The organism is Allobranchiibius sp. CTAmp26, from assembly GCF_017565405.1.
In the GTDB taxonomy this organism is placed as follows: domain Bacteria; phylum Actinomycetota; class Actinomycetes; order Actinomycetales; family Dermatophilaceae; genus Allobranchiibius.
Window position 1 is genome coordinate 1 of the sequence record NZ_JAGEKR010000017.1, and the last position, 56,273, is coordinate 56,273.

Here is a 56,273-nt window from a genome sequence, read left to right on the forward strand (position 1 = left end):
ATCGCTGTGTGCCCGAGGCGTTTTCAGCGCACCTGCACGGGAGCCTCGCGGCCGTGTGCGAGCGCCAGATCGAGCAGCCCGGGGAAGCGCGCGTCCAGATCGGCGCGGCGCACCTGGTTCATCCTGCGGGTGCCCTCGTCGGACTGCAGGAGGACGCCGGCCTCGCGCAGTACGCGGAAGTGATGGCTGGCGGTGGACTTGCCGACGGGCAGCTCCAGCGAACAGCAGGGCACCCCGCGGTCGATGCCGTCCAGCGCCGAGACGATGCCCAGCCGCACGGGGTCGCTCAACGCGGCCATTACGCGGGACAGGTCGATGTCCTGCTGGTCGGGGTGTGTGAGGGGCGCCGAATTCCTACTCGCCATGGTCACAGCCTCTCATGTTCGACGACTGTCGACTATCGACCGCACGGGTGTTATGTTCGTTTGACACCGAACATCAACCGGAAGGTCGCACCATGCGGATCGGGATCATCGGAGCAGGCAACATCGGCGGCGCCCTCGTGCGCGGCCTCGTGCCGCTGGGGCACGAGGTGCAGGTCGCCAACTCACGCGGACCACAGACGCTGCAGGAGTTGGCCTCCGAGACCGGAGCGAGCGCCGTCACCGTGCAGGACGCCGTGCGTGACAAGGACCTGATCGTCGTCACCATTCCCCAGGCCAAGGTCGAGGCGCTGCCGAGCGGCCTCTTCGCCGATGTCCCTGGCGACGTCGTGGTCGTCGACACGGGCAACTACTACCCCCGTGAGCGGGACGGCCGCATCGCCGACCTCGAGGACGGCACCGTCGAGAGCGCGTGGGTCGAGGGCCGTATCGGCCACCCTGTGATCAAGGCCTTCAACAACATCTACGCAGCACACCTGCACGAGAAGGGGCAGCCGCAGGGCAGCGACGGCCGCATCGCCCTCCCGGTCGCCGGCGACGACGCGAGCGCCAAGAAGGTCGTCCTCGAACTGGTCGACGCACTCGGCTTCGACCCGGTGGACGCGGGCACGATCGCCGAGTCATGGCGCCAACAGCCGGGCAGCCCGGTCTACACCACCGACCTCGACGTCGCCGGCGTGCGCGGCGCGCTGGCCGACGCCTCGCAGCAGCGCCCGGAGGCCTTCACCGCCACCCCGAACAGCCCCGGCACCTACTCCGACCCTCGATAGGGCCAGGCCCACCTGTCCTGTTGGACAGGTGAACGGGGTGCCACGCCGACGTACGTTGGAGATTCCGGAACCAGCTCAAGGAGTCACCGATGCCACGATTCATGGATGTCCACTCGATCGACGGGGGCGTGAGCGTCGAGGACGTGCAGAAGGCCCACGCCGCGGATCTCGCGACGCAGGACGAGCACGATGTGAAGTACCTGCGCTACTGGGTCGATGAGAAGCAGGGCAAGATCTTCTGCCTCGTCGACGCCCCGTCGGCCGAGGCGGCGTCCACCGTGCACCGCGAGGCCCACGGCCTGGTCGCCGACGACGTCTACGAGGTGCATGAGGGCGAATAGCCGACCGAATGCGAGAAGTCCCGGACCATCTGGTCCGGGACTTCTCGTATGTGAAGTGGAGCTGAGGGGATTCGAACCCCTGACCCCTTCCATGCCATGGAAGTGCGCTACCAACTGCGCCACAGCCCCGTAGTCCACCGCGGTGGACGACCGGCACACTCTATCCGGCGCTCCAGCGGCAGCCAAATCGGCGTGGTATCAAGCCGATCCAGCGCCGTCTGGCGCGTCCCGCTGCATCGCCTCGCGCTTCTTGCGGGCATAGACCTGCCGGCGAGCGCGGGCGACGACGGTGCCGTCCGCGAGCGTGAGGTCGAGCTCGAACCAGTGCAGCACCTTCTCCCCCGCGTCGCAGCGCTCACGGATCTGCGCGGCCACCGCGGTCGGCACCTCGAAGACGCCGTAGATCGTCCCGGTGCCCGGTGAGACGTACTCCAGCTGCGCCGCCTGGTCCCAGACCTTGTAGTCCTTGCCCAGCTGGTGCATGAGCAGCAGCGCGTAGAACGCGTCGGTCATGGCGCCGATCGAGCCACCGAACGCCGTCCCGTGCTGATTGCGGTTGATCCGGGTCAGGACGAGCTTCACCCGCGCCCGGGTCCAGTCGTCGTTGATCTCCTGCACCCGGATGCCGGCTCCCAGCATCGGAGGCCACAGGTTCAGCAGCCGGTTCAGCCGCTGCGGGGTGAAGTGCTTGCGGGACTTGCTGGTCCGGTCGCTCAACGGTCGACGTTCCATCGCTCGATACGCCATCCGGAGCGGTGCTCGACCAATTGGGCCCAGTGACAGTTGAAGAGCCCGCCCAGGCAGTGCCAGGCCACGCCCTGCTCCATCCCCGCCAGCTCCGCGGCCAGCGCGCGTCCGGTGACACCGTGCGAGACGACGGCCATGGTGACGCCGGGTCCGAGCTTCGAAACGACCTCGTCAATGAAGGCGTCGACACGCGTCGCCACGTGGGCGACGGACTCGCCCGTGCGCCCGCGTCGCAGGTCGTCGCCGGCGGTGATCGCCGCCTGCTCGTCGGGGAACTGCTCGGTGACCTCGGTGGTCGTCATGCCCGCCCACTCGCCGACGTCGATCTCGCGCAACCGGGCGTCGCACAGTGGTTCGACCCCGACCGCTGCCCCCAGGGCTCGCGCGGTGTCGAGAGCCCGTGAGAGGTCCGAGGTGTAGATGACGTCGATGCCGTACGACGTGAGTGCGGCCGCGGCGTCCTGCGCCTGCCGGCGTCCGAGATCGGACAGCGGAGCATCGAGGCGGCCCTGCCAGATACCGGCCGCGTTGAAGGTGGTCTGCCCGTGCCGCAGCACGATGATGCGGCGGGGTGGGACCTCGTCCGCCGCCCGGGAGTCCGTGGACTCCCCACCGACGGTCGTGCTCATGCGCCGAGCTCGATCACCGGACAGTCACGCCAGAGTCGGTCGAGCGCGTAGAAGTCGCGCTCCTCCTCGTGCTGCACGTGGACGACGATGTCGCCGAAGTCCAGCAGCACCCAGCGGTCCTCCCGCTGGCCCTCGCGCCGGATCGGCTTGACGCCGAGGGTGTGCAGGCGTTCGAGCACGCCGTCGACGATGGCGGCGATCTGTCGTTCGTTACCGGCCGCAGCCACGACGAAGATGTCGGTGAGGGCCAGCTGGTCGCTCACGTCGATCGCGATGACCGAGGTCGCGAGCTTGTCGTCCGCGGCCGCGGCGGCGGCCCTGGCCAGATCGACGGCCTGCTGCGTGGCAGCCACTCAGTCCTCCCTGATCTCACCGGCACCTGGCCGGTAGAGGTTGTATTTCCCGATGTACTGCACGACTCCGTCGGGCACCAGGTACCAGACGGGTTGACCCGACTGCACCCGTCGCCGACAGTCGGTGGAACTGATGGCCATGGCCGGGATCTCCTTCAGGATCACCCGTTCCCGCGGCAGACCGGCATCCGAGAGCAGGTGGCCCGGGCGGGTGACTCCGATGAACTGGGCCATGTCCCACATCTGGTCCACCCCGCGCCAGGACAGGATCTGCGAGAGTGCGTCCGCGCCGGTGATGAAGAACAGTTCGGCATCCGGGCGCTGGAGCTGCAGGTCCTTGAGAGTGTCCAGGGTGTAGGTCGGGCCCTCTCGGTCGATGTCGACCCGGCTGACGCTGAACCTGGGATTGGACGCCGTCGCGATCACCGTCATCAGATACCGGTGCTCAGCGGGCGTGACCCGCTGCTTGGCCTTCTGCCAGGGCTGACCGGTGGGCACGAAGACCACCTCGTCCAGTCCGAGCAGTGTCTGGACCTCGCTGGCGGCGACCAGGTGGCCATGGTGGATGGGGTCGAACGTGCCGCCCATCACCCCGAGCCGGATGGTCAGTGGTCGGTCTTCCGGCCGGCCTGCGAGCGCGGCTTGCCGGCGGTGTTGCGGAAGGACCACAGCACCGCGAGGAGCAGCAGGAAGACACTGAACGCGATGACGCCGTATGCCAGGTGCGCCATCGGCAGTACGTGCTCTTTGAGCGCGGGCACGGAGTCGTCCGTCGCGAAGGAGACGAGCGAGGATTTCATAGGCGCAGCCTAGCCGGTTGGCTCAGCATTCCCGCAGCCGCGCCGGTTACGCTGACCGTGCCATGAGAGTAGAGCTGTCCGTCGTCGTCCCGATGTTCAACGAGGAAGCGGTGCTCCCGCTCTTCGTCGACAGGCTCCGGCCCGTGCTGGACCGGATCGGCGCGACGTACGAAGTGGTCGCCGTCGACGACGGATCCAGCGATCTGACCGCCGCGACGCTGCAGCGCTTCAAGCGGAACTGGCCGCAGCTGCGGGTGCTGCGGCTGCGTACGAACTCCGGTCACCAGGCCGCCATCTCCGCCGGGCTGGTCGAGGCCCGGGGCGACTGGATGGTCACCATCGACGCCGACCTGCAGGATCCGCCCGAGGTCATCGCCGAGATGCTGGAGGTCGGACGCCGCGACCGGGTCGACGTCATCTACGGGGTGCGCACCGACCGCAGCACCGACACCGCGTTTAAGCGCGGCACGGCCAAGCTCTTCTACACGACCATGCGGCGCATCTCCGGTGTGGACGCACCGGTGGACGCCGGGGACTTCCGGATGATGTCGCGTGCCACGGTGGACGCGGTGAACGCGCTCCCCGCGCACGGCCGCGTCATCCGCCTGGCGGTGCCGACGTTGGGGTTCCCGTCGGCGTCGGTCGGCTACCGCCGCGACGAGCGCGCGGCCGGCAGCTCGAAGTACCCGTTGGCCAAGATGCTGCGGTTGACCGCGGACTCGATCACCGGTTTCTCCCAGGCCCCGCTGCGGTTCGCCACGTGGTTCGGGCTCGGCGGCTTCGTGCTCGCCTTCGCGATGCTGATCCTCGCGGTGATCCGCAAGCTGGAGGGCGACGCCGTGTCCGGGTGGCCCTCAACCGTGGTCATCGTCGCCGGTTTCGCCGGCCTGCAGCTGCTGTGTCTGGGCATCCTGGGCGAGTACGTCGGCCGCATCCACATGAGCCTGCAGGGCCGACCGACGTACTACATCGCCTACGACTCGCTCAACGACGAGCTGGGCGGGCCTCCGGTCGGCCCCGACCCGGCCGGCGAGTCGCTACCGTCCAACAGACCGACCACGCGCCCGTCGGCCGGGCTCTAGCCGAGGTCCTGCGGAGGGGTCCGGTGTGAGGGTCGAGGTGTCCGTTCCCCGCCGCACGAAGGGCTAGATCACATGCCTGCGTTCCCGCAGCTGCCGGACGGCTTCCGCTACGGTGCCGCGACCGCGTCCTACCAGATCGAGGGCGGCACCACCGAAGGTGGCCGCGGCACGTCGATCTGGGACCGCTTCTGCGCCGAGCCGGGGCACATCAAGAACGGCGAGACCGGCGAGGTCGCCTGCGACCACTACCACCGCCACGGCGAGGACGTCGAGCTCCTGCGACGCCTCGGCCTGGACGCCTACCGGTTCTCCATCGCGTGGCCGCGCATCCAGCCCACCGGGAAGGGCGCGCCGAACCAGGCCGGCCTCGACTTCTACGACCGCCTGGTCGATGAGCTCCTCGCCGCCGGGATAGAGCCCGCGGCGACCTTGTTCCACTGGGATCTGCCGCAACCCCTGCAGGACGCCGGGGGCTGGCAGTCCCGCGAGACGGCGACCCGACTCGGCGACTACGCGACGGTCGTCGGTGAACGGCTCGGCGATCGGGTGTCCATGTGGATGCCGGTGAACGAGCCCGTCATCGTCACCCTGCTGGGTCACGCGCTCGGCGTCCACGCCCCGGGCCTGCGCCTTGGCTTCGACGCGCTGCCGGTCGCCCACCATCAGCTCCTCGGACACGGTCTCGCCACCCAGGCGCTGCGAGCCGCGGGGGCGTCCACCATCGGCATCGCCTCGAACCACGCGCCCACCTGGGCCGCGTCCGATGCCACGGAGGACAAGACCGCGGCAGCTCTGTACGACACGATCTACAACTGGGTCTTCGCCGATCCCGTCCTGACCGGCACCTACCCGGAAGGCTTCGCCGACCTCATGCCGGGTCCGGTGCAGGAGGACCTGTCGGTCATCAGCACGCCTCTGGACTTCTACGGCATCAACTACTACCAGCCCGCGGTCGTCGGCGCGCCCGGCACGATCCCGCACGCATCCGCGTTCGAGTCGCTGCCGGACGACCTGCCGTTCCAGGTCGGCCACGCACAGGGTTACCCCACGACCGGCTTCGGGTGGTCCGTCGTCCCCGACGGCCTGCGCGAGATCCTGGTGACCTTCAAGGACCGGTACGGCGATCGGCTCCCGCCGATCTACATCACCGAGAACGGCTGTTCCTCCCCCGACACGGTCGACGCGGACGGCTCCGTCCATGACGCATCGCGCATCGACTACCTGGCCGATCATCTCGGCGCGGTGCGTGCCGCCATCGACTCGGGCGTCGACGTCCGCGGATACTTCACCTGGTCACTGCTGGACAACTTCGAGTGGGCCGAGGGATACGGCCAACGCTTCGGCCTCGTCCACACCGACTTCGACTCCCAGCAACGCACGCCCAAGGATTCCTACACCTGGGTGCAGCAGCAGCTGGCCCAGCGCTAGCGGCGGATCTGCCCGTCGCCCTCGACGACCCACTTGGTGCTGGTCAGCTCCTGCAGCGCCATCGGTCCGCGGGCATGCAGCTTCTGGGTGGAGATGCCGATCTCGGCGCCGAAGCCGAATTCGCCGCCGTCGGTGAACCGGCTCGAGGCGTTCACCATCACCACGGCGGCGTCCACCTGGGCCACGAACTGCCGCCCGCGGGCCCGGTCCTCGGTGACGATGACCTCGGTGTGGCCGGTGCCGAACCGGTCGATGTGCGCGATCGCCGCCTCGAGCGAGTCGACCACCCCCACGCTCATCTCCAACCCGTGGAACTCCGCGGCCCAGGCCTGATCGGTGACGGGCCGGTACGGCGTGCCGGCCCGATCGGCGTACGCCGCGGCTCGCGGGTCGAGGTCGAGGACCACGCCCGCGTCATGCAGGTCGGTCAGGAGTCCGGGCAGCACGGCGTCGGCCGCGTCGCGATGCACGAGGAGCGACTCGGCGGCGTTGCACACGCTGGGCCGCTGAGTCTTCGCGTTGAGCGCGATGTCGCGGGCCATCACCGGGTCGGCGCCGGCATCGACGTAGACGTGACAGTTGCCGATGCCCGTCTCGATGACCGGCACCGTCGCGCCGAGGACGACGGTCTGGATCAGGTCGGCCCCGCCGCGGGGGATCACCAGGTCGACCAACCCGCGCGCCGTGATGAGGGCCGTGACCTCGTCACGGCCGCCGGTGAGCAATTGCACGGCGTCGGCGGGCAGGTCACGCTCCTGCAGCGCCCGGCGCATCGTCTCCACCAGCACCGCGTTGCTGTCCGCCGCGGCGGATCCACCGCGCAGGATCATCGCGTTACCGCTCTTGAGACCCAGCCCGGCTGCGTCGACGGTCACGTTGGGGCGGGCCTCGTAGATCATTCCGACGACCCCCATCGGCACCCGCACCTGCCGGATCTGCAGGCCGTTCGCCAGGGTGGAGCCGCGGACGACCTCGCCCACCGGGTCGGCCAGACCGGCCAGGTCGCGCAGCGCCTGAGCGATGCCCTCGACCCGCTCGGGCGTCAGCCGGAGGCGGTCCTGCAGGCTCTGCGACATACCGCCCTCGGCACCGCGCCGCAGGTCGGATGCATTCGCGCGGACGACGTCCTCGGTGGCGGCCGCGACGGTGTCGGCCAGCGCGAGGAGTGCTGCGTCCTTCTCGGCGCGGGACAGCAGCGCGAGTCGGCGGCTCGCGGTGTGCGCGCGCTCCCCCGCGGCGCGTACCCGGGCATCCGCGGTGCTCGCGTGCGTGGTCGTCATCCCGCGATTCTAGTGACGGTGGCGCCCGTCCACCGGCGCATCTCAGGTCGGGCTGACCCGTCCGCGGCGGCTGCGCACGACCGTGCCGATCACGACGATCGCGATGGTCGCGTAGGTCAGATAGTTGCTGTAGCGCGACAACGTGTGCACGAAGTCCTTGGCAGGAGCGCCGATGCGGTACCCGGCGTACATCCAGATCCCCCGGTAGACCACCGCCGCCGCGAAGTCGATCAGCAGGAACTTGCGCAGTCGCATGCCCACGTCGCCCACGAATGCGTTGACGATGGCCGACGGGAGGAAGGGCACGAACCAGACGAGGAACACCGCCGGTCCGCCGAACCGCTTCGCCAGCCGCTCGGCGATGGCCGCGGTCCGCGCCGCCCAGCGCGACCGCCCGGCGACGACCTCGATGATGCCGTGACCCCACAGGCGCCCGGCCCACCAGAAGATCCAGTCGAACTTGATCGAGGTCAGCGCGGCCATGAGCAGGCCGGCCCACCAGTAGGGCTCGTGACCGGTGCGCAACCGGGCGCCGATGTCGACCATCGCGATGTTGGATCCGCTGAACGCGGCGAGCGCGTAGGTGTTGAGCCCGAGCAGCCAGGCCCGCAACGGCAAGGTGGCGAGGCCGTAGATCCCCAGCAGGGCGACGCACGCCCAGCACCAGAGGTCCTTCTTGCCTGGTTTGCCGGTCCAGGGCATCCGCGGGTCATCCCACCACTCCCGGGATGCGTCGTCCTCGGCCGGCGGCTTCTCGCCGGGCGGCAGATCGGGGCGTGCCGACCACGGATCGGTGCCACTCATCGACGCCTCCTGCTCAGCACCACGAGATCGTCGCGATGGATGACTTCACGTTCGTACGCCGGTCCGAGCTCGCGGGCGAGCTCCTTGGTGCCCCGGCCCAGCAGAGCAGGCAGCTCGTGCGAGCCGTAGTTCACCAGTCCCCGCGCCACCACCCCACCGGAGGGGTCCACGACGTCAACGGCGTCACCGGTGCTGAAGGTTCCCTCCACCGCGCGGATCCCGGCGGGCAGCAACGACGTACGACGCTGGGTCACCGCCGCGACCGCTCCGTCGTCGAGCACCAGCCGACCCTGCGGCGCCGTCGCGTGCTCCAGCCAGATCCGCCGGGCGCGGCCCCGCCCGCGGGTCGGTGCGAAGACCGTGCCCACGTCGCCCGCCGAGAGAGCGACATCGGCGTGACCCGCGGCGGTGAGCAGCGTCGGCACACCGGCCGAGGTGGCGATCGCGGCCGCCTCCACCTTGGTCACCATGCCGCCGGTGCCCACCCCCGACGCCGATCCGCCGATCTGCACGTCCTGCAGCGCGTCGACCGTCGGGACGAACGACACGCGCGCGCTGCCGGGACGCGACGGCGGCCCGTCGTACAGGGCGTCGACGTCCGAGAGCAGCAGCAGGCCGTGCGCGTCGATGAGCTGGGCGACCAGGGCGGCGAGCCGGTCGTTGTCGCCGAACCGGATCTCGTGGGTCGCGACGGTGTCGTTCTCGTTGACGACCGGGACGACGCCCATCGACAGCAGTCGTTCGAGGGTGTGCCGGGCGTTGAGGTAGTGGCCCCGCCGGGTGACGTCGTCCGCGGTCAGCAGCACCTGGCCGACGACCAGGCCGTGCGCGGCGAAGGCCGCGGTGTACGCCGCGAGCAGCACCCCCTGCCCGACGCTGGCCGCCGCCTGCTGGGTCGGCAGGTCGGTCGGTCGCCGGGGCAGGTCCAGCGGCGCCATTCCGGCAGCGATCGCGCCGGAGGAGACCAGCACGACCGCGTGCCCTTCCGCGCGATGCGCGGCGAGGGCGTCCACCAAGGCGGTCAGCGCGGCGAGGTCGAGTCGTCCGCGGGCATCGGTCAGTGAGCTGGAACCGACCTTGACGACCAGGGGTGAGGCGCCGGCGAGCTGCTGGCGCAGTCCCTGCTCGTCCTCAGCCGGCATCGTCGTCGGGATCCGCCGACTCGGTCACCTCGACCGGGTCGCGGTGGGTCCACACCTCGGCGCGTCTTTCGGCGGCGAGGTCCTCACGGGCCTCGCGCTGACCGTCCTTGCGGGCGTGGAACTGGTCGCGTCGCTCCGCGCGGGTCGGACGCTGCGGCTCGTCCAGGCGCAGGTCGGTGCCGCGCGCCCCCAGCAGCTCCGCGCCCGAGGCCATCGTCGGCTCCCAGTCGAAGACCACGGCGTTGTCGGCCGGCCCGATCAGGACGGTCGACCCGGGTACGGCGCCGGCCTTGAAGAGCGCTTCCTCGACCCCGAGCCGCGCGAGGCGGTCGGCGAGGTAGCCCACGGCCTCGTCGTTGGCGAAGTCCGTCTGCCGCACCCACCGCGTCGGCCGATCGCCCACGATCCGGAAGAGCTCGCCGTCGGGGGTGTTCTCCCGGCGCACCTCGAAACCGGAATCGTCGACGGCCCTGGGCCGCAGCACGATCCGCTGCGGCACGACCTCGGCGGCCTCCGTGCGGGCTTCCTGCACGTGCGCGGCCAGCGCGAAGCTCAGCTCCCGCAGGCCGGTGTGCGCGACGGCCGAGACGACGAAGACCTGCAGTCCGCGCGCCTCCAGGTCCGCGCGCACCATCTCGGCGAGCTCCTGCGCGTCGGGCACGTCGGCCTTGTTGAGGATCACGATGCGGGTGCGCTCGGACAGCGGCCGGCCGCCGAGCGAGTCGTCCGCGACGTACTCGGACAGCTCGTGCTCGATGGCCTCCAGGTCGGACATCGGGTCCCGGCCCGGCTCCAACGTGGCGCAGTCGATGACGTGCGCGAGTACCGAGCAGCGCTCGACGTGGCGCAGGAACTCCAGCCCGAGGCCCTTGCCCTGGCTCGCGCCGGGGATCAGACCCGGGACGTCGGCGATCGTGTAGCGCAGCGACCCCGCGGTCACCACGCCGAGGTTCGGCACCAGGGTGGTGAAGGGGTAGTCGGCGATCTTCGGTCTGGCGGCGGACATCACCGACACCAGGCTGGACTTGCCGGCCGACGGGAAGCCGATGAGCGCGACATCGGCGAGCGACTTGAGCTCCAGCACGATGTCCAACGCGTCGCCCGGCTCACCGAGCAGGGCGAATCCCGGCGCCTTGCGACGCGGCGAGGCCAGCGACTTGTTGCCCAGGCCGCCGCGACCGCCTCGGGCGACGATGTAGCGGGTGCCCATTCCGACCAGGTCGGCGAGCACCGTGCCGGTGCCGTCGGTCACGACCGTGCCCTCGGGGACCGGCAGCACCAGGTCCGCACCGTCGGCGCCGTTGCGCTCGTCGCCCGCTCCGGGGCGACCGTTGCCGGCCACGCGGTGCGGGCTGCGGTGGTACTCCAGCAGGGTCGTCGACTGAGGGTCGACCTCGAGGACGACGTCGCCGCCTCGCCCGCCGTTGCCTCCGTCCGGTCCCCCGAGCGGCTTGAACTTCTCGCGGTGCACCGACGCGACACCGTGCCCACCACTGCCGGCACCGACGTGCAGGTGCACGCGATCGACGAAATTAGTGGCCACGGAGGTACTCCTTCAAAGAAAAATCGGGGGCGGGTCCGACCCGGACCCGCCCCCGTCACAACGTGGCTGAACGCCTCAGGCGGAGACGTCCGCCAGCTGCGCGTCGATGATGTTGACGGTCTTGCGGCCGCCCTTCTGCCCGAACTTCACGGCGCCGGGAACGAGCGCGAACAAGGTGTCGTCCTTGCCGCGGCCGACGTTCACACCGGGGTGGAAGTGGGTGCCGCGCTGGCGGACGATGATCTCGCCGGCACTGACGACCTGACCGCCGAAGCGCTTCACGCCGAGTCGCTGTGCATTGGAATCGCGGCCGTTCTTGGAGGACGACGCGCCCTTCTTGTGTGCCATGTCTGAAGCCTTACGTGTGGAGGGGAGAGACGATCAGTCGGTCAGACTGAGCTCAAGAATTGATCTCGGTGACCTTGACCTGCGTCAGCGGCTGACGGTGGCCCTGACGCTTGCGGTAACCGGTCTTGTTCTTGTACTTGATGATGGTGATCTTCGGCCCCTTGGCCGCCTTCACCACTTCGGCCTTCACGGTGACCTTCGCCAGCTTGGCGGCGTCACTGGTCACGGTCTCGCCGTCCACCAGGAGCAGCGGCTTCAGGTCGATGCTCTGACCGGCCTCCACGGAGACCTTGTCGATGATGAGGACGTCGCCCACGGAGACCTTCTCCTGGCGACCGCCTGCGCGAACAATCGCGTACACGTCGGAACTGCCTTTCGTTGAGGCGCACTCGCTCTGGTATGACCGGCCGACAGCGACCCTGCGGTGCAGGACGTCGAAACGGTGGGTGCGCCAGCCTTTGATTCTACTGGTCGGTGCTGGCGGCTTCCAAATTCGCGGTGTCCCCGGCCGTAGGGGGACCTGCGGGTGCCACGACCCGCTTGCGCTTGCGACGAGCCGGCGGGGCGGCGACAACCGCGGGCGCCTCCACCGGTGCGGGCTCGGCGACGGCGGTCGCCGGCGCTTCGGCAGCCACCACGGTGGCCGGCTGCTCGGGAGCCGGTTCGGCCTGGGGTGCGGGGCCGGCCGCGGTCTCGACCCGGCGTACGTCGTCGTGCACGGCATCGATCGACTCCTGAGCCGCGTCGCCTGCCTTCTCCCCCGCGCTCAGCGCCGCGGCGTGGGCAGCAGCGGCGATCTGCGCGGCCGACGGGCCGGTCGGAGCGGGCTGCTGCTGCGGTGCCGCCGGGGCCTCGGAGCGGCTCTTGCCCCGCCGTCCACGGCCCCCGTTGCCATTGCCGCTGTTGCCGTTTCCGTTGTTGCTGCCGTTGCCGTTGTTGTTGCTCGAACCGCCGCTGTTGTTGCCCGAGGTGTCCCCACCCTTGTCGACCGGGTGGTCGTGCACGATGATCCCGCGGCCACCGCAGGCGGTGCACTCCTCGGAGAAGACCTCGATCAGGCCGGAGCCGACCCGCTTGCGGGTCATCTGCACGAGCCCGAGGGAGGTCACCTCGGCGACCTGGTGCTTGGTCCGGTCGCGGCCCAGGCACTCCAGCAGCCGGCGGACGACCAGGTCCCGGTTGGACTCCAGGACCATGTCGATGAAGTCGACCACGATGATGCCGCCGATGTCGCGCAGCCGCAGCTGGCGCACGATCTCCTCCGCGGCCTCGATGTTGTTCTTGGTGACCGTCTCCTCCAGGTTGCCCCCGGAGCCGACGAACTTGCCGGTGTTCACGTCGACGACGGTCATCGCCTCGGTGCGGTCGATGACCAGCGAACCGCCGGACGGCAGCCAGACCTTGCGGTCCATCGCCTTGGCGAGCTGCTCGTCGACCCGGTGCACCGTGAAGAGGTCCTGCTCGCCGGTCCACTTCTCGAGCCGGCCGGCCAGATCGGGCGCGACGGCCTGCAGGTAACCGTCCACCTGCTCCCACGCCCGGTCACCGGAGATGACGAGCTTGGTGAAGTCCTCGTTGAAGACATCGCGGATCACCCGCAGCGCCAGGTCGGGCTCGCCGTGCAGGAGCGACGGGGCGTGACCGGTCTTGGCATCGGCCTGGATCTTGTCCCAGGTGCTCTGCAACCGCTCGACGTCGGCCTTCAGGTCCTCTTCGCTGGCGCCTTCGGCGGCGGTCCGCACGATCACACCGGCGTCCGCGGGCACGACCTCCTTGAGGATCTTCTTCAGCCGGGCACGCTCGGTGTCGGGCAGCTTGCGGGAGATGCCGGTCATCGCGTGACCGGGCACGTAGACCAGGAAGCGGCCGGGCAGGGAGATCTGCGAGGTGAGCCGGGCACCCTTGTGGCCGATGGGGTCCTTGGTGACCTGGGCCAGGACCGTCTCGCCCGACTTCAGGGCGTTCTCGATGCGCTTGGCCTGCCCGTTCTCCAGGCCGGCGGCATCCCAGTTGACCTCACCGGCGTAGAGCACGGCGTTGCGGCCGCGGCCCACGTCGACGAACGCGGCCTCCATGCTCGGCAGCACGTTCTGCACGCGGCCGAGGTAGATGTTGCCCGCCATCGAGGACTGCTGGGAATCGCGGGAGACGTAGTGCTCGACCAGGACACCGTCCTCGAGGACACCGATCTGGGTGCGACCCTCACGCTCGCGGACCACCATGACCCGGTCGACGCTCTCGCGACGGGCCAGGAACTCGGCCTCGGTGATGACGGTACGACGGCGACCGGCCTCGCGGCCTTCGCGGCGGCGCTGCTTCTTGGCCTCCAGGCGGGTGGAGCCCTTGATCGCGGTGACCTCGTCGCGACCGGCGCGCGGCTCGCGCACCTTGGTCACCGTGCCGGGCGGGTCCTCGCTGTCGCCACTCCCGGATCCGCTGCGGCGGCGTCGGCGGGTACGGCGGCGGCCGTCACCGTCGCCCTGGGGGTTCGCCTCGGCGGCCTCGGCTGCCTCGGATCCGCCCGCCTCGTCGGCCGTGGTGTCGCCGGAGTCCGAGTCGTCACCGCCGGACTGCTTCTTCGCAGAGCGGGGCGCAGTCTTGCGGCCGCCGCCGTCGTCGTTGCCGCCCGAGCTCTGCTCGGCATCGGTGGCGCTGTCGGCCTTGCTCTTGCGCCCGCGCCCGCCGCGACGACGGGGACGAGCGCCGTCGGAGTCGGCGTCCTGGCTGCCCGAACCGTCGTTGCCGTCTTCGGCCGACGACCCGCGCGACCCCGAACTCGCGGCGTCCTGCGACGGCTCCGGGTCGGGAATGCGCGGCGCCCGGGCCGTCGTGTCCGGGGCCTGGAAGAGCAACCCAAACGCGGGTGGCGCCGCCGGGGCCGACGGGGCGCTGCCCGTGGTGTCGGAACTGGTCTGCTGGTCGTTCTCGGGGCCCATGGCCCCTCCTTCGCGTCAGCACGCGGTGCGTCCACAACAAGGGGGCCCGAAGGCCCGCACGCCCGCGTGGTGCGGGTATGGCCGATCGCGGATGTCGCGACCGAAAAGTCGGCTGTTGCGGCCTGCCCGGCTCGCGCGAAGCGCGGCACCGAGGTGACCGTCGTCCTTGGACGCAGCTACAGGACCGGCGAAGTTGGCGCCGCCGCTGGTTGCGGTGAGGACGGGGCATCCGACACGTTGTGCTGCATCGGACGACCATCACGATTGTCTCACACGGGAGCGAGGGGATCGTGAAGGACGCGGCCGGTGGCCGCCGAGTCGGGTCAGCGCCGGAAGTACCGCGCCCCGACGTACGACGTGGGCCCGGACAGGAACGCCCGCCGCTCCACGGAACCGATGTCTCTGCCGTCACCGACCTGGACGCTGGGTGCCACGTCGTCGCCGAACGGTCGGCGGTAGGCACGGAACGGCGCGAGGGTGAGCGCTTCTCGGCGCATGAGCGCACGCAGTCCCTGGCCCAGGTCGCCCGGGCTGAGGAGCAACTTCGCGCCCCAGGCCGACAGGCCACGGCCGTACCCCACGGCCTGCGACTCCAAGGCGTCCGGGGTGTCGCGGTGGCGGTGCCACACGAAGGCTGCCGGTTCGTAGACCAGCGACCGACCGCGCGCGATCACTCGGTAGAAGAAGTCGAGGTCCTCGCCACCCTTGCTGCGCGTCCCCGGGCCCAGGTACGGGTCGAAGCCACCGATGTCGGCGACCACGGAGCGGGCGGTCGCGAAGTTCGCGCCCGTCCCGTAGCGCCCCACCTGGAACGGGAAGAAGGGGATGTCGCTCGGCGGAGCGGTCATTCGGAAGACCCGTGGAAGGAGCACCTTGCTCCAGCCGACCCGGCGGTCGAACCAGGCCTGCGACTCGGTGCGCAGTTCCCCGGTGGGCACCAGACCGCTCACACATCCGACGTCGTCCCCGCCGCGGGCGAACCCGCGTGCCAGGTTGTGCAACCACCACGGATCGACGACGACGTCGTCGTCGGTGAAGGCGATCCACTCGTGGCGAGCGGCGGCGACGCCTGCGTTTCTGGCGCGGGAGGTGCCGGGCCGGTGCTCGGTGACGACGCGGATCCGGTCGGCGTGCATGCCCTCGACCACGGCGCGCGTGGCGTCGTCCCTGGGTGCGTTGTCGACGACGACGACCTCGAAATCGGCGCCGTACACCTGCTGCTGCAGCGAGGTGAGCGCGACCCTGAGGTGGTCGGCCCGGTCACGGGTGGCAATGACGACGCTGAAGGGATGGGTCGCGAAGGTGTCGTCGGCCGGTACACCAGATCCGTCGGTCAGCTCGTCGATCGCGGAGGCCATCTGGCCCGCGTCCACCATGCCGTCACGCACGTCCATCGTGACGAACCCCAGCACGGCGCCGGTACGCCGCACCATCAGGCGGGCGCGGTGATAGCCCTCAGCACCCGTCAGATGGACGGCGCCCTCCGACCGGGTCGGCTCTCCCCCACCGTCCAGGCGGACCTCGCCGATCCAGACGGCGTCACCCCAACCCGGGGCGTCGGGCACGGTGAACACCGGTCCGTGGATCTGCATGTGGGGCACTCTTCTCGAGAACGACGGGTGGGAGGCGCAACAGTACCGAGCGCACCGCCCCTCGGGCAGCGCCCGTGCGTCACACCAGCCAGGGCTCGCCGGGGCGCATCAGCCGCTGACGCAGCGGCCACGCTTCATACGTCAGCTTGCGTACGACGGCGCAGATCATCCGGTCGGTGGCCGGGATCCGCCAGAGGGGGTTCGCGCAGATCCGATGCAGCAGCGCCTTGTACTCCCTGTACTGCAGCGGCGAGTGCTGCGAGGACAGCGCGGTCGTGCTCACCCGGAAGGCGGCGAGCTCCTCCAGCTGCCCGAAGAAGGTGCCCACCGCCAGCAGCCGGATCCACAGGTCGAGGTCCATGGGGTGCAGCAGGGACCCGTCCCAGCCACCGATCGCGTCGTAGTCGGCGCGGCGGAACATCACTCCCACCGGCTCACCGACCGGGTTGATGCCCCCGCTCAGCACGGTCCGGCGGGCGACGTGCCGCCCGTCCTGAGCGCCGGCCACCCCGCGCAGGCCCATCCGCCGCGCGAGCACGCGGCCGTCCTCATCGATCAGGGCCCGCCTGCTCGCGACCAGGCTCACTCCCGGGAATTGCTCCAGCACCGCCGACTGCAGACGCACCGCCGAGTGGTGGATCAGGTCGTCGGCGCACAACAGCTTCACGTATCGCCCGCGCGACACCTCGATCACGCGGCGCCAGTTGGTCGGCAGGTCGACGGTCTCCTCGTTGCGGTGCACGGTCAACCGCGGGTCGTCGATCCCGGCCAGGATCTGTGCAGTGCCGTCCGTGCTGCCGTTGTCGAGGACGACCACCTCGAAGTCGTCGCTGTCCTGGGCCAGCGCGGATCGGATGGTCTCGGCCAGGAACCGTTCGCCCTGGTAGGTGGGTATGCAGATCGAGATCCGCGGTGCCGCGTCGCGACACCGATCACCAGCGCGAGATCCGTCGATGCCCATCCCCTTATGACCATCCTGCGGGCCGGAGACCGTGCCGGTCCGCTCGTGCGAGAGCCGCCGGTGGCTCAGGTCCTTCCCGTGCGAATGCACCCGACCCTAAACCCGGCACTCCCCTGCTGGGCCGGGTTGCTCACAACCGGTTCCGCGCCGCCTCAGTCCGTCACGGCGACTTCGTCGGTCGCCGACGCGAGTGGATCGGCGACGGTTCCGTCCTCGCGCAGCGGGCCCTGCCGGGACCGGGTGACCAGCGGCGGCCGCGTCGGGCGCAGGTCGGCGACGTCGGCGAGAGCGCTGAGGACGTCGTCCGGACGCACCGCTGGGGTGAGGTGGCGCAGTCGCAGACCCAGTCGGGCCGAGTACGGCGGGCCGTCGGCCGGTCCGGCCTGCGCGTGCAGCACCGCCTCGCGAACGTCGAACGTGCGCGGCCCGCGCTTCATCATCCGGGTCACCTCGATGCGATCGCTCGCCAGGAGTCGGTCGGTGGCCGCCCCGAGGGTCGCGACATCGACGTCGGCGAAGTCCAGCACCCAGTCGCTCGCCTCGAGCAGGTCGGCGAGCGCGCCGGCGGCCGCCTCGCGGACGACGACCACGTCCAGCCCCTCCGGGAGCGCCTCGTCCAGGTCACGATGCAGCGCCGCGGGATCGCGGTGCTCGCGCAACTGGATCTCGAAGTACTCCGCCTCGCTCGCCGTGCCCGTGGGTGCGGCGTTCGCGTAGCTGATCCGCGGATGGGGGTGGAATCCGGCGGAGAACGCCATCGGCACCGCGGCCCGTCGCAGCGCCCGCTCCAGCGCTCGCTGGAAGTCACGCGTCGAGGAGAACCTCAGTCGCCCACGTTTGGCGTACTGGATGCGCAGCTTCTGGACGGCCGGGTCGGGGGCGGGCCCTTCCGGGACGCGTTGACGGGGTGGCACGGGAGGCCACGGTAGCCGCCGCGCTCGGTGTGACGGAGTCGGCACTCACGCGCGCCCTGACGGCGTTCGCGTTCGTTGACGGTGTTCGAACGCCGTCAACGGTGGTGAACGCCGTCAACCTCACGCGGCGGCTTCGCGGCTCAGCGCTCGCAGGCCACGCCGTCCTTGTCCGCGTCCGAGGGCTTGTTGGCGTTGTAGAGCGCGGTGTTGACGTAGAAGTTGGTGACCGGGTGCTTCTTGCGCGCACCGTGGGGCCCGGAGTCCCGGGCGCCCTTGCGGCCGACCCCGTGCGGGTACTTCTTGGTCAGGTTCTTGCAGCCGTGGAAGTTCACGATCGCCGGAGCGGCGTGCGCGGGCGCGACGATCGTCGCGGGCAGGAGGGAAGCGCACACCGTCAGGACGACGGGAAGGGTACGGGGCATCCTGAATGAGCTCGTTTCGTGAGGGGGCGGCCCTGATGCCGCCGCCGGAGCTTATCGACCGTGCGGCGTGCGTGGGGCTTTCAGGCCCTGCTCAGACAACTGTCAGCGGAAGCAACTTCTTGCCCGTGGGCCCGACCTGGATGTCGGTGTTCATCTGAGGGCAGACACCGCAGTCGAAGCACGGCGTCCACCGGCAGTCGTCGACCTCGGTCTCGTCCAACGCGTCCTGCCAGTCGGCCCAGAGCCAGTCCTTGTCCAGCCCCGAGTCCAGGTGGTCCCACGGCAGTACCTCGTGCTCGGTGCGTTCCCGGGTGGTGTACCACGCGACGTCGACCCCGGTGTCGTCGAACGCCGCCTCGGCGCAACGCATCCACCGCTCGTACGAGAAGTGCTCGCTCCAGCCGTCGAACCGGCCACCATCGCGCCAGACGGCTTCGATGACCCGCCCGACCCGGCGGTCACCGCGGGAGAGCAGTCCTTCGACCAGGCCCGGTTCCCCGTCGTGGTAGCGGATCCCGATCGCCGCGCCATAGCGCTTGTCGGAGCGGATCGCCTCCCGCAGCTTGGCCAGACGAGCGTCGGTCTGCTCGGGATCGAGCTGCGCGCACCACTGGAACGGGGTGTGCGGCTTGGGTACGAAACCACCGATCGAGACGGTGCAGCGGATGTCGCGGCGGCTGCTCACCTCTCGGCCGACGTCGATGACCCGCTTGGCAAGGTCGGCGATCTGCAGCACGTCCTCGTCGGTCTCGGTGGGCAGCCCGCACATGAAGTAGAGCTTGACCTGCCGCCAGCCCGCGCCGTACGCCGCGGCGACCGTCTTGATCAGGTCGTCCTCACTGACCATCTTGTTGATGACCTTGCGGATCCGCTCCGAGCCGCCCTCGGGCGCGAAGGTCAGTCCCGAACGGCGCCCGCCTCGGGTCAGCTCGTTCGCCAGGTCGATGTTGAACGCGTCGACCCGGGTCGAGGGCAGCGACAGGCCGGTCTGGGTGCCCTCGTAGCGGTCGGCGAGCCCCTTGGCGATGTCGGCGATCTCGGAGTGGTCGGCCGAGGAGAGCGACAGCAGGCCGACCTCCTCGAAACCGGTCGCCTCCAGGCCCTTCTTGACCATCTCGCCGATGCCGGTGATGGACCGCTCGCGCACCGGCCGGGTGATCATCCCGGCCTGGCAGAACCGGCAGCCGCGGGTGCAGCCGCGGAAGATCTCCACCGACATGCGCTCGTGCACGGACTCGGCCAGCGGCACCAGCGGCTGCTTGGGGTACGGCCAGGCGTCCAGGTCCATCACGGTGTGCTTGGACACCCGCCACGGCACACCGACCGTGTCCGCGGCGGGCGCGACCCGCTGGATGCGTCCGTCCGGCAGGTAGTCCACGTCGTAGAACGCCGGGACGTAGACGCCGCCGGTGCGCGCGAGGCGCAGCAGCAGCTCGCGCCGGCCACCGGGCCGGCCTTGCCGCTTCCAGGCCGCGATGTGGTCGGTGATCGCCAGGACCGCCTCCTCGCCGTCGCCGACGACGGCGGCGTCGATGAAGTCGGCCACCGGCTCGGGATTGAACGCCGCGTGCCCGCCGGCCAGGACGATCGGGTCGTCCTCACCGCGGTCCGCGGCGTGCAGCGGGATCCCGGCGAGGTCCAGCGCGGTGAGCATGTTCGTGTAGCCGAGCTCGGTGGAGAAGGACAGCCCGAACACGTCGAAGTCGCCGACCGGGCGGTGTGCGTCGACGGTGAACTGCGACAGCTCGGCGGCACGCATGGCGGCCTCCATGTCGGGCCACACCGAGTAGGTGCGCTCGGCGAGGGCGTCCGCGCGTTCGTTGAGCACCTCGTACAGGATCATCACGCCCTGGTTGGGCACGCCGACCTCGTACGCGTCGGGGTACATGAGCGCCCACCGCACCGTCAGCTCGCGGCCGTCGGCGTCGTACCCGCCGCACTGCCAGTCCTTGACGGTGGAGTTGAGCTCCCCGCCCACGTACTGGATCGGCTTGCTCACCTGCTCCAGCAGTGGTTCGAGGTCGTAGAAGATCGACGCGCCCGGCATGCCACCAGGGTAGAGCCGTCCGGGCGCCGCGCCGCGACGCGTCCGGCGCTCAGGCGTAGAGCGCGTCCAGGTCCTCGCCGTACTTGGTGATGACGACCTTGCGCTTCAGCTTCAAGCTGGGGGTGATCTCGCCGTCCTCGACGGTCAGGTCGTGGTCCAGGATGAGGAAGCGCTTGATCTGCTCCCACCGGTTCAACCCCGCGTTGAGCTTGTCGACGTAGCTCTGCACCATCTCGCGCGCCGCGTCCGAGGTCACGATCGTGCGGTAGTCCTCACCCGCCAGCCCGTGGTTCTTCGCCCAGTCCGTGATGGCCTCCTCGTCGAGGGTGATGAGGGCCGAGACGAACGTGCGGCTCTCACCCTCCACCACCAGCTGGGAGGCGTACGGGCACAGCCCCTTGAACGTCGCCTCGATCTGGCCAGGCGCGACGTACTTGCCGTTGGAGGTCTTGAAGAGGTCCTTCTTGCGGTCGGTGATGCGCACGTGACCGCTCGGCAGGATCTCGGCGATGTCGCCGGTGTGCAGCCAGCCGTCGCTGAGGGTCTCGGCCGTCGCCTCGTCCAGCCCCCGGTAGCCCTGCATCACGCCGGGGCCCTTGACGAGCAGCTCGCCGTCGTCGGCCAGCTTCAGCTCGGTGCCGGGCAGCGGCCAGCCGACCGTGCCGATCTTGTTGGCGTACGGGCGGTTCACGCAGGTCGCGGCGCTCGTCTCGGTCATGCCGTAGCCCTCCAGGACCGGCATGCCCATGGCGTCGAACCACTTGGCGACCTCGGAGTTGAGCGCGGCCGACCCGGAGATGAAGAACCGGACGCGTCCTCCGAAGCGCTCACGGATCTTGGCGAGCACGATCTTGTCGCCGAGCCGGTGCTGCGCACCGAGCAGCGCGCCGACCGGCTTCTCCTCCGAGCGGCGTTCGGCGACCTGCTTGCCGTTGGCGCTGGCCCAGTGGAAGAGCTTGGCCTTCACGCCACCCTCGTCGTCCATCATCGTGGTGATCCGGCCGTAGACCTTCTCGAAGATGCGCGGCGCGGCGCCCATCCAGGTGGGTCGTACGACGGCCAGGTTCTCGACGATCTTGTCGACGCGACCGTCGATCGCAGTCGGGAAGCCGACCTGGATCGGCAGCGTCAGCAGCAGCTTGCCGAAGACGTGCGACAGCGGCAGCCAGAGGTACTGCAGGTCATCGGGCGTGAGGAGGCCGGTCGACCCGGTCGCCGCGACCTCGTACATCCACGCGTCGTGCGGCAGGCGGACGCCCTTGGGCTTGCCGGTCGTGCCCGAGGTGTAGATGAGGGTCGCGAGGTCCTGCGGTCCGAGCTGGTCGACCCGCTCCTCGAGCACGCCTTCGTGCTCGCGCACGTAGTCGGTGCCGAGCTTCTCCAGATCGGCCAGGGACAGCACCCAGTCGCCGTCGCCCGCGCCGTCGATGACGACGACCTTGGTCACGTCGGGGATGGCGTCGCGCCCCTGCTTGAGCAGGGCCACCTTGGCCTCGTCCTCGGCGATCACGACGGTGCTGCCGGAGTCCGAGACGATGTAGAGGACGTCGTCCGGGGTGGAGGTCGGGTAGATCGTGGTCGTGGCCGCCGCGGCGAGCATCACGCCCAGGTCGGCCAGCGCCCACTCCACGCGGGTGGCGGACGCGATCGCGACCCGGTCGCCCGGCTGGACCCCGACCGCGACCAGACCGCCCGCGATGGCGCGTACCCGCTCGTCGGCCTGCGCCCAGGTCAGCTGCTTCCAGTCATCACCCGAGGGATAGCTGTACGCGTGCGCCGAGGGGGTCTGTTGCACCCGGTCCAGGAAGAGTCGGGCGACCGACGGTGCCCGCCCGTCGATGGCGGACTGGTCGTACTTCTCGTCCTGCGCGCTGATCATGTGCTGGCTGCTCCACGGATGGGTTCGACGGGGGTGCCGGTGTGGCGTGGGCCACCCTACTGCCCAGTCAACAAAGCCCGCGCCCGATCCACGTCATGACCCATCTGTTCGATCAACGGCTCGATCGAGTCGTACCGGATGTTGCTGCGCAGCCGGTCGGTGAACTCCACGACGACCACCTCGTCGTACAGATCCAGGTCGGTGCGGTCGAGCACGTACGCCTCGACGGTGCGCTGAGTGCCGTCGAACGTCGGGTTCGTGCCGACCGAGATCGCGGCGGGGAGCCGCTCGCCACCGTGCTCGGTGCGCACGAGCCATCCGGCGTACACCCCGTCCGCGGGTACGAAGCCGGTCGCGTCCTGCGCGAGATTGGCGGTGGGGTAGCCCAGTTCGCGGCCTCGCTGAGCGCCGCGCACGACCATGCCGGTGACCGCGTGGGGTCGCCCGAGGATGCGGGACGCGGCTGCGACGTCACCCGCCACCAGGTCCGAGCGGACCTCGGTCGAGGAGTATCGGCCGCCTTCGCCGACGTCCTCCTGCACCTGCACCTCGAAACCGAACTCGGCCCCGAGCTCACGCAGGGTGTCGACGTCGCCCTCGTTGCGCGCGCCGAAGCGGGTGTCCCGGCCGACGACGACCGCGTGGGCGTGCAGCCCGTCGACGAAGACCGTTCGCACGAAGTCGCGGGGCGACATCGCGGCGAGCTCGAGGGTGAACGGCATGACCAGCACCGCGTCCAGCCCGATCTGCTCCATCGTGACGAGCCGGTCCCGCAGCGAACTGACGAGCACCGGCGCGTGCTCCGGATGCAGCACCGCGAGCGGGTGCGGCTCGAAGGTGACCGCCACCCCGGCGAGCCCCTCGCGTCGAGCCCGTTGAACGACCGCCCCGAGGAGCGTGCGGTGTCCGAGGTGTACGCCGTCGAAATTGCCGATGGTGACCACGCTGGGACCGAATCCCGACGGCAGGTCGGAGGTTTCGGTCAGGCGCAGCACGCCGCAACTCTAGCCCGCGGTCAGTTCGCGTTTGTTCAGGCCGAACGCGTACCAGGCCCCGACGGCCAGCAGCCAGGTCAGCACGAACACGCCGACGATCACGAAGCCGACCCCGTTGAGGTCGATCGACCCGATGGCGGCGATCGGCCCACGGGTGATGCTGAGCTGGTCGGCGAAGATCGAGCACAGCTCGATGCTGCCGATCACGACGGCGACGAAGATCGACAGCCCGGTGACGGTCGCGTTGTAGTAGAGGCGGCGCAGCGGCTTGGCGAATGCCCACTTGTAGGCCTTCCCCATGAAGATCCCGTCCGCGGCGTCCAGCAGGCTCATGCCCGCGGTGAAGAGCACCGGCAGCGTCAGCACGGCGTACCAGGGCAACGCGATCGCGGCGCCGCCGGCGAGCACCAGCAAGCTGATCTCGGTGGCGGTGTCGAAACCGAGGCCGAAGATGAGGCCGATGGGGTACATCTGCGTCGGCCGGGTGACCGAGCGGGTGAGCCGGCCGAGGAACCGGTTGAAGAAGCCGCGGTTCTGCAGGTGCTCCTCCAGGGCCTGCTCGTCCAGCTCGCCGCCGTGGGCACGACGCCAGACGCGCACGATGCCCACCAGCGCCACCATGTTGAGCAGTGCGATGAGCCACAGGAACAGACCTGAGACGGATGTCCCGACGATGGCCGTGACGGTGTGCAGGCTCGAACCGCCGTTGCGGACCGAGGTGGCAAGAGCACGCACCCCGAAGGAGAGCAGCACACACAGCCCGAACACGACCGAGGAGTGCCCGAGGGAGAACCAGAAGCCGACGCTCAACGGGCGCTTGCCGTCGGTCAGGAGCTTGCGGGTGGTGTTGTCGATCGCGGCGATGTGGTCGGCGTCGAAGGCGTGCCGCATGCCGAGGGTGTACGCCGTGATGCCGAGGCCCACGCCGAAGACCCCCTGGCTGCCGACCTTGTAGTGATGGGGGGCGATGACCGCGAAGAGGGTGACGAAGCCGATCACGTGCAGGGCGATGACGGCGAGCGCCATCCCCGCCACCGAACGGCGGTCCGCAGGCGTGAATTCGGCTGCGAAGGAACGCAACCGGCCCGGTCGAGCAGCGCCGGAGAGGTCTGCGACGGACTGGACCACGTGATGCCTCCCGAAGTGATTGATCGACTCCGGCGACCCTACCTCTCAGATGCGACTGAGTCGCACGTGCGTCGTCAAACCTGTTCCAAAGGAGGGAAGACCACCTGGGATCTGGTGCAGGCTCCGGACTCGTCGAGGATGGCCACCAGGTCCCCGGTCGGGCCGATACCGGCGACCGGCTCCTGCCGTACGCCCTCGTGCTCGATCCGTTTCCCGTGCCGCAGATCGCGCTCCTGCTCCCCCGTCAGCTCGCGCACCGCGAACTGCTCCCGAGCGGCCTGTGCCATCGGCACGACGGGCAACACCCCGCCCTGCTCACGCAGCGCGGTCAGCTCCTGCAGAGCGGCCGCTGCGGCCACGTCGAAGCGCCCCACCCTCGTGCGCCGCAACGCGGTGAGGTGCCCGCCGACCCCCAGGTCCGCGCCGAGATCCCGCGCCAGCGCACGGACGTAGGTGCCAGAGCTCACCTGCACCTCGACGTCCACGTCCAGGACGGGCAGACCATCCACGGCAGCGACGCGTTGCGCGCGTACGTCGAACCGCGCGACCCTCACCGAGCGGGCCCGCAGCGCGACCTCCTCGCCGCCGCGCACTCGAGCGTAGGAACGCACCCCATCGATCTTGATGGCACTGACACTGCTCGGCACCTGATCGATGTCGCCGGTCAACCGAGCGACGGCACTCTCCAGGGCGACCGGGTCGACATCCTGGGCACCACGGGCGTCGGTCACGTCGCCCTCGGCGTCGTCGGTGACGGTGCTCTGACCGAGGCGGACGGTGGCGGTGTACGTCTTGTCGCAGCCGACGAGGAAGGTCAGCAGCTTCGTGGCCCGGCCGATGCCGATGAGCAACAGCCCGGTGGCCATCGGGTCCAGGGTGCCTGCATGCCCCACTCGGCGGGTGCCCGCGAGGCGCCGGCACCGCGCGACGACGTCGTGACTGGTCCAGCCGGCCGGTTTGTCGACCAGCAGAAGCCCGTCGATCCGACTACTCCGACTTCTTGTAGGGGTCGGCCTCGCCCGCGAAGCTCGCCTGCCGCTTCTTCTCGGCCAGCTCCTCGTCGCGCGTCCGTGCCGCGCGCAGGGCGTCCTCGATCTGTGCGACGCCCTCCGGGATGGCGTCGGGCACGAACTCCAGGGCAGGCGTCAGCCGGATGCCGAGCCCCTTGCCGACGTGCGACCGGATGCGGCCACGGTTGTCCTCCAGCGCCGCCTCGCTGTCCGTGCGCTCCTGGTCGGTGCCCAGGAAGGTGTAGAAGACCGAGGCGTGCTGCAGGTCACCGGTGACCCGCACGTCGGTGATGGTGAGGAAGCCGAGACGCTCGTCCTTCAGCCGATGCTCGAGATAGTCGGCCACCAGGAACTTGATGCGTTCGGCGATCTTGCGTGCGCGTGCTGGGTCGGCCATGGCGCGATTCTCGCACCGGGACACGGTGTTCCGCCAAACCGGTCTATGCCTTGCGGGCCACGATCAGGTCGCGGTCGATGGAGGCGTCCACGCGGTGCCGCAGGTCGTCGTACCCCGATCCGGTGCGGACCTCGAGGCCGTGCTCGGTGAGCAGTTGCTCCAGCGCGTCCCGGGGGGCGACGTGCCGGTTGTAGGACAGGCCGACCGCTCCCCCGCCGCGCAGCACCCGCACCCACCCCGGCAGCGCCTGGTCGAGCAGTTCCAGTGGGCTGCGGGCCAGTTCGTCGGCCTGGGAGCCGTGCTGCACGCCGTACGGCGCGTCGGCCACCACCACGTCGACGCTGCGCGCCCGCAGGAGGCCATCGAGGTCGCGGGTGTCGGTGTTGAGGTACTCCACCCGCTGCACCTCACCGGCGCGGAAGCTCTCCTTGCTCGCCGCGATCTCGATCTGCAGCCGCCGACCGCGCATCCGCCCGTCGGTGCGCAGGGCGGTCTCCTGCACGGTGTGCTTGTAGCGGTGGGTGCGCATCCAGGTCTTGATGAACGCCGCGTACGCCTCGTGGTCCTTGCGGTCGATCTCGACGCCGGTGACGTCGTAGCCCAGGGAGAGGGCCAGGTTCAACGTGGTGCCGCGCCCGCACATCGGGTCGAGCACGTCCAGCGAAGCGTCCAGCCAGCGCTGCGGCCGTGCGGTCGCGGCAGCCGTGACACCGAGTACCAGCCGGGTCCACTGCTCGTTGGTCTTACCGGAGTACTTGGGGATCGTCACCAGGTCGCTGGGGTAGATTTCCCGGCGCCGCAGCGGCACCGGCCGCAACAGCTCGCCCTCTCGTTCAAAGAGCGCGGCGCTGGCCGACAGGTTGGAGAGCACGTCGACCAGGTCACCGGCGTCACCCTCGGCGCTCACCGCCAGATACTCCACGCCGGCGAGATCAGCGGGCTCCACCTCGACCGCCCGGTCGCACAGCACCCCGGTCAGGATGCGCGCCTCGGCCGCGACCAGGGCGCGGGCGGCGCCGGCGTACACCCGGTTGGCGCTGGGGGCGATCATCAACAACAGCTCCGTCACGGGAGCACACGCTATCTGTCACCGGGCGGGGCTACGTTGCACGCATGGGCACGCGAGCGCTCCACGCGGCGACCGTCGCCGGCGACGAACGGTCCTGACGTGCTCGCGGCCGTGCTGGCGTTCATCGGTGCCCTGCTCGGGGCAGGCATCCCCGCGCTCATCGCGCTGCGGGGCCAGCACCAGCAGGCCCGCACGGAGTGGAGCCACCGCCTGGATCGGGCGATCCACGCCCTGTCCTCCCCCGATCCCGAGGTCCGCGACGTCGGCAAGGAGCTGCTCGCCAGCCTGATCGAATCCGACCTCGGCAGCGCCGCGGACCGCGAACTGGCGCGACGCATCGCCCGAACCGGTCTGATGCAGGACGCCGTGGACACGGTCGATCGCCCGCGTGAAAATGAGAACGACGTCGAGGAGGACAGATGAGCCCGGAAACCCCTTCAGTCACGCGATCCGACATCCGCCTGGCTCGCGCCCTGGTCAACGACGCGAGGAAGCGCGGCGAACGCGAAGACCCCCGGATCGAGAAGATCGCGCGTCTCGAGACCGGCACGCCGCGCACGACCTGACCGTATTTCTCGCCCGCGACACGACGAACGGCCCGACACCCTCGCGGGTGTCGGGCCGTTCATGTACGCACTCGTCCTTCACAAGACGAGCTGAGCCTTCTCCGCTCCGCTTCCTCACACTTCGCTTCGGCCGGACCTCGCTTCGCTCGGCCCAACCTCCGCTGCGTGTTCGTCAGCTACGCGGCTTCTCGCGCATCTCGTACGTCGTGATGAGGTCACCATCCTGCAGGTCGTTGAACGACCCCAGGTTGATACCGCACTCGTACCCGTCGCGGACCTCGGTCACGTCGTCCTTGAACCGACGCAGACCGGCGATCTCCAGGTTCTCGGTGATGACCACGCCGTTCCGCGTGATGCGCGCCTTCGAACCGCGTCGCATGAGACCCGAGCGCACGAGCGAACCGGCGATGTTGCCGAACTTGGAACTGCGGAAGATCTCGCGGATCTCCGCCGTGCCCAGCTCCACTTCCTCGAACTCCGGCTTGAGCATGCCCTTGAGGGCCGCCTCGATCTCCTCGATGGCCTGGTAGATCACCGAGTAGTACCGGATCTCCACGCCCTCCTTCTCGGCGAACGCGGCGTTCTGGCCCTCGGCCCGCACGTTGAAGCCGATGATGACGGCGGTCGCCGCCACGGCGAGGTTGATGTTGTTCATCGTGATCGCGCCGACACCGCGGTCGATGATGCGGATCTCGACCTCTTCGCCCACGTCGATCTGCATCAACGCATCTTCCAAAGCCTCGACCGAACCCGAGCCGTCACCCTTGAGGATGAGGTTCAGCGTCTCGACCTTGCCCTGGGCCAGAGTCTGGTCCAGATCCTCCAGGCTGATCAGCTTGCGAGCCCTGATCAGCGAGGCCCGACGGTCGTCGGCCTCACGCTGCTCGGCGATCTGCCGTGCCGTGCGGTCGTCCGGCACCACGATGAACGTGTCGCCTGCGCGTGGGACCGCTGCCAGACCGGTGACGAGCACCGGACGGGACGGACCCGCTTCGGTCAGGTTCTCGCCGTGCTCGTCGAGCATGGCGCGGACCCGGCCGTGCGCCACACCGGCGACGATCGAGTCACCGACGCGGAGCGTGCCGGACTGCACCAGCACCGTGGCCACCGCACCGCGTCCGCGGTCCAGGTTGGCCTCGATCGCGACACCGCGAGCTTCCTTGTCGGGGTTCGCGCGCAGGTCGAGCGCAGCGTCGGCGGTCAAGAGGACCGCTTCGAGCAGACCGTCGATGTTCTGCCCCTGCTTGGCCGAGACGTTGACGAACATCGTGTCGCCGCCGTACTCCTCGGCGATCAGGTTGTACTCGGTCAGCTGCTGGCGCACCTTGTCCGGGTTGGCGCCTTCGACGTCGATCTTGTTGACCGCGACGACGATCGGTACGTCGGCCGCCTGGGCGTGGTTGAGCGCCTCGATGGTCTGCGGCATGACGCCGTCGTCGGCCGCGACGACCAGGATCGCGATGTCGGTCACCTTCGCACCTCGGGCACGCATGGCCGTGAAGGCCTCGTGACCGGGGGTGTCGATGAAGGTGATCGCGCGGTCCACGCCCTCGTGCTCGGCGTGCACCTGGTAGGCACCGATGTGCTGGGTGATGCCACCGGCCTCACCCTCGGCCACCTCCGCGTTGCGGATGGCGTCCAGCAGTCGCGTCTTACCGTGGTCGACGTGACCCATCACGGTCACTACCGGCGGACGAGCCTGCAGTTCCTCGTCCGTCTCGGCCTCGGCCTCGGCCTCCAGGTCGATGTTGAAGGCGCCGAACAGCTCCTTCTCCTCGTCCTCGGGCGAGACGACCTGGATCTGGTAACCCAGTTCGGCACCGAGTGCCATGAAGGTGTCCTCGTCGAGCGACTGGGTCGCCGTGGCCATCTCACCGAGGTGGAACAGCACCGTGACCAGGCTCGCCGGGTTGGCGTTGATGCGATCGCCGAAGTCGCTCAGGGACGCACCGCGGCGCACGCGCACGACGGTGTTGCCGTCGCCGTGCGGAACGCTGACGCCACCGATGGTGGGCGCCTGCATCTGCTCGAATTCCTGGCGCTTGGCGCGCTTGGACTTGCGCCCACGCACCTTGCCGCTACCGCGCCCGAAGGCACCGGGCGCGGCGCCGCGGGCCGGTCCACGGCCGCCGCCCGGACGACCGGCGAAACCGCCGGTGCGAGCGGGGCCGCCACCGGCACCGGGTGCACCGCGACCGCCGCCGCGCGCCGGGCGGTCACCCGGACGAGCTGCAGCGGCACGATCGGGCATCATGCCGGGGTTCGGACGTGCACCCCCGGGGCCGCCACCGGGTGCGCCGGCGCGTGCTGCCGCCGGACGCGGGGCGCCACCGGGACGCGGGCCTGCCGCACCACCGGCACCACGCGCGCTGGAGGGACGGGGCATGCCCTGGCTGGGCGCGAACGGGTTGTTGCCGGGGCGCGCGTTGCCGCCGCCCTGACCACCGGTGCGCATGCCCTGGCTGGGCGCGAACGGGTTGTTACCCGGGCGCGGACCGGCCGGACGAGGAGCCGACGGCCGTACGGCACCGCCAGCGCCACCGGCGCTCGCAGCGGGCGCCTCGACGTCCGGACGAGCCGGTGCGGGCGGGGCGGCCGCGGGTGCGGGCGACGCTGCCGGCTCCGACGTACGCGCTGCCGGGACGTCAGCAGCCGGCGTGGCCGGCTTGGTGGGGCCGGGCGCGGGCGCCTTGCGTGTCGCGGGAGCTGCGGGAGCGGCCGGGCCGGGGCGAGCCGACGTGCCACCGGGCACGGCGGTCGGCCGGGTCGGCTGCTGCGGCGCCTCGGTCACGGGGGTCTTGGGAGCGGCCGGCGCTGCGGGCGCGGCGCCGGGACGACCGGAGGCACCGGGCTTCGGGGCGCTGGGGGCAGCCTTCTCCTCGGGCACGGCGCTGCCGGCACCCGGAGGCGGGCTTTCCTTGATCTTGCGCACGACGGGCGCTTCGATCGTGGAGCTGGCGGTCTTGACGAACTCGCCCTGCTCCTTGAGGTAGTTGAGTAGTTCCTTGCTGGGCATCCCGAGCTCTTTGGCGAGCTCGTGCACTCGGACCTTTGCCACGCTTCTCCTGTTCGGATTTGCGACGGTCCGAGCGGCGGCCGGAGTTCATCCGGGGCAGCACAGACCGTCTGTCAGTGAATGCTCATTGCTGAGGACTCATCGGGTGCTCATAGCGATAAACCCGCTTCCGGTCTTGTCGTGCCGCGCGGTGCGGCAGGTCGCTACATCTTCAACATGGTCAAGCGGCAGGCACGCAGCTGTCACGCAACGCCTCGACATCGAGGACGGCGCTGTCGCGCGGCACCGGGAGAGCCCGCTGCAGTGCACGACGGCGTACCGCCTGATCCAGGCAGTCCGCGGACGGATGCAACCAGGCCCCTCGGCCCGGATGCCTGCCACGCTCGTTGGGTACGACGCGCCAGGCGCCGTCCTCCACGATCGCGGCCACCCGCAACAACTGCGACCGATCGGCGCGTTGCCGACATCCCACGCACGTGCGCAAGCCGCGATGAGCGACTGGCGGGGGTGTGGAACGACGGTCGCGTCTCCGCTCGACCATCATCAAGTCTAGCGCAGCCGACCGGCAGGCCCGTCCGCGCCGCTGCTCGGCGGTCCGGACGGGGCCGCACCGGCCTCGGGCTCCGCGGGCGCCGTGTCGGACCGGATGTCGATGCGCCAACCGGTCAGCTTCGCGGCCAGGCGAGCGTTCTGCCCTTCCTTGCCGATCGCGAGGCTCAGCTGGAAGTCGGGGACGACGACCCGCGCCGCCCGGGCCCTCTCATCGACGATCTGGACCGACTGCACCCGTGAGGGCGACAGTGCCGAGGCGATGAAGTCCCGGGGATCGCGGGCGAAGTCGACGATGTCGATCTTCTCGCCGTGCAGCTCGGTCATCACCGCACGCACCCGCGAGCCCATCGGCCCGATGCAGGCGCCCTTGGCATTCAGTCCGGGGACCGTCGAGTGCACCGCGATCTTGCTGCGGTGGCCCGCCTCACGAGCGAGCGCGGCGATCTCGACGCTGCCGTCGGCGATCTCCGGCACCTCGAGGGCGAAGAGCTTGCGCACCAGATTGGGGTGGGTCCGGGACAGGTTGATGGACGGGCCCTTGAATCCGCGCTTCACCGCCACCACGTAGCACCGCAGTCGCTCACCGTGCACGTAGCGCTCTCCGGGCACCTGCTCGGCGAGGGGGAGCACGCCCTCGACGGTGCCGAAGTCGACGTGCACGTTACGCGGGTCGCCGGACTGCTGGATGACGCCCGCGACGATGTCGCCCTCGCGGCCGCGGAAGTCGCCGAGGATCGCCTCGTCCTCCACATCGCGCATCCGCTGCACGATGACCTGACGGGCGGTCGAAGCCGCGATCCGCCCGAAGTCGGTGGGGGTGTCGTCGAACTCCGGTCCGCGTTCGCGGACGGCCGGGGCATCCTCGCCCTCCGGCGGGGCGGCAGGCGCCTCGCGGGCGAGCACGGTGACCCGGCCACTGGCGCGGTCCAGCTCGACCCGGGCGTCCCGGTAGCTGCCGTCGATCCGGTGGTACGCGGCAAGCAGCGCCTGCTCGATGGCGGGCACGATGACGTCCATCGGGATCTCCCGCTCGCGCTCGAGCGCGCGCAGTGCGGCCATGTCGATGTCCATCAGTCCTGCTCCTCGGTGACGTCGGCCATCTCAGGCACGTCGGACGTGCTGGGCCGGTTAAATTCGAGCTCGACACGGGCGCGTGCCGAGTCGGCGTACCCGAAGTTCCGGGTCGCGCCGGTGTCGTCGACGAGGTCGAACGAGTCGGTGCCGGCGGCCGTCAGGCGGCCGGTCAGCTGCTCGTCGCCGGTCGTGGTGAGGGCGATCAGCCGACCGACGTTGCGCCGGAAGTGCTGGGGGGCCTGCAAGGGGCGATCCGTGCCGGGTGAGCTGACCTCGAGTACGTACGCCGCCTCCCCCATGGCGTCGGACTCGTCCAGCGCGTCGCTCACGGCACGGGTGACCTCGCCCACCTCATCGAGGGTGAGCGATTCGACAGGAGATGCGCGGTCCGCGTCGTCGACGGTCACGTCGCGGTCGACGAGCACCCGGACGAGACGCCGCTTTCCCGCGGGCGTGACGGTGATGTCCTCGATGGTCATGCCGCTGCGGGCGACCACAGGAGTGAGCACGGCCTCGATGTGCCGGGAGCGTTCGGTGCCTGCGCCCCTGCCCTTGGACGGATCCATCCCGCGACCTCCTGTGTTCTGTTGTGTGCCGTACGACGGGACACACTACTCGCCACAGGGGGGTACCTCCGACGCAGAAAGGCTCGGAAGGCTCGGGAAGGCTCAGAGACCCGAGGAGGTGAGCCCCCGTCGACGCAGGACGGTCCGCTCCAGCGGATCGAACACGGCGAGCTCGACGACGACACCCACCAGCAGGATCAGGATGATCGCGCTGAGCACGGTCGGCATGTCCGAGTCCTGGGAGCCGTTGCTCAGCAGTCCGCCGAGCCCGGTGCCGAGCTGCGCGGAGGTGGCGACCAGCTCGGCGGCCATCAGGGAGCGCCAGGCGAAGGACCACCCCTGCTTGAGGCCGGTCAGATAGGTGGGCAGCGCAGCGGGCAGCAGCACCGAGCGCATCAGCTCGAAGCGTCCGGCGCCGAGCACCGTGCCCGCCTCCCGCAGCAGCGGCGGTGTCTGGTCGACCCCTCCGATCAGACCGTTGGCGATGGAGGGCACCGAGCCCAGCAGCACGACGGCGTAGATGAGCGCCGGACCGCCCTGGAAGATGACCAGAGCGAACGGCACCCATGCGACGGAGGGCAGCGATTGCATCGCCGAGAGCAGCGGACGGAATCCCTTGCGCAACAACGCGACCTGGCTGACAAGTGCGCCCAGGACCGTGCCGATCACGATGGATGCGAGGAAGCCGATCAGGCCGCGGTGCACGCTGACCCAGATCGCCTCCCACGCGGTGCCGTGGGTGATCAGGCCCCAGAGGTTGGAGGCCACGCTGGAGGGCGTCGGCACGATGTACGTCGGCTTCAGGTGCGCCCAACAGGCCACCTGCCACAACAGGATCAGCCCGACGACGACCGCCACGGGTGCGAGCACCCCGGTGATGTCGAAGCGGCGTCGACGACCGCCGGGCGCGTTCTCCAGGGCGTCCAGTCCGCCGGCCAGTTGCGCCAGGTCCTGATCCCTCTGTGCCTGCTGGGTCTTGCTCTGCTCACGCGTGGGCATGGCGACCGATCTCCTCTCGCAGAGCGTGCGTGATCTCGTCGGTGAGTCCCGCGACGTCGTCCTGCGGGACGTCGCGGGTGTCCCAGGTGCGCAGCACGCGCCCGGGTCGTGAGGACAGCAGCACGATGCGCTGGCCGAGCAGCACCGCCTCGCGCACGTTGTGGGTCACGAAGACGATCGACAGCTGGTCGGCGCGCCACACGTCCAGCAGCTCCTGGTGCAGCAGGTCACGGGTGATCGCATCGAGCGCGGCGAACGGCTCGTCCATCAGCAGCACCTGAGAGCCCTGGGCGAGGCTGCGGGCCAGGGCGACCCGCTGCCGCTGGCCGCCGGACAGCTCGTGCACCCGGCGGCTCGCGACGTTGCCGAGTCGGACGGCGTTCAGCAGCTCGGTGCACCGGCCGGCCCGCTCCTGCCGCGGCACTCCCGCCAACCGCAGCGCGAGCTGCAGGTTGCCCTCGGCGGTCAACCACGGCATCAGGGCGGACTCCTGGAACATCAGTGCCGGCTGACCTCCCTGCACGTCCACCTCACCGCTGGTCGGACGGTCGAGCCCGGCGAGGAGACGCAGCAACGTGCTCTTGCCGCACCCGGACGCACCGAGGACGGTCACGAACTCCCCCGCCGCGACGTCCAGATCCAGCCCGTCGAGCGCGAGGACCGGTTCACGCGCGCTGCCGAACGCCTTCCGCAGGCCGTGCACCCGCACGGCCGGCGTACGGCGTTCGTCCGCCTGCGCTCCCGGTTGCCTGGTGACTGCCGTCATCACGAGCTCCCTTTGACACCCAGGCCGCCGTCGGACACGGCGGCCAGCTTCTGCTTCTTCAGGACTGCGTTCAGGGGAGCGAGGTCGTAGATCCCCTGCAGGTCGGCGTTCTTGCTGAGCAGGTCCACGTCGGCGGCGTGCGTCGCGAGCTCCTTCAGCGAGGAGGCGTACGGGTCCCACCCGACCTTGACGTTCTTCAGCGCTGCGACCACGACGGCCTCGGGCAACTTCTTGCCGGTGAGCTTGCCGAGGTCGGCGTCGAGCTCGGTCGCCGCCTTCGCGGGGTCGGCCGTGATCGACTTCGCGGTCGCCACCTGCGCACCGAGCAGCGCCGACACGGTCGTGGGGTTCTTCTTGAGATAACTGGTGGAGACCAGCAGGTTGGTCGTGACGAAGTTGCCGCCGGGCCACTGCGTCTTCTCATCGACGAGCACCTTGGCCCCGGCCTGCTGCTGCAGGCGCGACACCCAGGGCTCCGGGAGCCACGCGGCGTCGATGCGACCCTGCTTGAAGAGGGTGAGGGTCTGGGCGTTGTCCTGGGAGACCACGTTGACGTTCTTGCCGCCGCTGCCGGTGAAGCCCAGACCGTGGTTCTTCAGGTAGTACTTCAGCGCGATGTCCTGGGTGCCCCCGCGCTGCGGGTCCGCGACCGTCTTGCCCGCCAGCTGGGACACGTTGGTGATGGACGGCTTCACGACCAGGGCCGCTCCACCGGAGGCGCCACCCGCGATGAGACGGACCGCCGAGCCGTGGCTCTTGATGAAGGCGTTGATGGCCGGGTTCGGACCGACGTACGCCGCGTCGATCGCTCCGGACAGCAGCGCCTGCACGGCCGTCGGTCCGGCGTTGTAGATCGTGGTGGTCAGCTTGGTCTTGCCCAGCGCCTTCGCGTAGCTGCCGTCGCCGACCCCTACGACGGGGACGGCATGCGTGACGTTGGCGAAGTAGCCGAGCTTCAGCGTGCTGGCGGTGCCGGCGGGGGCGCCCTTGGGCGCGCCGGCCGCTGAGGACGAACCGCAGGCGGCGACGCTCATGCTGGCAACGGCGGCGAGAGCGACGACCGCACCGGTCGTCACAAGGGGTCGGGCAGCGGGGCGAGGAGACATCGGGTTCCTATTGGGGACAAGCGGAAACGGGCAAGGGAGCAAAGAGGGGGTTCAGGGGACCAGGGCACCGAGGTCGGCGCCCGACATACAGGCGGCGAGCGTCGCGCCGGTCGCCGGATCGACGACGACGAAGGCACCGGTGCCTCGCAGTCGCCGGTAGTCGTCGATCGCCACGTCCTCGGCGAGCTGGACCGTGCATCGGCCGATGTCGTTGAGCTGCAACGGTGCCGAGCTCGGCTCCCAGCGAAGCTCGCTGACGTCCCACACGTCGGTGACCGGCCCGAGCATCCCCCGGACGGTCTTGGTGCCTGCCTTCACGAGCACGCGCTGCCGCGCCGACGAGGGCGCGTCGCCCATCCACGTGACGACCGCGTCGAGCGACCGTGTGACGGCGATCGGGTCGTCGGTGGTGAGCACCTCGCCGCGCGCGATGTCCAGCTCCTCCGCCAGACGGATGGTCACCGACTGGCCTGCGACGGCCACCTGTTCGGGCCCGGTGGGAGTGTCGATCGCGATGACGGTCGAGGCCGTGCCGGACGGGCTGGCGTGCACGATGTCGCCCACCTGCACCCGGCCCGACGCCACCCGGCCGGCGAGACCGCGATAGTCGGGGTACTGCGCCGTGCGGGGACGGATGACCAGCTGGACCGGCATCCGGAAGGGCTCGGCGGTGTCCTCCAACTCGGTGTCCAACTCCTCCAGGAGGGCGAGCAACGGCCGGCCGGTGTACCAGTCGGGCGCCGCGCGTACGACGCCCTCGCCGGTGAGCGCGCTCGTGGGCACGGCGACGACGTCACCCAGGCCCACTCCCCTGGCGATGTCGTGCAGTTCGGCCTGCACCTGCTCGAAGCGGTCCTGCGACCAGTCGACCGCATCCATCTTGTTGACGGCGAAGACGACGTGACGTACGCGCAGCAGCGAGAGGAGGGCGGAGTGCCGCCGGGTCTGGGCCGAGGCCCCGTTGCGCACGTCGACCAGGACGACGGCGGCGTCTGCCGTCGATGCGCCGGTGACAGTGTTACGGGTGTACTGCACGTGTCCTGGTGTGTCAGCGAGGATGAAGCTGCGCCGATCGGTCTTGAAGTACCGGTAGGCCACGTCGATGGTGATGCCCTGCTCACGCTCCGCGCGCAGGCCGTCCGTCAGCAACGCCAGGTCGAACTCGGTGGCGCCGCGGCTGCGGCTGGCACTCTCGACGGCGTCGTACTGGTCGGCGAGGATCGACTTGCTGTCGTGCAGCAGCCGACCCACGAGCGTGCTCTTGCCGTCGTCGACCGAACCGGCCACGACCAGTCGGAGCGGTGCGTGCTGGGACGCGATCGCGGTACTCATCAGAAATATCCCTCGCGCTTGCGGTCTTCCATGGCGGCCTCGGACAGCCGGTCGTCGGCCCGGGTAGCACCGCGCTCGGTCAGCCGGCTGACGGTGACTTCCTCGATGACGCTCGCGACCGTGGTGGCCTCGCTCTCGACGGCACCGGTGCAGGACCCGTCTCCCACGGTGCGGTAGCGCACCGAACGGGTCGAGAGTGTCTCCGCGCCGCGCGGACCGCCCCACGGGCCGGGCGTGAGCAGCATGCCGTCGCGCTCGAAGACCGGTCGCTCGTGCGCGAAGTAGATGCTGGGCAGCGGGACGTTCTCCGCCTCGATGTAGCGCCAGACGTCCAGTTCGGTCCAGTTCGAGATCGGGAAGACTCGGGTGTGCTCGCCCGGAGCGTGACGGCCGTTGTAGATGTGCCACAGCTCGGGGCGCTGACGGCGCGGGTCCCAGCCGCCGAAGGCGTCGCGGATCGAGAAGATGCGCTCCTTGGCCCGCGCCCGGTCCTCGTCACGGCGGGCACCACCGAGCAGCGCGTCGAAACGGTGCTCGGCGATCGTGTCGAGCAGCGGCACGGTCTGCAGCGGGTTGCGCGTGCCGTCGGGACGCTCCTGGAGTCGCCCATCGGCGATCCACTCCTCGACCCGGGCCACCACGAGATTCACGCCGGCATCGGCGACGACCCGGTCGCGGAACTCGATGACCTCGGCCAGGTTGTGCCCGGTGTCCACGTGCAGCAGGGTGATCGGCAACGGCGCCGGCCAGAGCGCCTTGCGCGCCAGGTGCAGCACGATGGCGGAGTCCTTGCCACCGCTGAACAGCATTGCGGGGCGGTCGAACTCGGCCACGACCTCCCGGATGATCTCGATCGACTCCGACTCCAGGTCGCGCAGGGCGGCCACGTCGGTGGCAAGGGGTGGGGCGGCTTCGATGGTCATGCGACCTCACTCTCGGCTCGGACCAGTCCGCGCAGCGCGTCGACGGCATCGTCGAGCGGTACGCGGCTGGTGTCGATGGTCAGATCGGGCTCGGTGGGCGGCTCGTACGGGTCGTCGACGCCGGTCATCGCGGTCAGACCGCCCGCGGCGGCGCGCGCGTACAGGCCCTTGACGTCCCGCTCCTGGCACACGGTCAACGGGGTGGAGACGTAGACCTCTCGGTACGGCGTGCCGTGGTCGCGGTGATGCGTGCGCACGGCGGCGCGCGCATCGGCGTACGGCGCGATCACCGGGACGACAACCGTCACACCGTGCCGGGCGAGCAGTTCCGCGACGAAACCCACCCGCCGTACGTGGGTGCTGCGGTCCTCGCGACTGAAGCCGAGCCCCGCAGACAGATTGGTCCGCAACTCGTCGCCGTCCAGGATCTCCACCTCAGCGCCGCTCGCCGCAAGCTGATGGGCGAACGCGCGGGCAACCGTCGTCTTGCCGGCGCCGGACAGACCGGTCAGCCAGATCGTCGTCCCGCTCACAGGTGGATACCGCACTCGACCTTGTCGGTGCCGGACCAGCGGCCGGACCGAGGGTCCGCGCCGGGCGCGACCCGCGCCGTGCAAGTCGCGCAGCCGATCGACGGGTACCCCTGTGAGAGCAGTGGATTCATGATCACGCCGTGCTCGTGCACGTAGTCGTCGATGTCCTGGTCGCTCCACGCGGCGAGCGGCGCGATCTTGATCCGCTCGCGGCGCTCGTCGAAGGAGACGACCGGCGTGTTCGCCCGCGACGCGCTCTCCACTCGTCGCAGGCCCGTCGCCCAGGCGTCGTAGCCGTCGAGCGCGTCGTCCAGCGGATGGGTCTTGCGCAATGCACAGCACAGGTCCGGGTCGCGCTCGTAGAGGCGCGCGCCGTAGGTCTCGTCCTGCTCGGCCACCGTCTGTGCCGGGGTCAACGAGACGACGTCGACCGGGTAGTCGCGAGCGACCTGGTCGCGCACCTGCAGCGTCTCCGCGAAGTGGTAGCCGGTGTCGAGGAAGAGCGCGTCGACACCCGGCAGGATGCTGCTCGCCAGGTGCAGCAGCACCGTGTCCTGCATCGACGCCGCCACGGCGAACCGGTCGCCGAACGTCCGACCGGCCCAGCCGATCACGTCGTACGCCGACGCACCCTCCAACTCGCGTGCGGCGTTCGTCGCGACCTCGCGCAGATCCGCGGTGACGGTCATGACGCCGCCTGTCCGCGGAGCCCGTGGAACTGCACCACGAAGACCCGCAGGCAGCTCCCGCAGCTCCACGCGCCGCGCGGCTCGACCTCCGGCCGCAGGTCCTCCTCGGCGCAGTAGGGGCAGTGGAAGGGCACGACCCGGTTGGTGGCGCTCATCGCAGTGAGTCCTCGTCCGCCCGCACAGCCCATTGCGCGAATCGCTCTCCGGGAGTGCGCTGTTCATCGAAGCGGCGAGCAATGCGCTCGATGTAGTCGCCGAGCTCGGCCGAGGTGACCTTGAGGGCGCGCAGCTTGCGCCCGAACCCGGCGTCGAGCCCGAGGCCACCGCCCAGGTGCACCTGGAAGCCCTCGACCTGCTGGCCCGCCGAGTCGGTGACGATCTGCCCCTTGAGGCCGATGTCGGCGACCTGGATGCGGGCACACGAGTTGGGGCATCCGTTGAGGTGGATCGCGAGCGGCTGCTCCAGCGCGAGATCGTCCAGGCGCTTCTCCAACTCCTCGACCAGAGTCTGTGCCCGGGCCTTGGTCTCGACGATCGCGAGCTTGCAGAACTCGATGCCGGTGCAGGCCATCACCGAACGGCGCCACGGCGACGGCTTCGCGTGCAGTCCGGCCGCCGCCATCCGCTCGATGAGCGACTCCGTGCGCTGCGGGTCGACGTCCAGCACCACGAGCTTCTGGTGGGTGGTGAGCCGCACCCGGTCCGACCCGGCCGCCTGCGCGGCGGCCGAGATCTCGGTGAGCACCGTGCCGGACACGCGTCCCGCGACCGGCGCGAAACCGACGTACGCGCGGCCGTCCCGCTGCTCGTGCACGCCGACGTGGTCCAGGGGCTGCTCGGGCAACGGTGCCGCAGGACCGTCCGGAAGCGCGCGCTGCAGGTACTCGGTCTCGAGCAGCTCGCGGAACTTCTCGGCGCCCCAGTCGGCCACCAGGAATTTCAGGCGGGCACGGTGACGCAGCCGCCGGTAGCCGTAGTCGCGGAAGATGCGGATCACCCCGTGCCACACCTCGGGGATCTCCTCCAGGCGCACGAAGGCACCGAGCCGGGTGGCGAGCTTGGGATTGGTCGAGAGCCCACCGCCGACGAGCAGGTCGAAGCCGGGGCCGAGATCAGGGTGGACGACGCCGACGAAGGAGACGTCGTTGATCTCGGGCGCGGTGTCGGGCAGCCAGGAGATGGCGGTCTTGAACTTGCGCGGCAGGTTGGACAGCTCCGGGTCGCCGATGAAGCGGTCCCGGATGGCGTCGATGGCCGGGGTGGCGTCGATGACCTCGTCCGCGCTCACGCCCGCCACCGGGGAACCGAGGATCACCCGGGGGGTGTCGCCACACGCCTCGGCGGTCGTCAGGCCCACGCCCTCGAGGCGGTCCCAGATCGCCGGCACGTCCTCGATGCGGATCCAGTGCAACTGGATGTTCTGCCGGTCGGTGAGGTCGGCAGTGTCGCGCCCGTACTGCGTGGACACCTCGCCGATCACCCGCAGCTGCTCGCTCGTGAGGGTGCCGCCGTCGATCCGGACCCGGAGCATGAAGTACTCGTCGTCCAGGTCCTCGGGCGCGATCGAGGCGGTGCGACCGCCCTCGATCCCGGGGCGGCGCTGGGTGTAGAGACCCCACCAGCGCATCCGGCCGCGCAGGTCCGACGGGTCGATCGAGGCGAAACCCTCACGGGAGTAGACCTCCTCGATGCGGGCACGTACGTTGAGTCCGTCGTCCTCCTGCTTGAACACCTCGTTCGGGTTCAGGGGCTCGCGCTCTCCGAGGGCCCATTGGCCGTTGCTGCGCGTGACGGTCGACATGGTTATAACCATTCCTTTTGGTTGGACCAAGGTCAAATGATGACTGATGTGTCTCAACCGTCGAGACCGGGGTCTCACCTACGATCGGCGGTGTGACCCGCCCGCCGACCACGCGCCCGGGCCGACGGACCGTGCTCGCGGCGTTCTCGCTCGCCGCGGCGGCGAGCCTCACCGGCTGTGACATCCGCCTCGAGAAGGGCTCACCCCGGCTTCCCGGCGTCGCGACCCAGGGTCCGCCGGCCGATCAGACCGCGCTGTTGCGTGCGCTGAACACGGTGCGCTCGCTGCAGGCCGCGGCAACGGATGCGGACGGGCCGTGGGCGGCCAAGCTCGCCGCGGCGTACGGCGTCGCGAGCAACCGCCTGACCCAGGTGATGTCCACGGACGGGATCACCGTGCCGACCGCGTCGGCGACTCCTGCGCGCACCGGCCTCACCGCCGCACGACTCGGTGGTCTCCAACGGGCGACACTCTCCCCCACGGCGTACGGCGACGCGGTGCATGCCACGTCCGCGAACGCGGCGATGCTCGCGGCGCTGCTGGCCTTCGGAGCGGCCGGTGCGACGGTGCAGGGCGCGGCGCCGGACTGGACCGGCGAGACGCTGTCGGCGCCGATGTCGGCCGCTCTCCTGCCCTCGGTCCGCGCTGCCCTCTACGGCATGGAGGTCATCGCGGCGAGGACCGCCGTGCGCGCCCGATCACGAGCAGCCGCGGGCGTCATCACGATGACCGCCGCGCGCTCACGGCTCGAACTCGCGGCCGGCGCCAAGGCGCCCGCCGCCCGACTCGTCTATCCGTTGTCCGTGCAGCCCGCGACGGACGCCGCCCGCACGACCCTGGCGAGCGATCTGCTCGCCGATGTCGTCACCGCCTGCGCGAGCCAGCTCGCGTCGGCACCCGGGACGAGCGCCGACCTGCGCGCCCTGGTCCACCTCTGGAGCGACGCCACCGCCCTCGGCTGGCGCTGGGGTGTCGTACCCACACCGTTCCCCGGCCTGCTGGGGTGAGCGGGTTCGCGGTCACGATCCCGCCGGCGTTCTCGGCGACGGTCGACGGGCGACCGGCCGAGGGCGGCGGGCCGGACGGCACGAGCTGGCTGGCGACCCTTCCCCGGCTCGTCGAGGAGAGCGCCGAGCTGTGGCAACTGGAGCTGGACGCCGACCCGTCGGCGACCCGGCACGGCGAGTGCGCGCTCGTGGTGCCATGCCGGCGTGATGGCGAGCCGGCGGTACTGAAGGTGACCTGGCCGCACCCGGAGGCGAGGTATGAGCATCTGGCCCTGCGCAACTGGGACGGCAGGGGCGCCGTACGGCTCCTGGCGGCCGACCCCGGCCGGTGGGCCATGGTGCTCGAGAGGCTGCACGGCGACACCAGCCTCGAGACCGCCCCGATCCTGGACGCGTGCGAGGTGATCGGAGGGCTCTTCCGTCGTCTCGACGCCCCACCCATGGCACGGGTGACGAATCTGCCCGACGAGTGCGTGAGGTGGCAGGAGCTGTGCCGCGCCGGATCACCGCGGGTGCCGCGCCGGATGACCCAGCAGGCCGCGTCCCTGCTGGGCGATCTCGCACAAGGCAGCCGCGCGGATCTGGTGCACCAGGATCTCCACTTCGCCAACGTGCTCGCAGCCGACCGTGAGCCGTGGCTCGCCATCGACCCGAAGCCGATCAACGCGCAGTGGGAGTTCGCGGTCGCCCCCGTCCTCTGGAATCGGTGGGACGAGGCGCTGCGAGCGACCAGCGTGCGCAGCCACCTGCGGACCCGGCTCAGCGTGCTGTGCGAAGCCGCCGGGCTGGACGAGGACCTGGCCAGGCACTGGTCGTTCGTGCGCCTCGTCCTGAACGCCCTGGGCGAGTGGCTGTCCGGTGCTCCGGACCAGAGCGCGCTGTCGTGCTACCTCACGGCGGCGAAGGCCATGCAGGAGTGAGCCGGTCTGACAGCGGCCTGAGTTACTCTGACGCCGCCATCGAGACCGACACCTAGGGACATCAGTGAGCACCTCGAACGCCCGAGAGACCGGCAAGGCCAAGCTGGCCCGCCTGCAGGCCGAGCAGAAGCGCGAGCGGCAGCGCAAGGTCATGGTCGCCATCACGGCCGCGGTCGTCGTCGTCGTGCTGGTCGTGGTCGGCGGCTTCTACCTCGTCTCCCGCCAGCAGCAGAAGCAGAACGACGCCAAGGCCAAGGCCAACGCCCGCAACTCCGCGTTCGTCGGCCAGGTGGAGAACGTCCCCGCCGCTGCGTTCAACACCGTGGGTGCGGGAAGCGCCGCGCAGGCGCCGAAGGCCACGAACGGGTCCCCGGACACCGTCGACGGCAAACCCCGGCTGCTCTACATCGGCGCCGAGTACTGCCCCTACTGCGGTATGGAGCGCTGGGCGCTGACCTCCGCACTGTCCCGGTTCGGCACCTTCAAGGGCGTCGCGAGCGCGGTGTCGACCGCGAACGACAACCCGGCGAACATCCCCACGATGACCTACCTCAACGCGTCGTACACCTCGAAGTACGTGGCGTTCAAGTCCTACGAGACCGCCGACCGCACCGGCCAAAAGCAACTGCAGAAGGTCTCGGCGGCCGACTCTGCCCTGCAGAGCAAGTACGACTCGCAGGGCAGCATCCCCTTCCTGCTCTACGGCGGCCTCTACACCAGTTCCGGCGCGACGTACGACGGGACGGCGCTGCAGAACATGAGCGGCGCGGCCGTCGCCCAGCAGATGCTGTCGCCCACCACGGCCATCAGCAAGGGCATCCTCGGCGCGAGCAACGTGATCTCCGCGCAGATCTGCGTCCTCACGAAGGGCGCCCCGGCCGACGTGTGCTCCTCCCCCGGCGTCAAGGCGGCCTCCGCCAAGCTCGCCAAGTAAGGCCGTGCGCGACCTCCCCCGGCGGCCTCGGTGGCTGCCACCGGTGAGTCTCGGCCTGAGCGTTCTCGGTCTGGCGGTGTCGATCTACCTCACGTACGAGCACTTCACCGGGTCCTCGACCCTCGCGTGCTCCGGGTCGGGGCAGGTCGACTGCCTACGGGTGACGACCAGCCAGTGGTCGAAGCTGCTGGGCGTTCCCGTGGCGCTGCTCGGGCTGCTGTTCTTCGTGGCGATGACGGCGCTGTGCCTGCCGCGGGTCTGGCGCCGCGCTCCACGGTCGCTGGACCTCGTGCGCATCGCGGCGACCGGGGTCGGCCTGCTGATGGTGTTCTACCTGATCTGGGCGGAGTTCTTCCGGATCCACGCGATCTGCCTGTGGTGCACCGGGGTTCACGTCATCACGTTCGTGCTGTTCTTCGTGCTGGTCTTCGGGCTGCTCTTCACCGACCCGCCCGAGCTCGTCGACGACGAATCGGACGTGATCGACCACGACTCCGCGGCGAGCCGCCGGTCCGACTGAGGCTCAGCGGCCGGCGTTCCAGCCGCGCACGATCGCGAGCACGTCCATGAGTTCCTCGGCCGTGGCGTCCGGTGTGGCGTCGACGTCCACCCGCTGCGCGGCGGGAATGACCGAGTGCGGGATCCAGACGGCGCGCATCCCCGCCTGCTGCGGTCCGTGCACGTCCTCGAAGAGCCGATCGCCGACGTACACGCATCGCTGCGGGGGCACGCCGACGGCGCTCGCCGCAGCGCGAAACGCCTCGGGGTGCGGCTTGGTCCACGCGATCTCGCTGGAGTACACGTCGGCGTCGATCAGGTGCGCGACGCCGTCCCGTTCGAAGATCGCGCGGTGGTACTCACTCGACCAGATCGTGTTGGACAGCACCCCGACCCGGATTCCGCTGTCCCGCAACGCCGTCCACAGCGGTTCGACCTGCGGGTCGGTGAAGGTGTGCGGCTCCCAGAACTTCTCGTACGCCGCCCTCGCGGCGGTGTGCTCGATGCCGCCGAGACCCGCCTCGGCCAGGATCTGATCGAGCGCGGCGCTGCTGTGCGCCTCTCGGGCCCGGCCCCACGCGTCGCCCTCCGCGCGCTGCAGTTCTCGCGCGAGCTCGCGCGCGCGGTCCTCCTCCTCGTGCACGGCGTCCGCGAAGACGCGCCACTGCTGCTTCAGGTCGACCTCGTGCCACGGCGTGAGGGTGCCGCCCCAGTCGAAGATGACCGCGTCGACGCGGGTCACGCCGAGGGCCGCACCTCGGCGAGCACCTCGACGACCGCGTCGCCCACGGCCACCTCTCGGCGTACGCCGCTGCGGCGGTCCTTCAGCTCCACGACGCCGTCGGCCAGACCCCGGCCCAGCACCAGGATGGTCGGCACGCCGATGAGTTCGGAGTCCTTGAACTTCACACCGGGCGACACCTTGCGCCGGTCGTCGTACAGCACCTCGATGCCTTGCGCCTCCAACGCATTGACGATCTCGTCGGCCTGGAGGAAGACGGCCTCGTCCTTGCCGGTGGCGACGATGTGCACGTCGGCGGGCGCGATCTCGCGGGGCCAGATCAGGCCGATGTCGTCGACGTTGTCCTCGGCGATCACGCCGACGGCTCGGGTGACGCCGACGCCGTACGAGCCCATGGTCACCGTGACGAGTTTGCCGTTCTCGTCGAGGACCTTGAGGCCGAGTGCCTCCGCGTACTTGGTGCCGAGTTGGAAGATGTGGCCCATCTCGATGCCGCGGGCGAGCGAGAGGGTGCCGTTGCCGGACGGGCTGAGGTCGCCCTCGCGGATGGTGGCGGCCTGGATGGTGCCGTCGGCCTCGAAGTCGCGTCCGTGGACCAGGTCGATGACGTGGCGCCCGTGCTCGTCGGCGCCGGTCACCCACGCCGAGCCGCGCGCGATGGACGGGTCGAGCAGGTAGCGGATGCCGCTGGCGTTGTCCGCGCCGAGCACGCCCGGGCCGATGTAGCCCTTGGCCAGGCTGGGGTGGGCCGCGAAGTCCTTCTCCTCGAACGCGACGACCTCGGCCGGATTGACCTTGGCCTCCAGCCGTTTCGGGTCGACGTCCCGGTCGCCGGGCAGGCCGATGGCGAGCGGCTCGCGGAGGCCGTCCGGGTGCTCGAGCATGACGATGACGTTCTTGAGGGTGTCGGCCGCCGTCCAGACGCGGCCGTCGTCGCGGGGGTGCTTCGCGTTGAGCGCGGACACGAGCGTCTCGATGGTGGGCGTGTCCGGGGTGTCCTCGACGTGGGCTGGGCCGGCGGTCACCTCGACCTCGGGCGCCTGCGGCACCACGACGGCCTCGACGTTCGCGGCGTACCCGGACTCGTCGCGCACGAAGGTGTCCTCGCCGTGCGGGCTGACCGCGAGGAACTCCTCGGACGCCGAGCCGCCCATCGCGCCGGAGTCGGCCTGCACGATGACGTACTCGAAACCGAGACGCTCGAAGATCTTGACGTAGGCGTCGCGGTGCGCGTCGTAGGACTTCTGCAGTCCCGCCTCGTCGATGTCGAAGGAGTAGGAGTCCTTCATGATGAACTCGCGGCCGCGCAGGATGCCGCCGCGCGGACGCGCTTCGTCGCGGTACTTGTTCTGGATCTGGAAGAGGCTGAGCGGAAGGTCCTTGTACGAGGAATAGGTGTCGCGCACGGCGAGCGCGAACATCTCCTCGTGGGTGGGACCGAGCAGCAGGTCGGAGTCCTTGCGGTCCTGGAGCCGGAACAGGTTGGGCCCGTACTCGTCCCACCGGCCCGTCAGGTCGTACGGCTCGCGCGGCAGGAGCGCGGGAAAGCGCACCTCCTGCGCTCCGATCTGCGTCATCTCCTCACGGATGATGCCCTCGACCTTCGCCAGCACCTTCATGCCGAGCGGCAGCCAGGTGTAGATCCCGGGGGCGACGCGGCGCACGTAACCGGCGCGCACCAGCAGCTTGTGCCCCGGCAGCTCCGCATCGGCCGGATCCTCGCGCAGGGTTCGCAGGAACAGGGTCGACATGCGCAGGGCCACGGGTTGGCACTCCTTGATGGTGCGGTGGATGGGTCGCCATGAGGATATCCGCCCGGCGCGGCGTCCCTCTCCCGAGTTTCCGCCCACCCTCCCCCGTCGGGGGGTAGGGATATCGACGAGGGGTGGGCACATACCCCTCCCCTTCGTCGATATCTCCACCCCCCGATCGCGGGCTGGGCCGCGGCTGTGGATAACCGGACTATCCCGGAGCCGTGTGCGCGATCGTGGCTCGGATGACGGAGCCCAGCGGCCTGGCCGCCCACCGCCCCACCGCCGTGCCGGCAGCGCAGCTGAAGGTGCTGAAGGACCAATTCCTCGACGTCCCGCCGAACGAAGCGGTCACGTGGTTCCACCTGCGGCGTGATGCCTACATCGAAACCGCCGTCTGGGAGACGCTCAGCGCCGAGAAGCGACTCGCCGTCCGCGCGCACGTCGTTGCCGCGGCCTCGCCGGGCCAGCGGGTCTTGTCGCACCACTCCGCGGCGGCGATCTGGGGTATCCCCATCGTCGGCCCGTGGCCGGAGAAGGTCGAGGTGCTGGTGCCGGACGACACCCACGGCGTCAGCCCGGGCATCCAGCGTCGGCGGACCCAGAACATGCCGCTCGGTGTAGCTCGAGGCGGCGTGACGGTGACCTCTGCAGCACGCACAGCCGTTGACCTGGCAAAGCTAGCCTCCCTTGCCTCGGCGGTCGCGTCGCTGGACCACGTACTGCACCACAAATTGGCCGGCCGAGCCGATCTGGAAGCCGAGGTAAGGGCTATCCCCAAGAACGCGCGCGGCAGGAGGCGCGCACTCCTCGCGGTCGCGCTCGCCCGGCACGATGCCGAGTCGCCTGCCGAGTCACTCAGCCGAATCAGGCTGTACGAGTTCGGAATGCCTCGACCGACGTTGCAGGTCGACTTCCGCGACGCCCAGGGCTTCATCGGTCGAGTCGACATGTACTGGCCGCATCTCGACCTCATCGGTGAGGTGGACGGGCGGCTCAAATACGGCCTACCGCCCGGCGCGTCCTCCGACGTAGCGGCAGACGTGCTGTGGCGGGAGAAGCTGCGCGAGGATCGCCTCCGACGCGTCGCCGACAGGCTGACCCGGTGGACCTGGGACGACGCGTTGAAGCGCGAAGGACTGCGCCGCGCGCTGAAGAGCACCGGCCTGCGTCCCACCTTCGACCCGAGCTGGCTGGAGCTCCTGGACGAGCGGTGGATCGCTTGACGCACCCACCCCGTCGAGGGGTGCAGTAATCGTCGAGGGGTGGGGATATAAGCCCACCCCTGGGTGTTTTCCCTACCCCCCGACGGGAGGGGTCAGGGGTGCAGGAGGGTCAGGGGTGCGGGAGGGCGCGCTGCACGATGGCCTTCATGGCCGCCGCACCGACACTCGCCGGCAACGTGCCGAACACGCCGCGGCCGCCGCCTTCGACTCGGGACGCGACGAAGGCATCCGCGACGTACGACGGGCTGTGCCGCACGACGAGGGCGCCCTGCAGGACCACCGCCATCCGCGCGGCGATGCGGCGCGCGTGACCCTCACCCGACGCCGGATCCGCCGCGGCGGCGCGCAGTTCGTCCACCACCTCGTCCGCGGCAGCATCCAGCGCTGGCGCCCCACCCGCCGCGAGAGCGACCTCCTCCCGCCACGCCTGCACGGCCTCCGGGGAGCGGGTCGCCGCCCGGAGGACGTCGAGCGCGTTGACGTTGCCACTGCCTTCCCAGATCGAGTTGAGGGGCGATTCGCGCACCAGCAGCGGCATCCCCGACTCCTCGACGTACCCGTTACCGCCCAGGCACTCCATCGCCTCGACGCATACCGGCGGCGTCCGCTTGCACACCCAGAACTTCGCCAGCGGCAGGGCGATCCGTCGCAGCGCGATCTCGTGCGGATCGTCGCGCCGGTCGACCGAGCCGGCGAGGCGCAGCGCGAGCATCGTCGCCGCCTCCGACTCCACGGCGAGGTCGGCGAGCACGCCCGTCATCGCCGGCTTGTCGATCAGCACCGCCCCGAACGCCGACCTGTGCGCCGCGTGCCAGGTCGCCTCCGCGACCGCCCGCCGCATCAACGCCGCCGACCCGAGGACGCAGTCGAGGCGGGTCGCGGCGACCATCTCGATGATGGTGCGCACCCCGCGACCCTCTTCCCCCAACCGCACGGCGTGCGCGTCCTCGAACTCCAACTCGGCCGACGCGTTCGAGCGGTTGCCGAGCTTGTCCTTGAGCCGGACGATGCGCACGGCGTTGCGCGAGCCGTCGGGGCGCACCCGGGGCACGACGAAACAGGTGAGTCCACCCGGCGCTTGCGCGAGCACGAAGAACAGGTCGTTCATCGGCGCGGAGGTGAACCACTTGTGACCGCGGAGCGTGAAATCACCCGACGAACACGCAGTGGCCACAGTGGTGTTGGTGCGTACGTCGGATCCGCCCTGCTTCTCGGTCATCCCCATGCCGGCGAGCAGTCCCGACTTGCCGGAGGGTTCGCGCAGGCCCGGGTCGTACGTCGTGGACGCCAGCAGTCCGGCCCACCGAGCCGCCTGCACGGGATCGGCGGCGAGCGCGGGCACTGCGGCGTACGTCATCGTCATGGGACAGGCGTGGCCCGGTTCGATCCCGGTCCAGGCGATGAAGCCCGCGGCGCGCCGCAGGTGGGCGTTCGGCTCCTCCGAGGTCCACGCGGCGCCGGCCAGCCCGAGTCCGACCCCGGTGCGCAGCATCCAGTGCCAGCTGGGGTGGAACTCCACCTCGTCGACCCGCGCGCCGAACCGGTCCGCCGTGCACAGCACGGGTGGGTGGGCGTTCGCGAGTCGACCGTGCTCGCGGGCCTCGGCGGAACCCGCGATCGAGCCCAACTCGCGCAGCGATTCCAGGACCGCCGCCTCCCCCGCGTCATTGCTCGCCTGGGCCCGGATCGCACCGACCAGAGCCGCATCCGCGGCGACGGCGTCGTGCCCCTCGAGAGGAGGTGGCTGGTTCTCGGGGGCGCGCTCGAACAGGTCCGCATGGCTCATCTGGCGGAGATTATCCCGACGCGGCGGTAGCGTCGTCGCCATGGCGTCGACTCTGACTTTCGAGACCTATCTCGACGGCATCCAAGAGGCCACCGCTCGACTGCGTGAAGAGGCCTGGCAGGCCGGATCGCTCGCCACGGTGCCGACCTGCCCCCAGTGGAACGTCGGCCACCTCGTCGCTCACCAGGGCATGGTGCATCGGTGGGCGGCCGGCGTCCTCGCCGGCGGCCCCGCTACCGACACCGAGGAGGTCGAACGGGAGGGCCTGGAGACCACTGATCCCGGCGTGTGGTTGCAGGACGGGTGCGACCAGCTCGTCGGCAGGTTGCGCGCCACCCCGGACGACGCGGACGTGTCGTTCTTCATGGACACGCCGCTGTCCGGCCGGGACAGCTGGGCGCGTCGGCAGTGTCACGAGACCACGATCCACTCCATCGACGCCCTCGCTGCGCGGCTCGGCCAGCCCGCGGAGGCCGAGGAGGTCGACCTGTCACCGGGATTCGCAGTGGACGGGGTGGATGAGTTGTTGTGCTCGTTCATGCCGCGCAGGAAGTTCGACCTGCGCTCCAGCGGCCCGGTGTCGGTCACGGTGCACACCATCGACACCGGCGACTCATGGCTCCTGTCGTTCGGTCAGGACCTGCCGGTGGTGCAACGCGACCGGACCACCGACCACCCCGATGCCGCGATCGAGGGCAGCGCAGTGGCTCTCTACCTCGCGTTGTGGAATCGCGGATCGCAGATCAGGGCCGAGGGACGCGACGTGCTCTCCCTGTGGCGGGACCGGATGAAGGTGACGTGGGACTGAACGCGCCCACGCCCACCGCGGCGCTGGTGTTGCGCGGCCGCACGTACGACGCCGCGAACCCGGCCGTGATGGCCATCGTCAACCGCACCCCGGATTCGTTCTGGGAGGGCAACCGCCACCACGACCTGTCCGCAGCCCTCGACGCGCTGCACCTGGCGGTGGCGGACGGTGCCGACATCGTCGACGTGGGCGGGGTTCGCGCCGGCCAGGAGGGCCCGGCGGTGGATGCGGCCCTCGAACGCCGGCGGGTGCTGCCGTTCCTGGAGGCGGCGCGGACGGCGTACCCGCACCTGGTGCTGAGCCTCGACACCTGGCGCAGCGAGGTGGCGGGTGCCGCGGAGGGCGTCGTCGACCTGATCAACGACACCTGGGCCGGACACGATCCGCGCCTGGTCCACGTCGCCGCACGGATCGGCGCCGGGATCGTCTGCTCGCACACCGGCGGGCTCCCGCCGCGCACCGATCCGGTCGCGGTGCGATACGCCACCGCCGAGGGCGACGAGGAGGAGGCGCTCCTGCGCGATGTCCGCGCACAGCTCACCGGCGCCGCGCGCGACGCCTTGGAGGCGGGCATCCCCCGCGAACGCATCCTGCTCGATCCGACGCTCGACTTCGGCAAGACGACCCGCCACTCGTTGAGCCTGCTGCGGCGTACGTCGGACGTCGTCGCCCTGGGTTTCCCTGTGCTGCAAGCCATCTCGCGCAAGGATTTCCTCGGCGAGACCCTCGACCTGCCGGTCGACCAGCGACTTGAGGCAGGGCTCGCCGCCACGGCCGTCGCGGCCTGGCAGGGCGCCACGGTGTTCCGCACGCACGATGTGCTCGCGACCCGACGGGTCCTCGACATGGTGGCCGTGATTCGCGGCGACCGAGCACCGCAGCGCACTGTCCGTGGCGAACCGGGTGCCGCCGAGGGCTGAGCGACCTGGTCGAGCGCGCCCTACCGCGCTCTCCATGCCCAACGGATCAAAGGCCACTGCAGGGGCAGGCGCACCAGCAGCACCCCGAGGGTGATGCCCCGCTGAGTGTTCGCGCCGTTCCGTACGAGGTCCTCGCCGGCGTCGACGACCATCTGCACGTTCGCGGGGAACACGGCCACCAGCAGCGCAGCCGAGGCGATCGCCGCGTAGTGCCGGGTACGCGGCACCATCAGCCCGACGGCGCACAGGATCTCGGCTGCGCCCGAGAGGTAGACGAGCTCGCGGTGGTAGGGCAACACGTCCGGGACGGTGTCCTCGAAGACCTGCGGCCGGAAGGTGTGGATCACGCTGGACCCCGCGAAGAGAGCGGCGACGATCTTGGTCCCGGTGGAGAGGGGTGGCATGGCGCCCACCCTCGCAGACGCGATCGCGCGCGGCGTCACAGGATGACGGTGGCGAAGGTGTCGATCTCCTCGAAACCGGTGGCGTGGTAGGTGCGCAACGCCGGCTCGTTGTAGGAGTTGACGTAGAGGGTGACGTCGGTGGCCAGGTGGTCCTGCACGTGCTGCACGACGGCGTTCATCGCAGGTTCGGCGATGCCGTACCCGCGGGCCTGCGGCGCGACCCAGACCCCCTGGATCTGGGCGACCCCGAACGCCAGCGAACCGACGTCCGCCTTGAAGAGGATCCGGCCGCCCTCGCTGATCACATAGGTGTGTCCCGCGCGGATCAGCCCGCGCACCATCCGCCGGTAGTCCTGGTCGGACCCGACGTACGGCGGATAACCGATCTCGGCGGTGAACATGTGCGCCGAGGCGGGCAGCACCAGGTCGAGTTCGTCCTCTCGCGCGAGCCGTACCCGCGGGTCCATCGGCCGCCCGACCGCTCGCGGCGACGTCGTGACGGCCATCATCGGCTGCTCCGGGCGGATGGAGCGCGCCGAGCCCCACATCGGCTCCAGCCGCTCCCACAGGCCGAGCACCTGCTCCGCCTCGCCGAAGATCGAGGAGCACCGGCGTCGGTAGCGGCGCAGCTTCGCGGCGAAGACATCCAGGGCGGCGTCGTTGCACGAGATGGGTACGACGTTGGCCGAGACCCAGCACATCGCGGTCAGCTCCGCGCCCCCCAGGCCGAGCAGCGAGCTGGCGAACGCGGGACCGCCCTCGACCAGCCGCGCACCCACGAAGACGTTGCTCATCGCATCCTGTCGGCACAGGTCGAGAGCGGCCTCGTAGTCGCTCGACCCGAGCGTCCGCGCGGGACTGGAGGTACGCAACACGGTAGTCAGCCTGCCTCGGATCGGACGGTGAGATGGTGCAAACGATCAGTATCCCTGCGGTTGGTAGCGTCGCCGCCATGCCCGACGAGACTCCGACCGTGCCCGGAACGCCCGTCCTCGTGAACTTCCGCAAATGGGACGGACGCGAGCACTGGCAGGAGCCGACGACCTACCTCGGCACCGACGAGCACGGCGTGTGGCTCGGCATGCGACGCGGTACGACGTTCCACCGCCCCGGGCACGAGATCGTCTCACAGGCCGACTCGGTGAAGCTGGCGTCCGACGCTGGCTGGTTCGCGACATTCAACGGTCCCGGGCACCGGATCCAAACCTACGTCGACATCACCACGATCGGCGACTGGTCCCGGTCCGCCGACGGTTTCGTCTTCACCCTCGTCGACCTCGACCTGGATGTCGTGCGGGAGCACGAGGGCCGGGTCTTCGTCGACGACGAGGACGAGTTCGCCGAGCACCGGCAGCTGTTCGGCTACCCGGACCACATCGTCCGCCAGGCCGAGCTGGACTGCGCCTACGTCTTCGAGGCGGTCGGTGCGCGCGCTGAACCGTTCGCCGGGAGTCCCGACGACTGGATGGCGAAGCTGCTGGCGGGATCCGTCAGCTGACGGTGACGCTGGGGGAACCCGTCTCGCCGTCGACCGGCTCACCCATCTCCTCGGCGATCCGCATGGCCTCGTCGATGAGCGTCTCGACGATCTGGCTCTCCGGGACCGTCCGCACGACCTCGCCCTTGACGAAGATCTGGCCCTTGCCGTTGCCGGATGCGACGCCCAGGTCGGCCTCGCGGGCCTCCCCCGGGCCGTTGACGACGCAGCCCATCACGGCGACGCGCAGCGGCACGGTCAGGCCCTCGAGGCCCGCTGTGACCTCGTCGGCCAGCTTGTAGACGTCGACCTGGGCGCGACCGCAGGACGGGCAGGAGACGATCTCCAGCTTGCGGGGCTTGAGGTTGAGCGACTGCAGGATCTGGTTGCCGACCTTGACCTCCTCGACCGGCGGCGCCGAGAGGGAGACCCGGATCGTGTCGCCGATGCCCTTGGACAGTAGGGCGCCGAACGCGGTCGCCGACTTGATGGTGCCCTGGAAAGCCGGGCCGGCCTCGGTGACGCCGAGGTGCAGCGGCCAGTCGCCCCGTTCGGAGAGCATCTCGTACGCCGCGACCATGATCACCGGGTCGTTGTGCTTGACCGAGATCTTGAAGTCGTGGAAGCCGTGCTCCTCGAAGAGCGAGGCCTCCCAGACCGCGGACTCGACCAGTGCCTCGGGCGTGGCCTTGCCGTACTTGTCCATGATCCGCTTGTCCAGCGACCCGGCGTTCACGCCGATCCGGATCGACACGCCGGCGTCCTTGGCGGCCTGCGCGATCTGCTTGACCTGGTCGTCGAACTTGCGGATGTTGCCGGGGTTGACCCGGACCGCCGCGCAACCGGCGTCGATCGCTGCGAAGACGTACTTGGGCTGGAAGTGGATGTCGGCGATCACCGGGATCTGGCTCTTGCGGGCGATGATCGGCAGCGCGTCGGCGTCGTCCTGGCTCGGGCAGGCGACCCGCACGATGTCGCAGCCGGACGCGGTGAGCTCGGCGATCTGCTGCAGCGTGGCGTTGATGTCGGTGGTCGGCGTCGTGCACATGGACTGCACCGAGATCGGCGCATCGCCGCCCACGTAGACGGAACCAACCTTGATCTTGCGCGTGGGGCGGCGCGGCGCCAGCACGGGTGCGGGAGCGGACGGCATACCGAGAGAGACGGTCATCTGGTGGCCAGCATTCCTTCGAAGGAGGTCAGTTGAGTTTGACGGGATTGACGATGTCGGCATAGAAGAGCAGGCCGAACATCACGAGCAGCACCATCGAGACGCCGTACGCGATCGGCAGCGCCTTGGCGACGTCGACGTAGATCGGGCCCTTGATGCCGCGCGCCCGGGCGATCGGGCGTTTGACGGCCTCCCACAGCGCGCCGGCGATGTGACCGCCATCGAGCGGGAGCAGGGGGACGAGGTTGAAGACGAACAGCGCGAGGTTGAGCGACGCGATGAGTCCGAGCAGCAACTCGATCTTGTCCACGAACGAGACCTGGCTGCTCTCGGTGACGTCGCCGGCGACCCGGCCCACACCCACCACCGACATCGGTCCGTTCGGGTCGCGCTGCCCGCTGCCGAACGCGGCGTTGAAGACCCCGACCATCTTCTGCGGGATCTTCACGAAGACCGAGGCGGTCTGCCGCACCCCGTCGCCCACGATGGAGGGCGCGTCGGTGAGCGGCTGACGTCGTACGACGCTCGTGCCGCCGATGCCCGCGCCGATCAGGCCGCCGCGGATGGTCTCGGTGCGCCCGGACCAGTTGAGCACCGGGTTGCCCTGCGCGTCGGTCTTGGGCAGGGTGCGCAGCGCGGGCGTCACCTGCAGGGTGCGGCGTACGCCGTCGCGCACGATCACGATCGGGATCTGCTGCTGCGGGTGGGCCCGGATGACCTTCGTCGCGCCCATGGTGGTGCTGACCTTGACGCCGTCGACGGACTCGATGCGGTCGCCGGTCCGCAGACCTGCGGCGGCCGCGGGCGACGGGGTCGGGCAGGTCTTCGGAGTGGTGCCGGAGGTGTTGGCCAGGCACGGGGTGACCGAGCCGACGTCCGCGGTGACCTGGGTCGGCAGACCGATGCCGCACGAGATGACGATGAGCAGCACCGCCGCGATGACCAGATTCATGAACGGACCACCGAACATGATGATGACCTTGCGGTGGGTCGGTAGTTTGTAGAAGACCCGGTGCGCCTCGTGCGGCTCGACCTCCTCGAACGCCGCGTCGCGGGCCTGGTCGACCAGCTGGCTCCAGCGCCCCGTGGAGGAGGCACGCACCCGGCTGGGGTCCTCACCCGGCGCGGGCGGGAACATCCCGACCATCCGGATGTAGCCGCCGAGGGGGATCGCCTTGACGCCGTACTCGGTCTCGCCGCGCCGCCGGGAGAACAATGTCGGCCCGAAACCGATCATGTACTGGGTGACCTTCACGCCGAACTTCTTGGCGGGCACCATGTGGCCGACTTCGTGCAGCGCGATCGAGATGGCGACGCCGATCACCATCAGCACCACACCGAGCAGAAACATCACCCGACTAGGTTCTCATGCGCGGTGAAACCCGCCTCCGTCACTGGGCCGTGAGCAGTTCCTGCGCGCGCCCGCGGGCCCAGTCCTCGGCGTGCAGCACCTGCTCGACGGTCAGCTCGCCCGCCTCCGCATGGTGGTCCGCCACGACCTGCGCCACCGTGTCGACGATGGCGGTGAACCGCAGTCGCCCGTCGTGAAAGGCGTCGACGCACTCCTCGTTCGCCGCGTTGTAGACGGCGGGATACGTCGACCCGGCCGCACCCACCTGCCGGGCCAGACCCACGGACGGGAAGGCGTCGTCGTCGAGCGGTTCGAAGTCCCAGCTCGAGGCGGTGGTCCAATCGATCTGCGGGCC

59 protein-coding genes and 1 tRNA gene (1 of these 60 running past the window's edge) are annotated in these 56,273 nt (G+C 70.1%); 14 read left to right on the top strand and 46 right to left on the bottom strand.

The genetic code is table 11. The features are described from left to right. Positions 1-23: 23 nt before the first annotated feature. On the bottom strand, positions 24-365 hold the full coding sequence (locus J4030_RS12940; RefSeq protein ID WP_208049650.1) for a helix-turn-helix transcriptional regulator: 342 nt from the start codon (positions 363-365) through the stop codon (positions 24-26). A gap of 92 nt (positions 366-457) precedes the next feature. Here J4030_RS12940 and J4030_RS12945 point away from each other — a divergent pair, with 92 nt between their 5' ends. Both J4030_RS12945 and J4030_RS12950 read left to right on the top strand, forming a co-directional pair. Beyond that, positions 458-1,153: an NAD(P)-binding domain-containing protein gene (locus tag J4030_RS12945; protein ID WP_243763319.1), complete on the top strand. Its 696-nt coding sequence runs from the start codon at positions 458-460 to the stop codon at positions 1,151-1,153. Between the two features lie 89 nt (positions 1,154-1,242). Further along, positions 1,243-1,494, top strand: coding sequence for a DUF4242 domain-containing protein (locus tag J4030_RS12950; RefSeq protein WP_208049652.1), 252 nt, complete (start codon positions 1,243-1,245; stop codon positions 1,492-1,494). A gap of 56 nt (positions 1,495-1,550) precedes the next feature. Here the strand turns inward: J4030_RS12950 and J4030_RS12955 are convergent. The 6 genes from J4030_RS12955 to J4030_RS12980 all read right to left on the bottom strand — a co-directional run bounded on the left by J4030_RS12955 (position 1,551) and on the right by J4030_RS12980 (position 4,023). Further along, positions 1,551-1,623: transfer RNA gene (locus J4030_RS12955), tRNA-Ala, on the bottom strand. A gap of 69 nt (positions 1,624-1,692) precedes the next feature. Next, positions 1,693-2,211 carry a DUF4442 domain-containing protein gene (locus J4030_RS12960; RefSeq protein WP_243763320.1) on the bottom strand — a complete coding sequence of 173 codons (519 nt, stop codon included), beginning with the start codon at positions 2,209-2,211 and terminating at the stop codon, positions 1,693-1,695. Further along, complete coding sequence (locus tag J4030_RS12965; protein WP_208049654.1) at positions 2,208-2,870, bottom strand: histidine phosphatase family protein; 663 nt, start codon at positions 2,868-2,870, stop codon at positions 2,208-2,210. Before J4030_RS12965 ends, J4030_RS12960 begins: the two co-directional genes overlap by 4 nt. Continuing rightward, complete coding sequence (rsfS, locus tag J4030_RS12970; RefSeq protein WP_208049655.1) at positions 2,867-3,223, bottom strand: ribosome silencing factor; 357 nt, start codon at positions 3,221-3,223, stop codon at positions 2,867-2,869. The genes J4030_RS12965 and rsfS overlap by 4 nt, the downstream gene beginning before the upstream one ends. Further along, positions 3,224-3,826 carry a nicotinate-nucleotide adenylyltransferase gene (nadD, locus tag J4030_RS12975; RefSeq protein ID WP_307864701.1) on the bottom strand — a complete coding sequence of 201 codons (603 nt, stop codon included), beginning with the start codon at positions 3,824-3,826 and terminating at the stop codon, positions 3,224-3,226. 2 nt (positions 3,827-3,828) lie between these two features. Further along, on the bottom strand, positions 3,829-4,023 hold the full coding sequence (locus J4030_RS12980; RefSeq protein WP_208049657.1) for a hypothetical protein: 195 nt from the start codon (positions 4,021-4,023) through the stop codon (positions 3,829-3,831). Between the two features lie 62 nt (positions 4,024-4,085). On the opposite strand from J4030_RS12980, the gene J4030_RS12985 reads away from it, so the two are divergent. After that, on the top strand, positions 4,086-5,105 hold the full coding sequence (locus tag J4030_RS12985; protein ID WP_208049658.1) for a glycosyltransferase family 2 protein: 1,020 nt from the start codon (positions 4,086-4,088) through the stop codon (positions 5,103-5,105). A gap of 72 nt (positions 5,106-5,177) precedes the next feature. After that, positions 5,178-6,533 (top strand): GH1 family beta-glucosidase, encoded by a 1,356-nt coding sequence (locus tag J4030_RS12990; protein WP_208049659.1) that lies wholly within the window; start codon positions 5,178-5,180, stop codon positions 6,531-6,533. On the opposite strand, the gene J4030_RS12995 is transcribed toward J4030_RS12990, so the two are convergent. The 18 genes from J4030_RS12995 to J4030_RS13080 all read right to left on the bottom strand — a co-directional run bounded on the left by J4030_RS12995 (position 6,530) and on the right by J4030_RS13080 (position 27,000). Then, complete coding sequence (locus J4030_RS12995; protein ID WP_208049660.1) at positions 6,530-7,813, bottom strand: glutamate-5-semialdehyde dehydrogenase; 1,284 nt, start codon at positions 7,811-7,813, stop codon at positions 6,530-6,532. The genes J4030_RS12990 and J4030_RS12995 overlap by 4 nt on opposite strands. Positions 7,814-7,855: 42 nt before the next feature. Continuing rightward, positions 7,856-8,617: a DedA family protein gene (locus J4030_RS13000; RefSeq protein WP_208049661.1), complete on the bottom strand. Its 762-nt coding sequence runs from the start codon at positions 8,615-8,617 to the stop codon at positions 7,856-7,858. Continuing rightward, the gene (proB, locus tag J4030_RS13005; protein ID WP_208049662.1) at positions 8,614-9,759 is read right to left on the bottom strand and encodes a glutamate 5-kinase; all 1,146 of its coding nucleotides are present in this window, start codon (positions 9,757-9,759) and stop codon (positions 8,614-8,616) included. The genes J4030_RS13000 and proB overlap by 4 nt, the downstream gene beginning before the upstream one ends. Then, entirely contained in the window at positions 9,749-11,302 is a 1,554-nt protein-coding gene (gene obgE, locus J4030_RS13010) for a GTPase ObgE (protein WP_208049663.1), read from the bottom strand. Before obgE ends, proB begins: the two co-directional genes overlap by 11 nt. A 75-nt stretch (positions 11,303-11,377) precedes the next feature. Beyond that, positions 11,378-11,650, bottom strand: a complete 273-nt coding sequence (gene rpmA, locus J4030_RS13015) for a 50S ribosomal protein L27 (RefSeq protein ID WP_208049664.1) — start codon at positions 11,648-11,650, stop codon at positions 11,378-11,380. Between the two features lie 52 nt (positions 11,651-11,702). Beyond that, positions 11,703-12,011, bottom strand: coding sequence for a 50S ribosomal protein L21 (gene rplU, locus J4030_RS13020; protein ID WP_179479884.1), 309 nt, complete (start codon positions 12,009-12,011; stop codon positions 11,703-11,705). Between the two features lie 103 nt (positions 12,012-12,114). After that, the gene (locus tag J4030_RS13025; RefSeq protein ID WP_208049665.1) at positions 12,115-14,586 is read right to left on the bottom strand and encodes an Rne/Rng family ribonuclease; all 2,472 of its coding nucleotides are present in this window, start codon (positions 14,584-14,586) and stop codon (positions 12,115-12,117) included. Positions 14,587-14,909: 323 nt separating this feature from the next. Next, on the bottom strand, positions 14,910-16,178 hold the full coding sequence (locus J4030_RS13030; protein WP_208049666.1) for a glycosyltransferase family 2 protein: 1,269 nt from the start codon (positions 16,176-16,178) through the stop codon (positions 14,910-14,912). A gap of 79 nt (positions 16,179-16,257) precedes the next feature. After that, the gene (locus J4030_RS13035; protein ID WP_208049667.1) at positions 16,258-17,229 is read right to left on the bottom strand and encodes a glycosyltransferase family A protein; all 972 of its coding nucleotides are present in this window, start codon (positions 17,227-17,229) and stop codon (positions 16,258-16,260) included. A 62-nt stretch (positions 17,230-17,291) separates the two neighbouring features. Next, complete coding sequence (locus J4030_RS13040) at positions 17,292-18,053, bottom strand: TIGR03936 family radical SAM-associated protein (protein WP_307864686.1); 762 nt, start codon at positions 18,051-18,053, stop codon at positions 17,292-17,294. Between the two features lie 140 nt (positions 18,054-18,193). Further along, positions 18,194-18,475: an excalibur calcium-binding domain-containing protein gene (locus J4030_RS13045; protein WP_208049668.1), complete on the bottom strand. Its 282-nt coding sequence runs from the start codon at positions 18,473-18,475 to the stop codon at positions 18,194-18,196. 91 nt (positions 18,476-18,566) lie between these two features. Next, positions 18,567-20,522, bottom strand: a complete 1,956-nt coding sequence (locus J4030_RS13050) for a TIGR03960 family B12-binding radical SAM protein (RefSeq protein WP_208049669.1) — start codon at positions 20,520-20,522, stop codon at positions 18,567-18,569. A gap of 49 nt (positions 20,523-20,571) precedes the next feature. Next, positions 20,572-22,401, bottom strand: coding sequence for a long-chain fatty acid--CoA ligase (locus J4030_RS13055; protein ID WP_208049670.1), 1,830 nt, complete (start codon positions 22,399-22,401; stop codon positions 20,572-20,574). Between the two features lie 56 nt (positions 22,402-22,457). Beyond that, positions 22,458-23,396 carry a bifunctional riboflavin kinase/FAD synthetase gene (locus J4030_RS13060; protein ID WP_208049671.1) on the bottom strand — a complete coding sequence of 313 codons (939 nt, stop codon included), beginning with the start codon at positions 23,394-23,396 and terminating at the stop codon, positions 22,458-22,460. Positions 23,397-23,405: 9 nt separating this feature from the next. Then, positions 23,406-24,524, bottom strand: coding sequence for a HoxN/HupN/NixA family nickel/cobalt transporter (locus tag J4030_RS13065; protein ID WP_307864687.1), 1,119 nt, complete (start codon positions 24,522-24,524; stop codon positions 23,406-23,408). 74 nt (positions 24,525-24,598) lie between these two features. Then, complete coding sequence (gene truB / locus J4030_RS13070; protein WP_208049817.1) at positions 24,599-25,507, bottom strand: tRNA pseudouridine(55) synthase TruB; 909 nt, start codon at positions 25,505-25,507, stop codon at positions 24,599-24,601. A gap of 4 nt (positions 25,508-25,511) precedes the next feature. Then, positions 25,512-25,931: a 30S ribosome-binding factor RbfA gene (gene rbfA / locus J4030_RS13075; protein WP_208049672.1), complete on the bottom strand. Its 420-nt coding sequence runs from the start codon at positions 25,929-25,931 to the stop codon at positions 25,512-25,514. Between the two features lie 43 nt (positions 25,932-25,974). Further along, on the bottom strand, positions 25,975-27,000 hold the full coding sequence (locus J4030_RS13080) for a TRM11 family methyltransferase (RefSeq protein ID WP_208049673.1): 1,026 nt from the start codon (positions 26,998-27,000) through the stop codon (positions 25,975-25,977). A 99-nt stretch (positions 27,001-27,099) separates the two neighbouring features. On the opposite strand from J4030_RS13080, the gene J4030_RS13085 reads away from it, so the two are divergent. Beyond that, on the top strand, positions 27,100-27,423 hold the full coding sequence (locus J4030_RS13085) for a hypothetical protein (RefSeq protein WP_208049674.1): 324 nt from the start codon (positions 27,100-27,102) through the stop codon (positions 27,421-27,423). After that, entirely contained in the window at positions 27,420-27,566 is a 147-nt protein-coding gene (locus tag J4030_RS13090) for a hypothetical protein (RefSeq protein WP_208049675.1), read from the top strand. Before J4030_RS13085 ends, J4030_RS13090 begins: the two co-directional genes overlap by 4 nt. Positions 27,567-27,738: 172 nt before the next feature. Here the strand turns inward: J4030_RS13090 and infB are convergent, their stop codons facing one another. From infB to J4030_RS13155, 13 genes are all read right to left on the bottom strand, one after another. Continuing rightward, complete coding sequence (infB, locus tag J4030_RS13095; protein ID WP_208049676.1) at positions 27,739-30,624, bottom strand: translation initiation factor IF-2; 2,886 nt, start codon at positions 30,622-30,624, stop codon at positions 27,739-27,741. Positions 30,625-30,802: 178 nt separating this feature from the next. Continuing rightward, positions 30,803-31,126: a YlxR family protein gene (locus J4030_RS13100; RefSeq protein WP_307864688.1), complete on the bottom strand. Its 324-nt coding sequence runs from the start codon at positions 31,124-31,126 to the stop codon at positions 30,803-30,805. A gap of 5 nt (positions 31,127-31,131) precedes the next feature. Next, positions 31,132-32,205 (bottom strand): transcription termination factor NusA, encoded by a 1,074-nt coding sequence (nusA, locus tag J4030_RS13105; RefSeq protein WP_208049678.1) that lies wholly within the window; start codon positions 32,203-32,205, stop codon positions 31,132-31,134. Continuing rightward, positions 32,205-32,774 (bottom strand): ribosome maturation factor RimP, encoded by a 570-nt coding sequence (gene rimP, locus J4030_RS13110; protein ID WP_208049679.1) that lies wholly within the window; start codon positions 32,772-32,774, stop codon positions 32,205-32,207. Before rimP ends, nusA begins: the two co-directional genes overlap by 1 nt. Positions 32,775-32,876: 102 nt before the next feature. Further along, positions 32,877-33,773, bottom strand: coding sequence for an ABC transporter permease (locus J4030_RS13115; protein WP_208049680.1), 897 nt, complete (start codon positions 33,771-33,773; stop codon positions 32,877-32,879). Continuing rightward, positions 33,760-34,539, bottom strand: coding sequence for an ABC transporter ATP-binding protein (locus J4030_RS13120; protein WP_208049681.1), 780 nt, complete (start codon positions 34,537-34,539; stop codon positions 33,760-33,762). Before J4030_RS13120 ends, J4030_RS13115 begins: the two co-directional genes overlap by 14 nt. Further along, the gene (locus J4030_RS13125) at positions 34,539-35,573 is read right to left on the bottom strand and encodes an ABC transporter substrate-binding protein (protein ID WP_208049682.1); all 1,035 of its coding nucleotides are present in this window, start codon (positions 35,571-35,573) and stop codon (positions 34,539-34,541) included. Before J4030_RS13125 ends, J4030_RS13120 begins: the two co-directional genes overlap by 1 nt. A 123-nt stretch (positions 35,574-35,696) precedes the next feature. After that, positions 35,697-36,977, bottom strand: a complete 1,281-nt coding sequence (locus J4030_RS13130; protein WP_208049683.1) for a sulfate adenylyltransferase subunit 1 — start codon at positions 36,975-36,977, stop codon at positions 35,697-35,699. Further along, positions 36,977-37,900 (bottom strand): sulfate adenylyltransferase subunit CysD, encoded by a 924-nt coding sequence (cysD, locus tag J4030_RS13135; RefSeq protein WP_208049684.1) that lies wholly within the window; start codon positions 37,898-37,900, stop codon positions 36,977-36,979. Before cysD ends, J4030_RS13130 begins: the two co-directional genes overlap by 1 nt. Then, entirely contained in the window at positions 37,897-38,433 is a 537-nt protein-coding gene (gene cysC, locus J4030_RS13140) for an adenylyl-sulfate kinase (RefSeq protein ID WP_307864689.1), read from the bottom strand. The genes cysD and cysC overlap by 4 nt, the downstream gene beginning before the upstream one ends. Beyond that, positions 38,430-39,122, bottom strand: a complete 693-nt coding sequence (locus J4030_RS13145) for a phosphoadenylyl-sulfate reductase (protein ID WP_208049686.1) — start codon at positions 39,120-39,122, stop codon at positions 38,430-38,432. The genes cysC and J4030_RS13145 overlap by 4 nt, the downstream gene beginning before the upstream one ends. Continuing rightward, the gene (locus J4030_RS13150) at positions 39,119-39,277 is read right to left on the bottom strand and encodes a hypothetical protein (protein WP_208049687.1); all 159 of its coding nucleotides are present in this window, start codon (positions 39,275-39,277) and stop codon (positions 39,119-39,121) included. The genes J4030_RS13145 and J4030_RS13150 overlap by 4 nt, the downstream gene beginning before the upstream one ends. After that, a complete protein-coding gene (locus J4030_RS13155; protein ID WP_243763321.1) occupies positions 39,274-40,923 on the bottom strand; it encodes a nitrite/sulfite reductase in 1,650 nt (549 codons plus the stop codon). Before J4030_RS13155 ends, J4030_RS13150 begins: the two co-directional genes overlap by 4 nt. A gap of 92 nt (positions 40,924-41,015) precedes the next feature. Here J4030_RS13155 and J4030_RS13160 point away from each other — a divergent pair, with 92 nt between their 5' ends. The 4 genes from J4030_RS13160 (at position 41,016) to J4030_RS13175 (ending at position 44,304) form a co-directional block, all read left to right on the top strand. Further along, positions 41,016-41,930 (top strand): hypothetical protein, encoded by a 915-nt coding sequence (locus J4030_RS13160; protein ID WP_208049689.1) that lies wholly within the window; start codon positions 41,016-41,018, stop codon positions 41,928-41,930. Then, positions 41,927-42,850: an aminoglycoside phosphotransferase family protein gene (locus J4030_RS13165; RefSeq protein ID WP_208049690.1), complete on the top strand. Its 924-nt coding sequence runs from the start codon at positions 41,927-41,929 to the stop codon at positions 42,848-42,850. The genes J4030_RS13160 and J4030_RS13165 overlap by 4 nt, the downstream gene beginning before the upstream one ends. 64 nt (positions 42,851-42,914) lie before the next feature. Next, entirely contained in the window at positions 42,915-43,784 is an 870-nt protein-coding gene (locus J4030_RS13170) for a DUF929 family protein (protein ID WP_208049691.1), read from the top strand. Positions 43,785-43,827: 43 nt separating this feature from the next. Continuing rightward, positions 43,828-44,304: a vitamin K epoxide reductase family protein gene (locus J4030_RS13175; protein WP_307864690.1), complete on the top strand. Its 477-nt coding sequence runs from the start codon at positions 43,828-43,830 to the stop codon at positions 44,302-44,304. 3 nt (positions 44,305-44,307) lie between these two features. Here the strand turns inward: J4030_RS13175 and J4030_RS13180 are convergent, their stop codons facing one another. Both J4030_RS13180 and J4030_RS13185 read right to left on the bottom strand, forming a co-directional pair. Next, positions 44,308-45,024, bottom strand: a complete 717-nt coding sequence (locus J4030_RS13180; protein WP_208049693.1) for an HAD family hydrolase — start codon at positions 45,022-45,024, stop codon at positions 44,308-44,310. After that, the gene (locus tag J4030_RS13185; RefSeq protein WP_208049694.1) at positions 45,021-46,787 is read right to left on the bottom strand and encodes a proline--tRNA ligase; all 1,767 of its coding nucleotides are present in this window, start codon (positions 46,785-46,787) and stop codon (positions 45,021-45,023) included. The genes J4030_RS13180 and J4030_RS13185 overlap by 4 nt, the downstream gene beginning before the upstream one ends. 233 nt (positions 46,788-47,020) lie before the next feature. Between J4030_RS13185 and J4030_RS13190 the strand changes: the two genes are divergently transcribed. Next, entirely contained in the window at positions 47,021-48,001 is a 981-nt protein-coding gene (locus tag J4030_RS13190; protein ID WP_208049695.1) for a type IV toxin-antitoxin system AbiEi family antitoxin, read from the top strand. A 109-nt stretch (positions 48,002-48,110) separates the two neighbouring features. On the opposite strand, the gene J4030_RS13195 is transcribed toward J4030_RS13190, so the two are convergent. After that, positions 48,111-49,787, bottom strand: coding sequence for an acyl-CoA dehydrogenase family protein (locus tag J4030_RS13195; RefSeq protein ID WP_208049696.1), 1,677 nt, complete (start codon positions 49,785-49,787; stop codon positions 48,111-48,113). A 40-nt stretch (positions 49,788-49,827) separates the two neighbouring features. On the opposite strand from J4030_RS13195, the gene J4030_RS13200 reads away from it, so the two are divergent. Together J4030_RS13200 and folP are read left to right on the top strand one after the other, a co-directional pair. Next, positions 49,828-50,595: a maleylpyruvate isomerase family mycothiol-dependent enzyme gene (locus J4030_RS13200; protein ID WP_208049697.1), complete on the top strand. Its 768-nt coding sequence runs from the start codon at positions 49,828-49,830 to the stop codon at positions 50,593-50,595. Continuing rightward, entirely contained in the window at positions 50,586-51,515 is a 930-nt protein-coding gene (folP, locus tag J4030_RS13205) for a dihydropteroate synthase (protein ID WP_307864691.1), read from the top strand. The genes J4030_RS13200 and folP overlap by 10 nt, the downstream gene beginning before the upstream one ends. A gap of 20 nt (positions 51,516-51,535) precedes the next feature. On the opposite strand, the gene J4030_RS13210 is transcribed toward folP, so the two are convergent. Then, positions 51,536-51,919, bottom strand: coding sequence for a DoxX family protein (locus tag J4030_RS13210; protein ID WP_208049698.1), 384 nt, complete (start codon positions 51,917-51,919; stop codon positions 51,536-51,538). Positions 51,920-51,954: 35 nt separating this feature from the next. Continuing rightward, positions 51,955-52,794 carry a GNAT family N-acetyltransferase gene (locus tag J4030_RS13215; RefSeq protein ID WP_307864692.1) on the bottom strand — a complete coding sequence of 280 codons (840 nt, stop codon included), beginning with the start codon at positions 52,792-52,794 and terminating at the stop codon, positions 51,955-51,957. Between the two features lie 77 nt (positions 52,795-52,871). Between J4030_RS13215 and J4030_RS13220 the strand changes: the two genes are divergently transcribed. Further along, positions 52,872-53,417: a DUF402 domain-containing protein gene (locus tag J4030_RS13220; RefSeq protein WP_208049699.1), complete on the top strand. Its 546-nt coding sequence runs from the start codon at positions 52,872-52,874 to the stop codon at positions 53,415-53,417. Here the strand turns inward: J4030_RS13220 and ispG are convergent. The 3 genes in view from ispG to dxr are tightly spaced (at most 40 nt apart) and all read right to left on the bottom strand, a layout consistent with a single transcriptional unit that may run on beyond the window. Then, on the bottom strand, positions 53,410-54,567 hold the full coding sequence (gene ispG / locus J4030_RS13225; protein ID WP_208049700.1) for a flavodoxin-dependent (E)-4-hydroxy-3-methylbut-2-enyl-diphosphate synthase: 1,158 nt from the start codon (positions 54,565-54,567) through the stop codon (positions 53,410-53,412). The genes J4030_RS13220 and ispG overlap by 8 nt on opposite strands. Before the next feature lie 28 nt (positions 54,568-54,595). Beyond that, entirely contained in the window at positions 54,596-55,918 is a 1,323-nt protein-coding gene (locus tag J4030_RS13230) for an RIP metalloprotease (RefSeq protein ID WP_208049820.1), read from the bottom strand. Positions 55,919-55,958: 40 nt separating this feature from the next. Beyond that, positions 55,959-56,273, bottom strand: the 3' portion of a protein-coding gene (gene dxr / locus J4030_RS13235; protein ID WP_208049701.1) for a 1-deoxy-D-xylulose-5-phosphate reductoisomerase. Its footprint extends 879 nt past the window's final position; 315 of the gene's 1,194 nt are visible here — the last part of the coding sequence; the start codon falls outside the window, past its right edge; its stop codon occupies positions 55,959-55,961.

Coding starts and splice junctions, on each gene's coding strand:
- J4030_RS12940 (WP_208049650.1), bottom strand. CDS start 365: ATGGCGAGTAGGAATTCGGCGCCCCTCACACACCCCGACCAGCAGGAC.
- J4030_RS12945 (WP_243763319.1), top strand. CDS start 458: ATGCGGATCGGGATCATCGGAGCAGGCAACATCGGCGGCGCCCTCGTG.
- J4030_RS12950 (WP_208049652.1), top strand. CDS start 1,243: ATGCCACGATTCATGGATGTCCACTCGATCGACGGGGGCGTGAGCGTC.
- J4030_RS12965 (WP_208049654.1), bottom strand. CDS start 2,870: ATGAGCACGACCGTCGGTGGGGAGTCCACGGACTCCCGGGCGGCGGAC.
- J4030_RS12980 (WP_208049657.1), bottom strand. CDS start 4,023: ATGAAATCCTCGCTCGTCTCCTTCGCGACGGACGACTCCGTGCCCGCG.
- J4030_RS12985 (WP_208049658.1), top strand. CDS start 4,086: ATGAGAGTAGAGCTGTCCGTCGTCGTCCCGATGTTCAACGAGGAAGCG.
- J4030_RS12990 (WP_208049659.1), top strand. CDS start 5,178: ATGCCTGCGTTCCCGCAGCTGCCGGACGGCTTCCGCTACGGTGCCGCG.
- J4030_RS12995 (WP_208049660.1), bottom strand. CDS start 7,813: ATGACGACCACGCACGCGAGCACCGCGGATGCCCGGGTACGCGCCGCG.
- J4030_RS13000 (WP_208049661.1), bottom strand. CDS start 8,617: ATGAGTGGCACCGATCCGTGGTCGGCACGCCCCGATCTGCCGCCCGGC.
- proB (WP_208049662.1), bottom strand. CDS start 9,759: ATGCCGGCTGAGGACGAGCAGGGACTGCGCCAGCAGCTCGCCGGCGCC.
- rpmA (WP_208049664.1), bottom strand. CDS start 11,650: ATGGCACACAAGAAGGGCGCGTCGTCCTCCAAGAACGGCCGCGATTCC.
- J4030_RS13025 (WP_208049665.1), bottom strand. CDS start 14,586: ATGGGCCCCGAGAACGACCAGCAGACCAGTTCCGACACCACGGGCAGC.
- J4030_RS13030 (WP_208049666.1), bottom strand. CDS start 16,178: ATGCAGATCCACGGACCGGTGTTCACCGTGCCCGACGCCCCGGGTTGG.
- J4030_RS13045 (WP_208049668.1), bottom strand. CDS start 18,475: ATGCCCCGTACCCTTCCCGTCGTCCTGACGGTGTGCGCTTCCCTCCTG.
- J4030_RS13050 (WP_208049669.1), bottom strand. CDS start 20,522: ATGCCGGGCGCGTCGATCTTCTACGACCTCGAACCACTGCTGGAGCAG.
- J4030_RS13055 (WP_208049670.1), bottom strand. CDS start 22,401: ATGATCAGCGCGCAGGACGAGAAGTACGACCAGTCCGCCATCGACGGG.
- rbfA (WP_208049672.1), bottom strand. CDS start 25,931: ATGGCCGACCCAGCACGCGCACGCAAGATCGCCGAACGCATCAAGTTC.
- J4030_RS13090 (WP_208049675.1), top strand. CDS start 27,420: ATGAGCCCGGAAACCCCTTCAGTCACGCGATCCGACATCCGCCTGGCT.
- J4030_RS13100 (WP_307864688.1), bottom strand. CDS start 31,126: ATGATGGTCGAGCGGAGACGCGACCGTCGTTCCACACCCCCGCCAGTC.
- nusA (WP_208049678.1), bottom strand. CDS start 32,205: ATGGACATCGACATGGCCGCACTGCGCGCGCTCGAGCGCGAGCGGGAG.
- rimP (WP_208049679.1), bottom strand. CDS start 32,774: ATGGATCCGTCCAAGGGCAGGGGCGCAGGCACCGAACGCTCCCGGCAC.
- J4030_RS13115 (WP_208049680.1), bottom strand. CDS start 33,773: ATGCCCACGCGTGAGCAGAGCAAGACCCAGCAGGCACAGAGGGATCAG.
- J4030_RS13120 (WP_208049681.1), bottom strand. CDS start 34,539: ATGACGGCAGTCACCAGGCAACCGGGAGCGCAGGCGGACGAACGCCGT.
- J4030_RS13125 (WP_208049682.1), bottom strand. CDS start 35,573: ATGAGCGTCGCCGCCTGCGGTTCGTCCTCAGCGGCCGGCGCGCCCAAG.
- J4030_RS13130 (WP_208049683.1), bottom strand. CDS start 36,977: ATGAGTACCGCGATCGCGTCCCAGCACGCACCGCTCCGACTGGTCGTG.
- cysD (WP_208049684.1), bottom strand. CDS start 37,900: ATGACCATCGAAGCCGCCCCACCCCTTGCCACCGACGTGGCCGCCCTG.
- J4030_RS13145 (WP_208049686.1), bottom strand. CDS start 39,122: ATGACCGTCACCGCGGATCTGCGCGAGGTCGCGACGAACGCCGCACGC.
- J4030_RS13150 (WP_208049687.1), bottom strand. CDS start 39,277: ATGAGCGCCACCAACCGGGTCGTGCCCTTCCACTGCCCCTACTGCGCC.
- J4030_RS13155 (WP_243763321.1), bottom strand. CDS start 40,923: ATGTCGACCGTCACGCGCAGCAACGGCCAATGGGCCCTCGGAGAGCGC.
- J4030_RS13190 (WP_208049695.1), top strand. CDS start 47,021: ATGACGGAGCCCAGCGGCCTGGCCGCCCACCGCCCCACCGCCGTGCCG.
- J4030_RS13195 (WP_208049696.1), bottom strand. CDS start 49,787: ATGAGCCATGCGGACCTGTTCGAGCGCGCCCCCGAGAACCAGCCACCT.
- J4030_RS13200 (WP_208049697.1), top strand. CDS start 49,828: ATGGCGTCGACTCTGACTTTCGAGACCTATCTCGACGGCATCCAAGAG.
- J4030_RS13210 (WP_208049698.1), bottom strand. CDS start 51,919: ATGCCACCCCTCTCCACCGGGACCAAGATCGTCGCCGCTCTCTTCGCG.
- J4030_RS13220 (WP_208049699.1), top strand. CDS start 52,872: ATGCCCGACGAGACTCCGACCGTGCCCGGAACGCCCGTCCTCGTGAAC.
- ispG (WP_208049700.1), bottom strand. CDS start 54,567: ATGACCGTCTCTCTCGGTATGCCGTCCGCTCCCGCACCCGTGCTGGCG.
- J4030_RS13230 (WP_208049820.1), bottom strand. CDS start 55,918: ATGTTTCTGCTCGGTGTGGTGCTGATGGTGATCGGCGTCGCCATCTCG.